Source organism: Pseudonocardia sp. ICBG601, assembly GCF_020496245.1.
In genome coordinates this window covers 1-56,860 of the sequence record NZ_JAHLJA010000148.1, presented here as the reverse complement: position 1 = coordinate 56,860, position 56,860 = coordinate 1, and the positions used below count along the sequence as shown (strand labels likewise).

The following is a 56,860-nucleotide window of genomic DNA, read 5'->3' as shown; positions in this document are numbered from 1 at the left end:
GCCGACGGCGCACCCGCGCCCGACCCGCTGGCCGTCGCCGTGGACTTCCTGCGCGCGCCCGACCTGGGCCCGGTCGAGATCACGACCGACCCGCTCAAGATCGGGCGGACGGTGTCCACGGTCGCCGTGCGGCTGCACCAGGAGGGCAGGCTCATGCTGCACTCCACCGTCACCGCCGGCGTGCTGCCGACCGAGGCCCCGCGCCTGGACGACGGCTCCGCGCTCGCCGTCGAACCGGACCCGGACGCGCTCGACCCGGCCTCGGCCGAGGGCGGCGCGCGCGGCCTCGCCGCCGCCTGCGAGCTGCGCTACCCGCGCGGCGCGCTGCCGTTCCTGCGCGGCGAGACCGGGCCGCCGGAGATGACCGGCTGGGTCCGTCCGCGCGGCGAGGAGCCGGACGTGCTGTTCGCGCTGATGGCCGGCGACATCCTGCCCCCGACCGTGTTCAACCTCGGCGGGACGTTCGGCTGGGCGCCGACGGTGCAGCTCACCGCGCTGCTGCGGGCCCGCCCCGCCCCGGGCTGGCTGCGGGTCGGGTCCCGCTCGCGTGCGGTGTCGAGCCCGCCCGCCGGCGGCGGGGTGTCGAGCGCGCAGTTCGACGAGGACGTCACCGTCGTCGACGCGCGCGGCCGCACCGTCTGCCAGGCCCGCCAGCTCGCCCTGGCCCCGCTGGCCCGCTGAGGGGTTCCTACGCTGCCCCCATGACGAGGATCGCGGTACTGGGCGGGGGACGGATCGGCGAGGCGCTGCTCGGCGGGCTGCTGGCGGCCGGGCGGGACGCCGGTGACCTGGTGGTCGCCGAGCGGTACCCGGCGCGGGCGCAGGAGCTGACCGCGTCGCTGGGGGTCACCGCGGCCCCGGTCGACGAGGCGGTGCGCGGGGCCGGGACGGTCGTCGTCGCCGTCAAGCCGCAGGACGTCGTCACGCTGCTCGGCGAGGTCGCCGGGGCGCTGGAGCCGGGCGCGCTCGTCGTGTCGCTGTGCGCGGGCCTGCCGACCTCGCTGTTCGAGGGCGCCCTGCCCGACGGCACGCCGGTCGTGCGGGTCATGCCGAACACCCCGATGCTGCTCGGCGTGGCGATGTGCGCGATCTCCCCGGGCGCGCACGCGACCCCCGCGCACCTCGACGAGACCGAGGCGCTGCTGTCCACCGTCGGCGCGGTGCTGCGCCTGGACGAGGCGAAGCAGGACGCCGCGACCGCGCTGTCCGGCTCCGGGCCCGCGTACTTCTTCCTGGTCGCCGAGGCGATGATCGAGGCGGGCGTCGGGCTGGGCCTGACCCGCCCGGACGCGACCGAGCTGACCGTGCAGACCGCGCTCGGTGCCGCGCGGATGCTGCGCGAGACCGGCGAGCACCCCGCGGTGCTGCGGGAGAACGTCACCTCGCCGGCCGGGACGACGGCGGCCGCCCTGCGCGAGCTGGAGCGGCACGGGCTGCGTGCGGCCCTGGCCGACGCGGTCACCGCGGCGCACGACCGCTCGGTGGCGCTCGGTCGCGGCTGACCCGGGCCGCCGGTACCTCGTTCAGCTCATCGTATGACGCAAAGTCACACGGACGCGCCGTGCTGTAGCACGATCGGGCCCCCCTCTGGCGGACCGATCGTCACATCCGCCCCGGTAGACTGCACCTGCATCCCCCACCACCGGGCGAACCGGGGAACCCGTCTCGGGGGAGGAAGGCGGTGCCCCATGGCGGCGGAACGTCCCGAGCCCCTGCGGCCGTCCCAGGTCCAGTTCCTGACGGTGGCCGAGGTCGCGTCGATGATGCGCGTCTCGAAGATGACCGTGTACCGGCTCGTCCACTCCGGCGAGCTGCCCGCCGCGCGGGTCGGTCGCTCGTTCCGCGTGCCGCAGCGCGCGGTCGAGGACTACCTGCGCAACGCCTACTTCGACGCGGGCTGATCCCCGGTGGGGTGAAGGCCGGTACGCCCGGGTAGACTGGTGAACCGGCTGCCGACCCCCACCGGTCGCATCGCGTCGTCGCCCCGCTCCGGCGGGCGTCGCCCGGCCCGCGCCTCGTGTCCACGTGCACGGATCGTGCGGGCGGCCCACTCCGAGGTCACCCGGTGGAGCGGTCGCTGACGATCTGCGTCGACACAGGAGGAGCACCCACATGGGCTCGGTCATCAAGAAGCGCCGCAAGCGGATGTCGAAGAAGAAGCACCGCAAGCTGCTGCGCAAGACCCGGGTGCAGCGCCGCAAGCTCGGCAAGTGACTCGCGCACCGGCCGCGCCCCCGCTCCCCGCGGGTGCGCGGCCGGTGTCGTTGTGGCGCTCCGTCCCCCGGACGGACGCGTCGCGCACCTCACGTGTCCGCGTACCTGCCCGGTGTGACGGGGCGGGACTACGATCGGCACGATCTCGCGTCAGCCCCCGGTGAACGGAGCGCCCATGGACCGGCCGACCCCGAACGTCGTGCTGGTCACCGGGGTCAGCGGCTTCCTCGGCGGGCACCTCGCGGCCCGGCTGGCGGCCGACCCGGCCATCGACCGGGTGCTGGGCGTGGACACCGTCCCCCCGCCCCGGGACCTGCTGAAGCGGATGGGCCGCGCCGAGTTCGTGCGCGCCGACATCCGCAACCCGCTCATCGCGAAGGTCATCTCCTCGGCGAACGTCGACACCGTCGTGCACGCGTCGCTCTCGGCCAGCCCCGCCTCGTCGGGCGGCCGGGCGACGATGAAGGAGATGAACGTCATCGGCACGATGCAGCTCCTCGCCGCGTGCCAGAAGGCGACCAGCGTGCGCCGGGTCGTGCTCAAGTCGACGACCGCGGTCTACGGCTCCAGCTCCCGCGACCCCGCCGTGTTCGACGAGGCCATCGGGGCCAAGGACCTGCCCTCGGGCGGGTACGCCAAGGACGCCGCGGAGATCGAGGGCTACCTGCGCGGGTTCAGCCGTCGTCGCCCGGACGTCACCACCACGGTCCTGCGGTTCGCCAACTTCATCGGCCCGCGGATGGACACCGTGCTGTCGCGCTACTTCGCGCTGCCGGTCGTCCCCACCGTGCTGGGCTACGACGCCCGGATCCAGCTGCTGCACGAGGAGGACGGCCTCGCCGTGCTCGAGCGTGCCGCCACCCACGAGCTGCCGGGCGTGTTCAACGTCGCCGCGCACGGGGTGCTGATGCTGTCCCAGGCCATCCGGCGCGCGGGCAAGATCGCCGTCCCGGTGCCGAGCGGCGCGGTCGGCCCGGTCAGCCGGGTGCTGCGCGGCGTGCGCGTCGTCGACTTCTCCCCGGAGCAGATGCGCTTCCTCAACTTCGGCAGGGTCGTGGACCTCACCCGGCTGATCGACGACTTCGGCTTCGTGCCGCGGTGGACGACCACCCAGGCGTTCGACGACTTCGTGCGCGGCAAGGCGCTGGCGCCGGTGCTCGGCCCGGAGCGGATCGCCTCGCTCGAACGGGGCGTGCTCGGTCTGGCCCGGTCGCTGCGGTGACGGGTCGGGACGGCGGCATGCGGGCACGCGAGCAGGGACGGCCGGGCGGCCGCGGTGGTACGACGAAGGGCGACGGCATGGCCGAGGCGCGGGTGATCCCGATCCGGGGCAACCGGGGGCCTGCCCGGCCCGCGCGGGCCGAGGAGCCGTCGCGGCCCGCGCCGGTCGCCTCCGCACCCGAGCCCGAGGACGACGAGGGCCCGGCCTGGGAGGCCGCGCTGGAGCAGGTCCTGGAGTTCCTGCGCCGCCGGCTCGCGGGCGACTACCCGATCGACGAGTTCGGCTTCGACCGCGAGCTCACCGACGCGATGGTGCTGCCCGCCCTGCGCCCGCTCTACAAGCGCTGGTTCCGCGTCGAGACCATCGGCACCCACCACATCCCTGAGACCGGTGGCGCGCTGATCGTCGCCAACCACTCCGGGACGCTGCCGCTCGACGCGGTGATGACGACCGTCGCGGTGCACGACGACCACCCGTCGCACCGGCACCTGCGGCTGCTCGGCGCCGACCTCATGTTCACCATGCCGGTCTCCGGCTCGCTGGCCCGCAAGGCCGGCGCGACGCTGGCCTGCAACCCCGACGCCGAGCGGCTCATGACCTCCGGCGAGCTCGTCGGCGTGTTCCCCGAGGGGTTCAAGGGGATCGGCAAGCCGTTCCGGGACCGCTACAAGCTGCAGCGGTTCGGCCGCGGCGGGTTCGTCTCCGCCGCGCTGCGCACCGGGGTCCCGATCATCCCGTGCTCGATCGTCGGCGCCGAGGAGATCTACCCCAAGATCGGCGACCTGGCGCCGCTGGCCCGGCTGTTCGGGGCGCCGTACTTCCCGGTCACGCCGACCTTCCCGCTGCTCGGCCCGGCGGGGCTGATCCCGCTGCCGTCGAAGTGGTACATCGAGTTCGGCGAGCCGATCCGCACCGACGACCACACCCCGGCCGACGCCGACGACCCGATGCTCGTGTTCAACCTGACCGACCAGGTCCGGGAGACCATCCAGCACACGCTGTACCGGCTGCTGTCCCAGCGGCGCAACGTGTTCCTGGGATGATCCGGCGGCCGGACCCGCTGCGGTGGCTCTGGTACGCCGCCGGTGGACGGCTGCCCGCTCGGTACCGCGGGTGGGTGCTGCACGACACGACCTGCCGGACCTGGCACCTGCGCCACTTCGCGCGCACGGCGGCGGTGCTGACGCTGCTGTCGGTGCCGCTGGCGCTCGTCGTCCCGGGCCCGTTGTGGCTGCGGCTCACCGCCCTGCTGCTGGGCTGGTTGGTGTCGCTGCAGTACGCGCTGTTCGTGATGGAGGAGTCCGTCGAGCACCGCGTGATGAAGGCCGGCTACCCCGCGGGCACCGCCCGCGCGACGCGGCGGGAGGCCACCGCCGACGAGCGGGCCGAGGCCGCCCGCCGCTACGCCGAGCGCTACCGCGGGGCCCCGCCGCCCTGAGCGGCCGGGCGGGTCAGCGCTTGCGGTAGGCCATCCCGGCCGCCACCGCACCGGCGACGGCGCCCGCACCGAGCACCGAGGGCACCCCGATCCGGGCGGCCTTGCGGCCGGTCCGGAAGTCGCGGATCTGCCAGTTGCGGGCCTTCGCGACGTCGCGCAGCTCGGAGTCCGGGTTCACCGCGACCGCGGTGCCGACCGCCGAGAGCATCGGGACGTCGTTCACCGAGTCCGAGTACGCGGTGCAGCGGCGCAGGTCCAGCCCCTCCGACGCGGCCAGCGCGCGGACCGCGTGCGCCTTCGCCGGGCCGTGCAGGATCTCGCCGACCAGCCGTCCGGTGTAGAGCCCGTCGACGGACTCCGCGACGGTGCCCAGCGCCCCGGTCAGCCCGAGCCGCCGCGCGATGATGCGGGCCAGCTCGATCGGCGTCGCGGTGACCAGCCAGACCCGCTGGCCGGCGTCGAGGTGCATCTGGGCCAGCGCCCGGGTCCCCGCCCAGATCCGGTCCGACATCAGCTCGTCGTAGATCTCCTCGCCGAGCGCGACGACCTCGTCGACCGGACGGCCCGCGACGAACGACAGCGCGGTGTCGCGGTGTCCCGCGATGCCGCCCTTGTCCTCCCGGCCGCCGACCCGGAACTTGATCTGCTGCCAGGCGAAGCCGGCCATGTCGGAGGTGGTGAAGAACTTGCGCGCGGCCAGGCCGCGGGCGAAGTGGAAGATCGACGCGCCGACCATCATCGTGTTGTCGCAGTCGAAGAACGCGGCGGCGGTGAGGTCCGGCGGCGCGCCGTCCCCGCCCTCCGGGCCGTCGGGGTGGTCGTCGGCCTCGGCGGCGACGGCCGCGGCGGCGGAGGCCTGACCGGCCCGCTGCGCGGAGTCGAGTGCGGTCGCCCGCTCCAGCACCCCCGGCTCCTCGGAGAGCCCGGTGTGGGTGGGCGGGTGAGACTCGCGGGTCCCGCTCTGGTCGAGAGGGGGGACGGACCCGGGATCACTCACCACGGCGGCCTTCCTGGTGCGACGGCGTCTCGCGTCCCGAGGGGATCGGGGCGCGGCCCCAGCCTACTGCCGGAACGCGGGAGCGGGCCCGGCCTCCGGTACGTGACACATGTCGACGTACCGGGGACCGGGCCCGTACCCGTGGTGTCCGGAGCGGATCAGCCGAGGGTGACCGGGCCGAGGCCCGGCAGCAGCGGCGGGATGGTGATCGGCGGCAGCAGGCGGTCCTGCTCCGACGAGGACTCCGACGAGCTGCCCGACCCGCTGTCGGAGGTGGTCGAGCCACCCCCGTTCAGCAGCGGCAGCCCGCCGCCCTGCTGCGAGGACCCCGAGGTGGTCGGGGCCTGCGAGGTCGAGGTCGCCGGACCGGAGGTCGGCGACGGCGACGGCGTGCCGGTCGCGGTCTCCGACGGCGTCACCGGCGCGGACTGCTCGACGGCCTGCGCCGAGGACGGCCCGCCCGCGGTGCGGCACTCGCCGGGCACCGGGCCGAGGTCGTCGACGGTGCCGCCGCTGTCCGCGGCGCAGCCGGTGCCGGCCCGCAGCGCCTCGGCCCGGGACAGCACCCGGTCCAGCAGGCGGATCGCCTCCGAGGTCTCCCCGCGGCTCTCGGCGGGCAGGTCGGACTGCAGACGGGTGATGCGCCCGGACTGGGCGGCCGCCCAGGTCCGCAGCTCGGCCAGGCGCGAGGTGTCCGCGCCGTCGGTGCCCGCGCCGGTCAGCATCAGCCTGCTGCCGGTGCTGGTGGCCCGGTCGAAGTCGCCCATCGCGGACGCGACCGCGTCCGGCGACGGCGGCGTGGACCGTGCGACCAGGCTCTCCAGCTCGTCGACCCGGGAGCGGGCCAGGTCGAGCTGGCGGGCGGCCTCGGCCTGCTGGCCGACGGTGAACACCCCGCCGACGCTCTCGCTGGCGCGCTTCATGCCGTACATCGCGTCGCCGGGCAGGGCGTCGCGGCTGGCGGTCGAGGTCACGCCGGCGATCACCGCGAGGGCGGCGAACCCGCCGACGACGACGCCGAAGCGCTTGCGCACGCTCGGGCGGCGGCGGTCCAGCATCCGGGCGCCGGACTGCGCCGGGCGGGCGGAGTCGTCGCGGCCGGGGCCGGCCTCGGCGTCGCGGGCCGGTCCGGCCGGGGCGCCCACCTGCTCCGGGTGATCCGGGTGGTCCGACGGCAGCACGTGGCGGCCGCGGCGCGGACGGCTGCTGCGACCGGTCGGGTCGTCCGCGGCCGGGGCGTGCTCGCCGGCGGCGCGGCGGTTGGACACCGCGTCCCAGTCGAGGTCGTCGGCGATCGGCGGGCCGATCGGCGCGGTGAGGTCGGCCTGGTCGACGCGGTCGAACCGGTCGCCGAACGGGGAGCCGCCGGACTGCTGTCCGACGCCCTCCTGGGCGAGCACCTCGAACAGCCGGGCCCGCATCCGGGCCGAGGCGTGCGGATCGGGCGAGAGATCACGCCGCGAACGGTCCAGCGCGGCGGCCAGCGCGATCTCGTGCGCCAGCTCCTCCGATGCAGGGGCACCCGCCGGCGCACGGTCGAAACCGTCGTCGCCGGGGTACCCGTCGTCCCATGCCCTGGGCATGCCGTCCGTCCTCACTGCAGTCTCGCGCTGCTCGTCGGCGCGTGTGGCGCCGTCAGTGCACGCCGGTCTGTACAACGACCGACCGCGGACGAGGTTACGGCCTTCCAACCGTTCACCGCATCGAGTAGTGCGTTCGGCGCAGTGATCGACACACCCTCTCGCGTTCCGGCTGATCCGGCGGCAGACCCGCTCACCGCAGACCGTCCGGGAGGAGCTGCGCGAGACGACGCACCGCGCGGTGCTGCAGCGCCTTGACCGCACCCTCGTTGCGGTCCATCAGCTCGGCGGTCTCGGCGACCGACAGGCCCTTGAGGAACCGGTACTGGATGCATTCGCGCTGGTCGGAGTTGAGCTTGGCGATCGAGGCCAGCAGCTCGTCGTTGGTGGCCATGTCGAGCACCTGCTGCTCGGGACCACCGGTGCTGGGCGACAGCTCGACGATCTCCGAGGTCGTCTGCTCCAGCCGGAACCGGCTGGACTTGACGTAGTCGAAGATCAGGTTCCGGGCGATGGTGACGAACCAGGCCCCGATGTCGCGGCCCTGGTAGCTGACCGAGGAGATCCGCCGCAGGGCGCGGACGAACGTCTCCTGCGTCACGTCCTCGGCGAAGGACCGGTCGCCCATCCGGAACAGCACGTACCGGTAGACGACGTCGTGGTAGCGCTCGTAGAGCTCGCCGAACGCGGCCGCGTCGCCGGCCTGGCAGGCCTCGACCAGGGCCCAGGAGCTGTTCGCGTCCTCGACGGCGCGGGCGGCCTCGTCGGCCGGGTCGGCCTCCGGGCGCTGCAGCTCCTGCGAGATCTGCGGTGCCTGTCGTGGCATCGGCATGTCCTGCTCGGTACGGCCGGGCGGACCCGACCGGGTGGTCCGGCCGTCCGGGCGGTGTAGGGCGGGGCCTGCGGGGTACGTGGGGGGAGCGTCGACCAGGGGAGCGGACGCGATCGGCCCCGTCGGCTGGGACGGTGCAGAGGTCGCTGAAGTCACGGACACCTCCCCGTCCGGCTGGGGGCGGACGGTGTCGGGTCTGTCCTGGCCGGGTTCGGGGGCCCGGGTCGGACGGACGGTCTCGGGGATGGTCTCGGAGCGCTGCTGTCGGAGCAGGCGGTGCGGTCGCATCGGCCGGGTCATGGATCCCGGGGGGTCGGACGGGGTACGGCTCGGCGGGCGACCCGGCCGGCGGGGACCGCCGGCGCGTCCCGCGCGGCGCGGCGCGGTGTGCGCCGTGGCGCGCTGGCGTCGAGCTGCATGCCACTCCCTCGGGTGAGTCGCGCGACGAACCGGCGGTTCACGCGTTGAACTTCATGTAGCGGCGGAGCATAGACGTCTGTCGAGTGGCGCAACGCACTCGCCGCCTCTCGTCGCGTGCCGTTCCGGCGAGCGGCCCGATACGCGCGGTGGACGAACTGTGCGCGAAGCGTGTCCGAATCGACACGTGGCGTGCACAGCGGTGAGCGGTCCCTCGGAACACGACGGCCGCGGCCGGGTTTGGAACACTGGCGGCGACGCGTGCCGACGAGCCGACCCCGCCCCGGCGGGGTCCGAGGATGGAGACCGCCGTGCCGAGTTCCGACCCCGTGCCGGGCCACCGTCCCGACCGGCCCACCCACCTCGCCGACCTGGTGGCGCGCAACGCCTCCGAGCGTCCGGGGCACGACGCCGTCCGTGACCTGTCCGGCGCCGCACCGCTCACCCTGACCTGGTCGGCGTTCGACGCCGCGGTCTCCGCCGAGGCCGCCCGGCTGCGTGCGGCGGGCGTCCGCCACGGCGACCGGGTCGCGATCGGCCTGCCCGACGGCGCCGACTACTGCGTGGCACTGTTCGGCGCGCTGCGGGCCGACGCGGTCGTCGTACCGTTCGGCGCGGGCTCGGTGACCCGCGAGCTGGAGGTCGTGCTCGACCAGGCCCGGCCGGTCGCGGTCGTCGCCCGGCCCGACGACGCCGTCGCGGCCGGCTGCGCCGAGGGTGTCGGCGCGACGCTGCTGGGCCCCCCGGACCTGGCCGCCCCGGTCCCGGACGCCCCGGTCGACCGGGCCCCCGCCGACCCCGAGCGGATCGCGCTGGTCGTGTTCACCTCCGGCACCACCGGGCGCCCGCGCGGGGTGCAGCTGTCGCACCGCGCGCTGCTGGCCAACCGCGAGCAGGCGGGTGCGCTCCGCCCGGCGCCGGTCAACGGGGTCGACCGGGTCCTGCTGGCGCTGCCCCTGTTCCACGTCTACGGCCTCGCCGCCGGGCTGCTGCAGGTCTGCTGGACCGGCGCGACCGTCGTGCTGCCCGGCCGGTTCTCCCCGGACCGGCTGGCCGGGACGGTCGTCGAGGAGCGGGTCAGCGTCGTCGCCGGGGTGCCGTCGATGTTCCGGATGCTGCTCGACCTCGGGCCCGAGCGGCTGCGCGCCGCGATGGCCGGGGTGCGGCTGTGCACCTCCGGCGGGGCGCCGCTGCCCGCGGGCTGGCTCGCGGACTTCCGCGCGGCGAGCGGGCTGGACCTGCACGAGGGCTACGGCCTCACCGAGGGCGGGCCCGTCGTCACCAGCAACGACCTGGGCCGACCGGCCAAGCCCGGCTCGGTCGGGCAGGTGTTGCCCGGCGTCGAGCTGCGCCTGGTCGACGCCGACGGGCAGCCGATGGAGCGCAGGCCCGCGCCGGAGCCCGAGCCGCGCGGCGAGGACCCGCTGGACGACCTGGACTACGACGACGGCTCCGACCCGTCCGACGACACCGGGCTGATCGCGGTGCGCGGGCCGAACCTGTTCTCCGGCTACTGGCCCGACGGCTCCGGCGGCCCCGGCGAGGACGGCTGGTTCGTCACCGCCGACGTCGGCTACCTCGACACCGACGGCGACCTGCACCTCGTCGACCGGTCCTCGGACCTGGTCATCGTCAACGGCTTCAACGTCTACCCGCGCGAGGTGGAGCAGGTCGTCGCCGAGCTGGACGCGGTGGCCGAGGTCGCCGTCGTCGGGGTGCCCGACGACCGGACCGGCGCCGCGGTCAAGGCGGTGGTCGTGCCGGTCGCGGGCGCCGAGCTCACCGAGGAGACGGTCGCCGCTCACTGCGCGGCCCGGCTCGCCCGGTTCAAGCGGCCCGCGGTCGTCGCCTTCGCCGACGAGCTGCCCCGCACCCCGACGGGCAAGATCGCCCGAAGGACACTGGCGAGGATGTGAGATGCGGGTACGACTGCTGACCCGGGTGGGCTGCCACCTGTGCGACGACGCCGCCGAGGTGCTGGCCCGGGTGTGCGCCGAGACGGGCACCGGCTGGGACACCGTCGACGTCGACTCCGACGACGAGCTGCGCGCCGAGTACGGCGACCAGGTGCCGGTGGTGCTGCTCGACGGCCGTGAGCACGACTCGTTCCGGGTCGACGAGGAGCGCCTGCGCGCGGACCTGGCCCGGCCGTGAGCCCGGCCCCCGACGGTCCGGTCGCGACCTCGGACGGTCCGGCCGGCGGGGCCCCGGACGCGGACCCCGCGCCGGTCCGCACCTCACCGGCCGCCCGTACCGCCCTGGCCGGGCTCGCCGCGGCCGCCCTGGGCGTCGGCGCGGGGCAGGCGCTCGCGCTGCTGGTCGCCCCGGCCGCGGGGCCGGTGAACGCCGTCGCCGAGCAGGTCGTGGCACTCACCCCGCCCGCGCTGGCCGGCGCGGCGACCGTCGGGGCCGGGATCGGCAGCCGCTACACCGTCGTCGCCGGGGTGCTCGTGGTCCTGGCCCTGGCCGCGGCCGGGCTCGGGGCGCTGTCGCGCCGCTCGCCGTGGCCGGGGGCGTGGGGGCTCGCGGCGCTCGGGCTGCTGGGTGTCGTCGCCGCGGCGACGGCGTCGGGAGCCGGTCAGCTCGACATGGTCCCGGCGGGTGCCGCGGCCGTCGTCGCGGTGACGGTCTTCCGGAGGCTGCACGCGCTGGCGGCCCGGATCCCCGCCCCGACCGCGGCCGGGACGCTGCCCGACGGGCGGCCCGTCCGGTCGTCGCTGACCCGGCGGCGGTTCCTGCGCACCACCGCGCTGGCGGGGGCGGGCGGGGTCGTGCTGGGCACCGGGGCCGCGGTCGCCGCGCCGCTGCTGCCCTCGGGCCGGATCGGGCCCGAACGCGACGCGCTCACCGCCCGGATCCGGGCGCTCGCCGCGCAGGGCCGCATCGCGCCCGCCCCGGCGCTGCCCGCCGGGGCGCAGGTGCCGGGCGCGGCCGCGTTCACCACCGCCGTCGACGACTTCTACCGGATCGACACCGCGCTGCGGGTCCCGTCGGTCGACCCGGCGTCGTGGAGCCTGCGGGTGCACGGGCGGGTCGGGCGCGAGCTCACCCTCACCCTCGACGACCTGCTGGCCCGCCCGCTCGTCGAACGCTGGGTGACGATGGCGTGCGTCTCCAACGACGTCGGCGGCGACCTCGTGTCCACCACCCGGTTCACCGGGGTGGAGCTCGCGCCGCTGCTCGCGGCCGCCGCGCCCGACCCGGCGGCGGACCAGGCACTGTCCACCTCCACCGACGGCTGGACGGCGGGCAGCCCGTCGTCGCTGCTGCTCGACCCCGCCCGCGGCGCGCTGCTCGCGGTCGCGATGGCCGGACCGGACGGCCCGGTCGCGCTGCCGCCCGAGCACGGCTTCCCGGTGCGGATCGTCGTCCCCGGGCTCTACGGCTACGTCTCGGCCACCAAGTGGGTCACCGACATCGAGTTCACGACGTTCGCCGCCCGCACCGACTACTGGCGCGACCGCGGGTGGGCGCCGCCCGGGCCGATGGAGACCGCCGCGCGGATCGAGTCGCCCGCCTCGTACGCGAGCGTGCCCGCCGGCCGGGTCGTGGTCACCGGCTCCGCCTGGGCGGTGCCCCGGGGGATCCGCCGGGTCGAGGTCGGGGTGCAGGACGGGGGTGCGGCCGGGTCCTGGGTCACCGCGGAGCTCGCGCCGGTGCCGTCCGGCGGGGCCACCTGGCGTCAGTGGCGCGCCGAGCTGGACCTGCCGCCGGGCGGGTACACCCTGGTGTGCCGCGCCACCGACGGCGACGGCGTCGTCCAGACCTCCGAGCGCCGCTCCCCGCTGCCGGGCGCGGCGACCGGCTGGTCGACCCGCACCGTCACCGTGACCTGAGTGACCGTGACCTGAGCCTCGTCGCGCCGTCCCGGGCGGAGAGGTGTGTCACGGGCGGTCGCGAGGTATGCGTGACGGTGGTGTCGTGGAGGACGACGTGGCGCTCGTCGCACGACGAGCGGTTCCTGCCCGTCGATCACCGGTAGCTCCAGGTCAGGGGCCCCGGTCGAGCACGGAGAGGACCAAGATCGCAACTTTGTGCGTGCCTTCACAAGCGGCTACCGTGGGTTCCCGTCGCCGGACCCGGTGGCACGGTGCCCCCGCGGCGCCGAGGACGCCGGGCCTCGTCCGTCCGCAGCCCGACCGGCCCGTCCGGCCGGTTCGCGGGCGTGCCACGAGCGCGCCGGCGACCGGCACCTGCACACCCCCGACCGGAGCACGCCCAGTTTCGATGACCGACCGCTCGCGGACAAGCCCCCGCGAGCAGGAGCGGGCACCGGGACCCCGGCCGCCCGCGACCGACGCCCGAGGAGGACGGCCCGTGACCCTGCCGCCCGAGTCCGGTGCCGCCGCGCCCGACGGCAACGGCGAGCGCCCCGCGCGCCCGGTGCCGGAGGCCACCGTGTCCCGGCTCGCGGTGTACCTGCGGGTGCTCGGCGAGCTGCGCGAGGCCGGCGTCGAGACGGTGTCGTCCGAGGAGCTCGCCGGTGCCTCCGGGGTCAACTCGGCCAAGCTCCGCAAGGACCTGTCCTACCTGGGGTCCTACGGCGTGCGCGGCGTCGGCTACGACGTCACCTCGCTGCAGGGACGGCTGCAGGGCGAGCTGGGCATGGACCACCGGCAGTCGGTCGCGCTGGTCGGCGTCGGCAACCTGGGCCACGCCCTGGCCGGCTACACCGGCTTCGCCGGCCGCGGCTTCCCGGTCAGCACCCTGTTCGACGTCGACGACGACCTCGTCGGCAGCGAGATCAACGGCATCCGGGTGCGGCACGTGCGCGAGATCCCCGAGGTGTGCGCCGGTGGCGGCGTCACCATCGGGATGATCGCGACGCCGGGCCCGGCGGCCCAGAAGGTCTGCGACCTGCTCGTGGCGGCCGGTGTGCAGTCCATCCTCAACTTCGCTCCGGTGCTGCTGACGGTCCCGGACGACGTCGAGGTCCGCAAGGTCGACCTGTCGGTCGAGCTGCAGGTCCTCGCGTTCCACGTGGCGCGACGGCACACCGGTGCCGCCGCGGTGACGGACAAGACGAACGAATCGGTGGTGTCGTAGAGCCATGAGCGTCCTCGTGGTCGGCCTGTCGCACCGCAGCGCGCCGGTCGAGGTGCTGGAGCGCCTCGCGGTCGCTCCGGGTGACGTGCCCAAGCTGCTCGAGGAGATGCTCGACCGCACGCACGTCGAGGAGGCGGTCGTCCTCTCCACGTGCAACCGGATCGAGATCTGCGCGGTCGTGGACGCGTTCCACGGCGGCCTCGGCGACGTCACCGACGTCCTCGGCACCCACGCCGGGTTCCCCATCGGCGAGCTGTCCGAGCACCTGTTCGTGCACTACGCGGGCTCCGCGGTCCAGCACCTGTTCGCGCTGGCGGCGGGCCTGGACTCGATGGTGGTCGGCGAGTCGCAGATCCTCGGCCAGCTGCGCGGCGCCTACGCGGCCGCGGACGCCGCGGGCGCCGTCGGCAAGGTCCTGCACGAGCTGGTGCAGCAGGCACTGCGCGTCGGCAAGCGGGTGCACGCCGGGACCGGCATCGACGAGGCGGGCGCCTCGGTGGTGTCCGAGGCCCTGCGCGACGCCGACCGTGAGCTCGGCGGCGTCGGCCTGGGCGGGACCCGCGCCGTGATCGTCGGCGCCGGGGCGATGGGCGCGCTGGCCGCCGCGCACCTGCGTCGTGCCGGGGCGGGCGAGATCGTCGTGCTGAACCGCTCGTCCGAGCGCGGCGAGCGGCTCGTGGAGAAGGTCCTCGAGCACGCCGAGCAGGGCACCACCGCGCGCTACGCGCCGATGGAGTCCCTGGCCGACGAGCTGCGCGACGCCGACCTGATGCTGGCCTGCACCGGCGCGATCGGGCACGTCGTCGACGTGGCCCCGGTCGCCGAGGCGCTGACCGGCCGCACCTCACCTTTGGTCGTGTGCGACCTGGGCCTGCCGCGTGACGTCGACCCGGCCGTCGGCGAGCTGTCCGGCGTGCGCATGGTCGACCTCATCACCCTGCAGCGTCGGCTGCTCGACACCGCCGACGGCGGCTCCGTCGCCGCGGCCCAGACGATGGTCGACGCCGAGGCCCAGCAGTACCTGGCCGGGCAGCGCTCGGCCGAGGTCACGCCGACGGTCACCGCGCTGCGCCGGCGCGCCTCGGAGGTCGTCGACGCCGAGCTGCTGCGCCTGGACTCCCGGCTGCCCGACCTGGACGGCCACGTCCGCGAGGAGCTCTCGCGGACCGTCCGCCGCGTCGTCGACAAGCTGCTGCACACGCCCACGGTCCAGGTGAAGCGCCTGGCCGAGGGCCCGGACGGGGACAGCTACGCCGCGGCGCTGCGCACCCTGTTCGAGCTCGACCCGCAGGCCGCCGCCGCGGTCGCCGCCCCGGTCCGGGGCGCCGACGCCAGCGTCGACGGCGGCGACGTCACCGCCGCCCTGCGCTTCGGCGACCCCACCGCGCCGTTCGACGCCACCCCGTCGATCGGGTCCCGTCCCCCGGAGCAGATCTCGTGAGCGTCCTGAAGATCGGCACCCGGCCGTCGAAGCTGGCGGTCGCGCAGTCCACCACCGTGGCCGACCGGCTCGTCGCCGCGGGCCACCCGTGCGAGCTGGTCACCATCTCCACCAGCGGTGACCGCTCGTCGGCGCCGATCCCGCAGATCGGGGTGGGGGTGTTCGTCTCGCAGCTGCGCGACGCGCTCTACGCCGGCGAGATCGACGTCGCGGTGCACTCGTACAAGGACCTGCCGAGCGCGCAGCCCGAGGGGCTCACGATCGCGGCGATCCCGGAGCGCGAGGACGTCCGCGACGCGCTGGTCACCGGCGGTCGTGTGCTCGGCGAGCTGGGCCGTGGTGCCCGCGTCGGGACGGGGTCCCCGCGCCGGACCGTGCAGCTGCACGCGCTCGGCCAGGGCCTGGAGGTGCTGCCGATCCGCGGCAACGTGGACACCCGGATCGGGAAGGTGCGGTCGGGTGAGCTGGACGCGGTGGTCGTGGCCGCCGCCGGGCTGCGCAGGCTGGGCCGCATCGACGAGGCGGACGAGCTGATCGACCCGCTGCAGATGCTGCCCGCCCCCGCCCAGGGTGCGCTGGCGATCGAGTGCCGCACCGCCGACACCGACCTGGTGTCGGTGCTGGCCGCGGTGCTGGACGACAGCGGCGTGCGCTTCGCCGTCACCGCCGAGCGTGCGGTGCTGGCGGGCCTGGAGGCCGAGTGCACGACCCCCGTCGGGGCGCTCGCCGAGGTCGTCTCCGACCTCGACGACGACGGCCGGGCGGTCGACCGCCTGTCGCTGCGCGGTGCGCTGGGGATCGGGGACATCGCGGGGGGCGACGTGGTGCGCGCCTCCGCCACCGGAGACATGGACGACGCAGAGAAGATCGGGGCCGCGGTCGCCCTCGAGCTTCTCGACCTGGGAGCCGAGGACCTGCCCCCCGCAGGTCCCGGTGGTCCCGCCAACCGCTGATTCGGGAGTTTCTTCAATGACAGGACCTGCCAACACCTCGGGGCGGATCGCCTTCGTGGGCAGCGGACCGGGGGACCCGGCGCTGCTCACCGTGCGCGCCCGGGACGTGCTCGCCGGCTCGCCGCTGGTCATCACCGACCCGGACGTGCCCGAGGGCATCCTCGCCCTGGCCGCGGACGGCGCCGAGGTGCGCCCGGCCGTCGGCCAGCCCGCCGACATCGCGAGCGACCTGCTCACCGAGGCGGGCCAGGGCCGCTCGGTGGCCCGGCTGGTCTCCGGTGACCCGCTGACCAACGACGCCGTCGTCGCCGAGGCGATGGCCGTGTCCGCCTCGGGCACGCCGTTCGACGTCGTCCCCGGCGTCCCGTCCTCGACCGCGGTCCCGGCCTACGCCGGTGTCGCGCTCGGGTCGGCGCACGTCGAGGCCGACGTCCGCGCGGGCGTCGACTGGGCCGCGCTGGCCGCGAGCCCGGGCCCGGTCGTGCTGCACGCGACGAGCGCGCTGCTCGGCGACGTCGCCGCCGGTCTGACCGCCCAGGGCGTCCCGGACGAGACGCCGGTCGCGATCACCGCGGGCGGCACCACCTCCACCCAGCGGACCATCTCGTCGTCGGTCGGGCGGATCGCCGCCGACGGCGGTGACCTCGAGGGCGCCCTCGTCCTGACCGTCGGCGAGGCCGCCGGTCGTCGCGGCGAGCTGTCCTGGTGGGAGTCGCGCGCGCTCTACGGCTGGCGGGTCCTGGTGCCGCGCACCAAGGACCAGGCCGGCGTGATGAGCGAGCGGCTGCGGATGCACGGCGCCATCCCGGAGGAGGTGCCGACGATCGCCGTCGAGCCGCCCCGGTCGCCCGCGCAGATGGAGCGCTCGGTCAAGGGCCTCGTCGACGGCCGCTACCAGTGGGTCGTGTTCACCTCGACCAACGCGGTCAAGGCCGTCTGGGAGAAGTTCCACGAGTTCGGCCTCGACGCCCGCGCCTTCTCCGGTGTGAAGATCGCCTGCGTCGGCCGCTCGACCGCGGAGAAGGTCCGCGAGTTCGGCATCGAGCCCGAGCTCGTCCCGGACATCGACGAGGCCCAGTCCTCGACGTCCGAGGGCCTGCTGGACATCTTCCCGCCGCACGACGACGTGCTCGACCCGGTCGACCGGGTGCTGCTCCCGCGCGCCGACATCGCCACCGAGACGCTGTCGGCCGGGCTGCAGGAGCGCGGCTGGGAGGTCGACGACGTGACGGCCTACCGGACCGTCCGGGCCGCCCCGCCGCCCGCGCCGATCCGTGAGGCGATCAAGACCGGCGGCTTCGACGCGGTGTGCTTCACCTCGTCGTCGACGGTGCGGAACCTGGTCGGCATCGCCGGCAAGCCGCACGCCCGGACCCTGGTCGCCTGCATCGGCCCGGCCACCGCGGAGACCGCGCGCGAGTTCGGCCTGCGGGTCGACGTGCAGCCGGAGGAGGCCCGCGTCCCGACCCTGGTCGACGCGCTGGCCAGCCACACCGCGAAGCTGCGCGCCGAGGGCAACCTGCCGCCGCCGAAGAAGGTGAAGGCGCGCCGCCGCTGAGCCCTGCTCCCGTCGGGCCCCGTACCGCCTCCCGAGGTGGTGCGGGGCCGACGTGTGTCCGGGGCGGTCGTAGCCTGGTCCGCATGGGTTTCCCGGCGCAGCGTCCCCGACGGTTGCGGACCACCCCCGCGATGCGGCGGCTGGTCTCCGAGACCGAGGTCCGTCCGCGGCAGCTGGTGCTGCCGATGTTCGTCCGTGAGGGCGCGACGGAGCCGGTCCCGATCGGCTCGATGCCGGGGGTCGTCCAGCACACCCGCGACTCGCTGCGCAAGGCGGCCGCGGAGGCGGCGGCCGCGGGCGTCGGCGGCGTGATGCTGTTCGGGGTCCCCGAGCACCACGACGCGACCGGCTCCGGCGCCGTCGACCCGGACGGGATCCTCAACGTCGGCCTGCGCGACGTGCGCTCCGAGGTCGGCGACGACCTGGTCGTCATGTCCGACCTGTGCCTCGACGAGTTCACCGACCACGGGCACTGCGGCGTGCTGGACGCCGACGGCGGCGTCGACAACGACGCGACGCTGGAGATCTACGCCCGGATGGGCGTGGAGCAGGCCCGCGCGGGCGCCCACCTCGTCGGCCCCAGCGGGATGATGGACGGCCAGGTCGGCGTCATCCGCGCCGCGCTCGACGAGGCCGGGTTCACCGACACCGGCATCCTCGCCTACACCGCCAAGTACGCCTCGGCGTTCTACGGGCCCTTCCGCGAGGCGGTGAACTCGCAGCTGAAGGGCGACCGCAAGACCTACCAGCAGGACGGCGGCAACGCCCGCGAGGCGCTGCGCGAGCTGGCACTCGACCTCGACGAGGGTGCCGACATGGTGATGGTCAAGCCCGCCCTGGCCTACCTGGACATCCTGGCCCGGGTGGCCGACGTCGCCGACGTGCCCGTCGCGGCGTACCAGATCTCCGGGGAGTACGCGATGGTCGAGGCCGCCGTCGCCCGGGGCTGGCTCGAGCGCGAGCGGACCATCATGGAGACGCTGACCTCGATCCGCCGCGCGGGTGCGGACGTGATCCTGACCTACTGGGCCACCGAGGCCGCGACCTGGCTCGACCGGGGCTGACCCCGCCCACCCGGGGTCGGCGGCACGCCCATCCGGGACGGTGTTCACGGAGACCGTTCACGCGGTGACGGGTTTCCGCGGAGAAGAGCGGCGCCGGGTGGCGACCCCCCGGGGCCCCCTGCTCGTGAATTCGCTTACCGGGTAAGCGAATTCGCCGCACTCCCTGTGGGGCCTCGACGAGACCGGGGTCCGACGCCGCGTCCCGGAGGGGAACGGCATCGCGGGGCCCGGCCGGACCCGGCCGTGTGGTGCCGGTCGGTCGCTCGGTGAGGGGTGAATCGCGGCGCCGGGTACCGCCGAACGTGGCAAACCGGACACCGGCACGGCTACCGTGGAGGTCGTGAGCAGCAACCCCGGACAGCACGACGCCCCGCAGTACTACCGGCCCGGGCCGTCGACGGGGCGCTACCCGCAGTACCCGCAGAACCCGTACCCCCACGGCTGGCACGGCGGCGCCACGCCGCCGGCGCCGTCGCAGCAGACACCCGCCGCGCCCGCGCCGCAGCCGGGCACCACCGCGCAGCCGGGCGCCGCGCCGCAGCCGGGGCCCGGTCAGCAGGCCGGGCAGGGCCCGCAGTGGAACACCGCGCCGGGCTGGGGGCCGCCCCCGGCGGGGCTCGGCAGCGGGCCGCAGGGACGTCCGGCCCGTCCGCGTCAGGTGGTCACCGCGCTGGTCGCGCTGATCGCGGCGGCACTGCCGTTCGTGGTCATGGGCATCGGCGCGATGTTCGCGACGATCAACGACGCGGTCCTCAACGACACCGGGCTCCCGCGTGCCGACATCGACGCCGCGCTGGCCCAGACCGGTCTGACGATGGACCAGCTCACCCAGTTCGTGCGGGTGATGGGCGGGGTCTTCCTCGTCCTGGCGCTGGTGTGGATCGCGCTGGCCGTCGTCGCGTTCCTCGGGGCCGGTGGCGCCCGGATCGCGCTGGCCGTGCTGGCCGGCGTCTACGGGATCCCGCTCCTGCTGCTCATGGCGCCGACGATCCCGCTGTTCGCGGTGCTCGTCGTGGCGCTGTCCGTCGCCGGGGTCGCGCTGCTGTTCGGACGCCCGGCGAAGGAGTGGTACGCCACCCGCAAGCTCGGGGCCGCGAGCCGGTCCTGACACCGGCTGCGAGACTGGGGACGTGAGCACCGGAAGCGCAGGGACCGCCGTGAGCAACCCGGAACCGAAGGAGTCCGCCCGCCTCTTCGAGCGGGCGACCGAGCTGATCCCCGGCGGGGTGAACTCCCCGGTACGGGCGTTCAACTCGGTCGGCGGCACCCCGCGGTTCATGGTCTCGGGTGAGGGCTGCCGCCTCACCGACGCCGACGGCGCCACCTACGTCGACCTCGTCTCCTCCTGGGGGCCGATGATCCTGGGGCACGCGCACCCGGCCGTCGTCGAGGCGGTGCGGTCCGCGGCGTCGCAGGGGCTGTCGTTCGGCACGCCGACCCCGGGCGAGATCGACCTCGCCGCCGAGATCGTCGACCGGACCCCGGTCGAGCAGGTCCGGCTGGTCAACTCGGGCACCGAGGCGACGATGAGCGCCATCCGGCTCGCCCGGGGCATCACCGGTCGCACGGTGATCGTGAAGTTCTCCGGCTGCTACCACGGCCACGTCGACGCGCTGCTCGCCGACGCCGGCTCCGGGATCGCCACCCTCGGCCTGCCGACCAGCCCGGGCGTCACCGGCGCCCAGGCCGCCGACACCGTGGTGCTGCCCTACAACGACCTCGACGCCGTCCGCCAGGTCTTCGAGCAGCGCGGCGCCGACATCGCCTGCGTGATCACCGAGGCCGCCGCGGGCAACATGGGCGTGGTCCCGCCCGTCGAGGGCTTCAACGCCGGGCTGCGCGACCTGTGCCACGCGCACGGCGCGCTGCTGGTGATCGACGAGGTGATGACCGGGTTCCGCGCGTCGCGGCAGGGCTGGTTCGGCTGCGACGGCGTCGCGGGCGACCTCTACACCTTCGGCAAGGTCATGTCCGGCGGGCTGCCCGCGGCCGCGTTCGGCGGGTCGGCGCAGCACATGTCGTACCTGGCCCCGGCCGGGCCGGTCTACCAGGCGGGCACGCTGGCCGGGAACCCCGTCGCCGTCGCCGCCGGGCTCACCACGCTGCGCCACGCCGACGACGCCGCCTACGTCACCCTGCAGGCCAACGCCGACCGGATCGGTGCGCTGGTCACCGCGGCGCTGGAGCGGGAGGGCGTCGCGCACACCCTGCAGTACGCGGGCACGATGTTCTCGCCGTTCTTCACCGACACCCCGGTCACCGGCTACGCCGGGGCCAAGGCCGCCGAGACCTGGCGCTACCCGGCGTTCTTCCACGCGATGCTCGACCACGGCGTCTACCTGCCCCCGAGCGCCTTCGAGGGCTGGTTCGTCTCCACCGCGCTGGACGACGAGGCGTTCGAGCGGATCGAGACCGGCCTGGCCGCAGCCGCGCGGGCCGCGGCCTCCGCCACCCGCCCGGACGGGGCCTGAGCATGGGTGACCGGACCAGCCCGCCCGCCTCGGGACCGGTGACCGTGGTGCACGTGCTGCGCCACGGCGAGGTGCACAACCCCGAGGGAGTCCTCTACGGCCGCATCCCCGGCTACCACCTGTCCGACCACGGCCGGGCCCAGGCCAAGACCGTCGCCGCGTACCTCGACGGCAACGACGTCGCCGCCGTCGTCGCGTCGCCGCTGCAGCGCGCCCAGGAGACCGCACGCCCGATCGCGGACGCCCACGGCGTCGACATCCACACCGACGAGGGCCTGATCGAGTCCGGCAACCTCTTCGAGGGCAAGCGGTTCGGCGTCGGCGACGGCGCGCTCAAGCGCCCGCAGGTGTGGCGGCTGCTGCGTGACCCGTTCACCCCGTCCTGGGGCGAGCCGTACCTCGCGATCGCGCACCGGATGCTCGGCGCCGTGCACGCCGCGCGGGCGCTCGCACCCGGCCGCGAGATCGTGTGCGTGTCCCACCAGCTGCCGATCTGGACGCTGCGCCGCTACCTGATGGGCCAGCGGCTCTGGCACGACCCGCGCCGCCGCCAGTGCGCGCTCGCCTCGCTGACCAGCATCGAGTTCACCGGTACCCGGATGACCGGGCTGCGCTACGCAGAGCCGGCCGGCCCGAGCGGCGCGATGGTGACCGGGGCATGAGACGCCTGCTGCCCGCCCTGCTCGGGCTGTTGCTGCTCGTCGCCGGGTGCGGCGTCGGCCGCGACGCCGCGGGCGGGGGACCCGGCCAGGACTTCCAGTTCGTCGCCCCGGGCGGCCAGGTGCGCATCACCTACGACCCGCCGGAGAGCCGCCAGCCGATCACCGACCTGCGCGGCGAGAGCCTGCTGCGCGAGGGCACCCAGGTCGGCATCGGCGACTTCCCCGACACGGTGCGGGTCATCAACATCTGGGGCTCCTGGTGCGGCCCGTGCCGGACCGAGGCCCCCGAGCTGCAGGCCGTGGCCGAGGCGGCCCGGGGCAAGGCCGTCGTCCTCGGGATCGACGTCCGCGACGACCGGCAGGCCGCCCTGGACTTCGTGACCGACCGCGGCATCACCTACGACTCGATCTACGACGCGCCCGGCCGCACCCTGGCCCGGCTCGACGGCTACCCGCGCAACGTCGTGCCCTCGACGATCGTGCTCGACCGCGACGCCCGGGTGGCCGCGGTGTTCCTGGTCCCGGTCGGGAGCTCGGACCTGCTGCCGCTCATCACCCGGCTTGCCGCCGAGCCGAGGTCCGGTTCGTCCCGCTGACCCCGGGTGACCGCGCGGTCGCGCCCCGCCCGGTGAACTACACGCTGTAGAACCCGCCGCGCGGCACCCCGAGCAGGGCTTCTACCCTGGGATGCGATGGACGCGACGACGACGCTGGCGATCTCGGGGCCGCTGCTGCTCGCAGTGCTGGTCTCGGTCGCCGCCGGGCTGGTGAGCTTCGCGTCGCCGTGCGTCGTCCCGCTGGTCCCCGGCTACCTCGCCTACCTCGCGGGGCTCGTCGGCGCGCAGTCCCCGCCGGTCACCCCGGCCGAGGCCACCGAGCGCGCCGCCGCCCGCCGGGGCCCGACCGCGACCGCGCCCGAGGACGGCGGGCAGGACGGCACTGCTGGTGCCGCCGCCGTCACCGCCGCACCGGTCCGGGACGACGGCCGCTGGCGGGTCGCCGGGGCCGCGCTGCTGTTCGTCGGCGGGTTCACCGTCGTGTTCGGCGCGATCATGGTCGGCGTCGTGTGGCTGTCCGACGTCCTCATCGACAACGAGGCGCTGCTCCAGCGCATCGGCGGCGTCGTGATGATCGTGATGGGGCTGGCGTTCGCCGGTGCCATCCCCGCGCTGCAGCGCGAGTACCGCTCGCACTGGACGCCGCGGGCCGGTCTCGCGGGCGCCCCGCTGCTGGGCGCGGTCTTCGGCCTGGGCTGGGTGCCCTGCATCGGGCCGACGCTGGCCGGGGTCGTCGCCGTCGCCGCCGGTACCGGGGGCGGCTCGGTGCGCGGGATCGTGCTGATCCTGGCCTACTGCGCCGGGCTCGGGATCCCGTTCGTGCTGATCGCGCTGGGCGCGACCCGGGCGGTGCGCGCGCTGGGCTGGCTGCGCCGCCACACCCGGGCGGTGCAGATCGCCGGGGGAGTGCTGCTGGTCCTCGTCGGGGCGCTGCTGGTCTCCGGTCTGTGGTCCCAGTGGCTGGTCAAGCTGCAGGTGTCGATCGCCGGATTCACCCCGCCGATCTGATGAGCTCCCCGCCCGACGCCCCGCCGCAGCCGTCCGTGTCGACACCGGACGGCGTGCCCCCGTCGTCGCCGCGGCCCGGGCCGCTCGCCCGCGTGCTGGCGTTCCTGCGCAACACCTGGCGCGGGCTGACCAGCATGCGCACCGCGCTGGTCCTGCTGTTCCTCCTCGCGCTGGCCGCGATGCCCGGGGCCCTGCTGCCGCAGCGCTCGCTGAACGCGTTCCTCGTCGAGGACTTCTACCGCGACAACCCCGCCATCGCGCCGGTGATCGACGCGGTCGGCGGGTTCGAGGTGTTCGCGAGCCCGTGGTTCGCCGCCATCTACCTGCTGCTGATGATCTCGCTGGTCGGCTGCGTGTTCCCGCGCACCGGCGAGTACCTGCGCTCGGTCCGCCAGCCCCCGGTCATGACCCCGCGCAACCTGGCACGGCTGCCGCACCACGCCGAGGGCGACACGACCGCGGGCGTCGACGACGGGCTGGCCAGGGCGCGGCGGCTGCTGCGCGGCTGGCGCACCGTGGAGCGCACCGAGGACGACGGCTCCCGCACGATCTCGGCGGAGAAGGGGTTCCTGCGCGAGACCGGCAACCTCGTCTTCCACCTCAGCCTGATCGGCATCCTGCTCGGCCTGGCCGGCGGCAAGATGTACGGCTACGAGGGCGACGTCATCGTCCGCGCCGACGGCAGCGAGTTCTGCAACAGCTCCATCCTCGGCTACGACAGCTTCCGCGCCGGGCTGCGCGTCGACGGCACCGACCTCAACGACTTCTGCGTGAAGGTCGACCGGTTCGACGGCACCTGGCTGCCGAACGGCCAGCCGTCGACCTTCGGCGCCTCGGTCGGGTTCCAGACCGGGCAGGACGTCCGCGACGGCGTCAGCACCTGGCGCCCCGACGAGATCGCGGTCAACCACCCGCTGCGCACCGACGGCGACCGCGTCTACCTGACCGGCTACGGCTACGCGCCGGAGTTCACGGTGACCTGGCCGGACGGGCAGAGCCGCACCGGTGAGGTGCAGTGGCGCCCGGTCGACCAGTCCGGCACCCAGCTGTCGGAGGGGGCGACGAAGTTCGAGCGCCCCGGCATCACCGACCCGGAGCAGCGGCGCACCACGCAGCTCGCCGTCACCGGGACGTTCGCACCGACCGGCGCGGTCGACCCCGAGGGCAAGCTGGTGTCGGTGCACCCGGACCTGCGCTCGCCGACCGCCGACGTCGACGTGCTCCTCGGCGACCTCGGCATCGACGACGGCCGCGGCCAGTCGATCTTCAGTGTCGACCAGAGCAAGATCGACGACGGCGAGCTGCGCTCCGTCAGGACGGCGCGGCTCGGGATCGGCGACACCACACGGCTGCCGGACGGCACGGTCGTCCGGTTCGACGGCGTCACCCCGTGGGTGAACCTGCAGGTGGGCCACGACCCCGGCCAGTCCTGGGTGCTGGCCGCGGCGGTGCTGATGGTCGGCGGCCTCGCGCTGTCGCTGTCGGTCACGCGCCGCCGGTTCTGGGTGCGGGTGTCCCCGCGCGACGGCGGGGGCGGTCACATCGCCCTCGGTGGTCTGGCCCGGACCGACCGGGCAGGCTACGGCGAGGAGTTCGACCGGCTCGCGACCGAGCTGCTCGACCCGACGGACAAGAAGGACGGTTAACCCGAGATGCTCGTCGACCCGATCACCGCGATGTGGAGCGACCGCCTGTTCCAGGCGACGCTCGTCGTGCTGCTGCTGGCGCTGGTGTTCGCGTCGCTGGAGTACGCGGCCCGGCGCGTCGCGCGGGCCGCGGCCCGCGCGGAGGAGCCCGCCCCGGTGGGGGCCGGGTCCACGGCGGTCGCGGCGCCCGAGGAGCCCCCGTCCGACGACGGCCGCCGCTCCCGTGCCGACCGCTACGGCCGGATCGGCATCTCGCTGATGGTGCTGGCGGCCCTGACCCACCTCGGGTCGATCGTGCTGCGCGGCTTCGCCGCCTACCGGTGGCCGCTGGGCAACATGTACGAGTTCACCTCGGCGCTGTGCCTGATGGCGGTCGGGGCGTGGCTGGTGCTCGTGCGCCGGCACCCGGGTCTGCGTCCGGCCGGGGTGTTCGTGCTGACGCCGGTCGTGCTGCTCATGTTCGTCACCGGCACCGTGCTCTACCTCGACGCCGCGCCGGTCGTCCCGGCCCTGCAGTCGTACTGGATCATCATCCACGTCACGACGATCACGCTGGCCTCCGGCCTGCTGCTCGTGCCCGGTGTGGCGAGCCTGCTGTTCCTGGTCAAGCGGAACGGGAAGCCGGCGTCGTGGGCCGCGAAGCTGCCGTCGGCGGAGTCCCTCGACCGGCTGGCGTACCGCGTGACGGTGCTCGCGTTCCCGCTCTACACCTTCGGCATCATCACCGGCGCGGTGTGGGCCGAGGCGGCCTGGGGCCGGTTCTGGGGCTGGGACCCGAAGGAGACCGTGGCCTTCGTCGCGTGGGTGCTCTACGCCGCCTACCTGCACGCCCGGGCCACCGCGGGGTGGAAGAACTCCGGTGCCGCGGCCTGGATCAACACGGCCGGCTTCGCCACGATCGTGTTCAACCTGTTCTTCATCAACATGGTGGTGGCCGGACTGCACTCGTACGCGGGGGTGTGAGGCGCCTCGACCACCGGGTTCCGCGCGGCTACCGTCGTTTCCCGTGAGTGAGAACGGTTCCGGCGAGCAGCCCGACGGGTCGGTGGGCCGCTACGTGCGGGAGCGCTGGGCCACGACGGAGTCCCCCGGCCGGTCCTTCGGACGGCGCAGGCGGACCGGCGGTGACGACGCTGCGGAGCAGGTCCCCGACGCCGGTACCACGCCGCCGCGGACCCCGTCGGCCGCCGAACGCGCCGCGTCGGCGCCCGCCCCGGGCCGCGCGGCCATCGGGACGCAGACCCCGCCGGCGGGCTCGGCGTGGGGCAGCGAGCTGCCCGAGATCGACGACGACCTGGTCGACGAGATCGACCCGTCCACCCCGCCGCACGGGATGGACCTGTCCGCCCTGCGCGAGACCCCGCGCCCGGCCTCCTCCGGCTCCGCGACCGTCGCCGACCCCGACGACGAGCCCGCCCCGGCCTCCGCGGGCGACCCCCGGCACCGGCGCGACGACGCCGCCCCGGACCCGGCCGTGCAGGACCACGGCCCCGACGACACCGGTCTCTACCGCGCCGCGGGTACCGACCCCGAGCCGTGGTGGGCCGTGCCCGCCTCCGCGGTGCCCGACGACGACCCCGACGCGGACCTCATCTGGCGCGCCGACCGGTCCGTGGGCCGCACGGCGGACGACACCGGCGACCACGACACGACCCCCGGGTACTCCCCGGACGGCGACGCGGCCCCCGGGCACTTCCCGGACGGCGACGCCACGGCCCCCGGGCACTCCCCGGTCGGTGACGCCGCGGCCACCGGGCACCCGCCGGAGGGCGGCGCCGCGGGCCCGGACCTCCCGGACCGTGCCCCGGCCTCCGGGGACGACTCCCCGGGCCGCACCGCGACCGCCGGGTACGACGACGCGCCCGTGTCCGCCGATCCGCCGCACTCCGGCCCCGCCGCTCCGGCGCCCACGGGTCCGGCGCACGCGGGGCACGGCGGCCGCGCGGTGCGGGACGGGTACCCGCCCTACGCCGATCCGGCCCCGGAACCGTCGCCGGGCGAGGGCTCCGGGTACACGGGTCCGGCATGGCCCGCCGAGGCCGCACGGCACCCGGCGACCGCGCGGGCGGACGGCAGCGCCCGTGCCGACACCGCGCCGCCCACCGAGGGGACACGGGAGTCCACCGGGGCGGCCCCGGCAGCCCCCGCCCGGACCGGCACCCCCCGGACGGACCGTTCCCGCGACGACCGTGCCCGCGACGACCGGCGCCCCCGCCAGGGGGACCGTCCCTGGCGCGCGGCCTGGGACGACGAGTCCGCGGAGACCGGGCCCCAGCGCACCCTCACCCCGCCGCGCGGCCGGCCGCAGACGGGGGTGAAGCGGCCCCGCTGGACGGCCCCCGAGGCGATCGAGGCCCGGGCCGCGCAGCACCGCCGCGGCGACGAGCCGCACGGCGGGCTGGACCTCGCGCCATCGCGCACGGGGCACGGCAGCGCGGGCCGTCCGCCGACGAGCGGGTGGCGTCGCTGGGTCTACGTGCTCACCGGCGGCCTGGTGAACCCGGGGGAGAGCCCCGCGGAGCTGCACCGGCGCGACCTCGTGGCCCGCGCGAACCGGCCGCTGATCAGCTCGCACAAGATCGCGATGCTGAGCCTCAAGGGCGGGGTCGGGAAGACGACGGTCACTGCGACCCTCGGGGCGACGTTCGCGTCGCACCGGGGCGACCGGGTCGTGGCCGTCGACGCCAACCCCGACCGCGGCACGCTGAGCCAGAAGATCCCGCTGGAGACCACCGCGACCGTCCGCCACCTGCTGCGCGACGCCGACCGGGTCCGCCGCTACAGCGACGTCCGCGCCTACACCTCGCAGGGCGTGTCCCGGCTCGAGGTGCTCGCCAGCGAGCAGGACCCGGCGGTGTCGGAGGCGTTCAGCGAGGACGACTACCGGCGCGCGGTCGACCTGCTGGAGCACTTCTACAACCTGGTCCTGACCGACTGCGGCACCGGCCTGATGCACTCCGCGATGTACGGCGTGCTGGGGATGGCCGACCAGATCGTCGTCGTGTCGTCGGGCTCGATCGACGGCGCCCGCAGCGCCTCGGCGACCCTGGACTGGCTCGACGCCCACGGCTACGGGGCGCTGGTCCGCAACGCCGTCGTCGTCATCAACACCGTCTACCGGCGGGCCGGTGGCGGGGTGGACCTCGACCGCGTCGCCGAGCACTTCTCGGGGCGGTGCCGGGCCGTGGTCAAGGTGCCGTTCGACCCGCACCTGGAGGAGGGCGCGGAGATCGACCTGGAGCGCCTGGAGGAGACGACCCGGACGGCGTTGCTGGAGCTGGCGGCGGCCGTCGCCGACGGCTTCCCGGTCTGATCCCGGGCCGCGACGGTCCCCGTCGCCGCCCCGGATGTGACCGGAGACACCGAAGGGCGGTCCGCCCGGTGGGGTGGACCGCCCTTCGGTAAAGGCGTCTTGGGGAGGTGCCGGCCGGCGCGACCCGCTCAGGGACGCTCGGGCGGGTCCTCCTGGTTACGGACCTTCTCGTCGAGCTCGCGCAGGAAGTCGGGATCGTCGTCGGGGCCGGTCGCGCGCGGCTTCTCGGCCCGCTGGCCCGACGACCAGGGGAACTCCGCGCGTGGGATGCGGTCGGAGACCACCTGTTCGGACCGCAGGGTCCGCACGAGCAGCACCGCGACCACGGCCGCGCCGACAAGAAGGATCAGGAAGAACAACATCAGGCCACCTCCGCTGTCCAGCGTAGCGAAGGTGGCCTGACGTACGGGTGAAGTCGAGACCCTCACCCCATGTGTGCGCTCCGGATCAGCGGAGACCGGTGTTCGCCTCGCTGGTCAGGTCGGCCAGCAGGCCGCGGACCTCGGACTCGCGGAACCGGCGGTGGCCGCCCGGCGTGCGGATCGAGCCGATCCGCCCGGCCGAGGCCCAGCGGGTCACGGTCTTGGGGTCGACGCGGAAGAGCGTGGCCACCTCACCCGGGGTGAGGAGACGCTCGGGTGCCTGAGTCGGAGCTGCCATGGGGATCCTCCCGAAGTGCACGTGGAGTATGTGTCACGGTGCTCGCCGGAGGCATCCGGCCGGGTACCGCTCTCGGTTTCCGGGCCATCGTGACACCTCAGACCCCGGGTACTCGAACGGTGTTGTGTGAGTAAAGGGTTCTTAAAGGGCAAAGCCGGTGAACAACTCGAACCGGACAGCCGGGGACGCCCGGGGAGGGACCGCCGCCCGGGCGGGTGGCCGCGATCCGGACGTCCGGGACGGGGCCGGGTGGAACCGGGCAGCCGCGGTCCGGCAGGTCCGGCCCGTACCCTGGAGGCCATGACGTCTCCGACCCCGCCGCAGGCCGCGGCGCGGGAGCGCGCCGGTGAGCCCGGGCTGGCCACCACGGTGGCGCTCTACACGCTCGCGCGGCTCGGTCTGCTCGCCGTGGTGACGGTCGTCCTCGCGCTGATCGGCGTGCCGTGGCTCGTCGCGCTGCTCGTGGCGCTCGTCGTCGCACTGCCGCTGTCGATGGTGCTGTTCCGCGGGCTGCGGGAGCGGCTGGACCGGGCGATCGCCGCGTCGACGGCCCGCCGGTCGTCCGAGCGCGCGTCGCTGCGGGCCCAGCTGCGCGGCGACGTCGGCCCGCCGCCCTCCCCGGACACGCCCGTCGCGCCCGCGTCCCCGTCGGCCGCTCCGTCCGCGGGCGCGTCCCCGTCGCCCGCCGCCGCTGCGGACGGCGCCGAGGGGTCCACCGGGTCCGACACGGCCTCCCCGGCGGGGGACGGCCCGGCCCGCTGAGCGGGAGCGACCTCAGCCGACGGCGAGCCCGACGGCCACGGCGAGGCCCCAGGCCAGCAGGAGCAGGCCGGTGTCCTTGAGGACCGGGATGAGCGCGGGGCCCTCTGCCCCGCCGAGGACGATCCGCACCGGCCGCACGGCGGCGGGCAGCGCGAACAGCGCCACCAGCAGGCCCGGCCGGTCGAACGCGGCACCGACCGCGACGACGAACGGCACCAGCACCAGCGCGAGGTAGAGCATCCGGGTGCCGTGGTCCCCGAGCCGCACCGCGAGGGTCCGCTTGCCGACGACCCGGTCGCCCGGGATGTCCCGCAGGTTGTTCGCGACCAGGACCGCGCACGTCAGCAGCCCGACACCGACCGCGGCCCCGACGGCGGCGGCGTCGACGTGCCCGGCCTGGGTCAGCATGGTGCCCAGCACTGCGACCGGGCCGAAGAACACGAACACCGCGACCTCGCCGAGCCCGGCGTAGCCGTAGGGCCGCGAGCCGCCGGTGTAGTACCAGGCGCCGACGATGCACAGCGCCCCGACGAGCAGCAGCCACCACTGGCCGGAGACCGCCGTGAGCACCAGCCCGGCGACGGCGGCGACCCCGAAGCAGGCGAACGCCGCGGACTTCACCGTGGCCGGTTCGGCGGCCCGGGAGCCGACCAGACGCTGGGGGCCGACACGGTCGTCGTCGGTGCCGCGGATGCCGTCGGAGTAGTCGTTGGCGAAGTTCACCCCGATCACCAGCGCGACCGCCACGAGGAGGGCGAGCAGCGCGGAGCCGGGGGCGAGGGCGCCCGCGCCGAGCGCGGCGCCGGTCCCGACGAGGACGGGGGAGATCGCGGTGGGGAGGGTGCGCGGCCGCGCACCCTCGACCCACTCTGCCGTGGTGGCCACCCCGGGAACCTATCCCGCCGCGCCGCCGTCCGACGGAGCCGTCCCACGGCGCGACCACACCCCTGCGCCGGTCGTCACACCCGCTGCGACGGGTGTGCGGACCGGCGCAGGGGTGTGGCTGCCGGGCAGGACGGTCAGGAGGTGCCGGAGGGCGCCCGCTGGGCCGAGCCGGGGGTCACGCGGGCGGCCTGGTTGTCGCCGGTGGGGACGCCGGTCGCGGGTGTGGGCGCGGTGGCGGACCCGGGTGAGGGGGTGCCCGCCGTGGACCCGCCGGCGGCCGGTGCCCCGGCTCCCGGCCCCGTCGCCGCGGAGGGTGCGGACGGCGCGGGCGGCGCGGACGGTGCGGACGGTGCGGACGGCGTCGATGAGGACGGTGCAGACGCGGACGGGGTGGCCGCGGACGGTGCGGCGGGGGCAGCTGGGACCGGAGCCGGCGAACCGCCCACCGCGGCGGAGGCGTCGGGCCCCGCGGGAGCCGCGGAGGTGCCGGGAGCCGCGGGAGTGCCGGGCGCCGACGGAGCAGCGGAGGCGTCGGGCGCGGTGGGGGCGGCGGGGGCGGCGGGGGCCGCGGGGGCCGCGGGGGCCGCGGGCGAGGGTGCGGACGGGGCCGCCGCGTCGCAGGCCGGGACGTCGCCCGGCAGCCCGGTGAACGCCGTCGCCGGGAGGTACTGGCCGTCGCCGATCCGGACGAACGCGCCGGAGGTGCACTGCACCGGCACCTCGGTGGCGTCGACGGCGATCCCGACCGACTCCGCGCCGGCCTCGGGCCGGGCGAGGATCTGGATGTCCGGGGTGCCCTCGGTGCGGATCGCGGACAGCCGCTGCGACCCGGTCCACAGGTAGTCGACCTGGACCTGCGAGTTGTCCTTCAGGCCGAGGACGTCCCAGAAGATGCCGTCGCCCAGGTCGATGCCCGCCGGGTTGGCGACCCGGCGCCCGAACTGGTCCTTGCCGCCGTTGTGCCCGTTGCGCGCGGCCGCGGCCTGCGGCACGCCCTGGGGCAGGTCCTTCCACATCTCCCGCTGGTTCGACGGGTTCCAGTAGTCGTCCTTGGTGTTCCACGGGCCGATGTCCCAGACCGGGGCGATCGCGCAGCGCCCGTTGGGGGCGCAGACCTTGACCGAGTAGTCGGTCTTGCCGTTGGCCGAGAGCGCCCGGCGCGAGGGCAGCGCGACGAAGCGGTCCCGGTTGACGATCTTGTGGCCGTTCGCGGTGGTGCCGCCGACGAGCCCCTCGCGGGTGGCGAACACCGAGTAGCTGCGCGGCGCGGCCTCGGTGACCGGCTCGCTCTCGGCGCCGGAGCCGGGCGTCGCGGTGAGGGTGAGCTCCCGGACGGTCGGGTCGGCCGCGCCGGTGGCGGTGAGGACCAGGCGTCCCTGCACCTCGGTGACGGCCTCCGGCAGCTCGGTGCGGGAGTCCTGGGCGGGGATCCACTCGGTCCAGCCGCCGCCCGCCCGCTTCCCGCGGACGTCGACCGACGCCGTCGAGCCGGGCGGGGTGTCCGCGACGAGCCGGGAGTCGACCTCCCGGGTCGGGGCGTCCAGGGTGCGCGGCGCGAGGATCAGCAGCCCGGTCGGGACGACCTCGGCCGGGTCGGCGGAGGACTCCGTGTCCCCCTCGTCCGCCGGGGCCCCGAAGGCCGTCGACCGGTCGAACCGGGCCCCGTCGGGCGAGACGACGACACCGTTGCCGGTGCCCTCGCTCAGCTCCGGCTGCCACGTCGTGCCCGGCTCGTCGGCCATCGCCGGGACCGTGGCGGCGGCACAGAGCGCGCCGGTCGCGGCGAGCAGACCGATGGCCCGCAGCCCGGCCCGCGTGATGCTGCGCATGGACAACCCCCGCTGATCGCTGTGACTCGTGTGACGACGGGGAGCCCTGTGATGGGTGAGGGCTCTGTGTCGCCAGTGGTCGAAGCACACTCGATCTCAGGGGTGCGCGCAACGCACGCTGCGTGAACCAACTCCAAGGTGTGTACACGGATCGGGTGGTGGAGACCGTGACGCAACGCCGTGATCCGACTGCCCACCGTGACCGACAACTCCGCTGGGTGAGCGGTCAGGTGCGGCGCGCCCCCGCCAGGATCTCCGCGACGGCGGTGCGGTCGGGCTTGCCGATCCCGCGCTCGGGCACGGTGTCGGCCCGCAGCAGCAGCCGCGGCACGGCGGCCCGGCCGCACGCCGCGCGGACCGCGGCACACAGAGCGTGATCGTCCGGTGCGGCCCCGGAAGGCACCACGAGCGCGGCCACGATCTGGCCCCACTCGTCGTCGGGGAGGCCGACGACGCACGCCGCGCGGACGCCGTCGACCGCCAGGAGCGCCCGCTCCACCGCGGCGGGCGCGACCTTCTCGCCCCCGGTGTTGACGACGTCGTCGATCCGGCCCAGGACGGTCAGCGTCCCGTCCGGCGCGAGCGCACCGAGGTCCCCGGTCCGGAACCGGCGGACGCCCCCGTCGGACACGAAGGCCTCCGCGGTCGCCTCCGGCGCCCCCAGGTACCCGCCGGCGACGACCGGCCCGCCGAGCACCACCCGTCCGTCGGCCGGGTCGAGGGTGACCTCGACGCCGTCGAGCGGGACGCCGTCGTAGACGCAGCCGCCGCAGGTCTCGCTCATCCCGTAGGTGGTGACCACCCGGATCCCCTCGGCGAGCGCGCGCCCGCGCAGCCGCGGGTCCAGCGCGGCCCCGCCGACGAGCACGGCGTCGTACCCGGCCAGGGCGTACAGCGGGGCACCGCCGTGGTCGAGGATCCGCGCCAGCTGGGTCGGGACGAGGCTGGTGTAGCGACGGGTGCCGTGCGCCATCCGCCCGGTGGCGCGGGCCAGGCCGTCGGGCCGGAAGCCGCCGCGGACGTCCTGGACCACGCAGGCGGTGTCCGCGAGCAGGGCGCGCAGCACCACCTGGACCCCCGCGACGTGCTCGGCGGGCAGCGTGAGCAGCCACGACCCCGGGCCGCCGAGGCGGGCGTGCGTCGCCGCGGCCGAGGCCCGCAGCGCGTCCGCGGTGAGCGCGACGTACTTGGGCTCCCCGGTCGACCCCGAGGTGGCGACGACGGCGGCGAGCCCGTCGGGCAGCTCCCCGGCCGCGGCGGCCCGCGCCACCGGCCCGGGCAGCGCATCCGACCCGGCGGTGTCCGGCCCCGCGGCACCCGGGCCCGGGCCCGGCTCGGCCCGCACGGGCAGCACCGCGGGACCCGTGCCGTCGACGGCGGCCCGCAGCGCGGCCGCCAGCCGGGTCACCGACTCCGCGGAGCCGTCCACCGGAAGTGCACGCACAGTCATGCTGTCAACCCTGTCTGTCGTGACGCACGCAACCGGGAGCGGCGTCCGAACGGCGTCTTTCATCAGATTCGGGGAACGGTGTAGGGGAGGTGCAACGCGGGGGGCCTCCCACCCGACTCAGGGGGTGAGAGCGGCGGCGCACCCGCCCGCCGGTCACGGGTTCGAAGGAGCTCACCATGCCGTACACCGCCACCGCCGACGCGTCCCCGACCGGCAGCCCGCGCTCGCTGCGCTGCCGCCGGCCCGCCGGCTCCGGGCACCGTGCGGTCGCCGGCGAGCTCGCGGCCCTGGCCTTCGACGTGCCGTCCGGCCCGGTACCCCCGGCCGCGGCGCCGCAGCGCCCGGCGGTCGCCGTCCCGCAGCAGAGCGGCCCGCGGGCCGTCGTCGCGGCGCGGCCGGTCCCCGTGCCCCGGCCGCGCCCCGCCGCGGAGTGACGACCTAGTAGTGCCAGGGGAACGGCGACCAGTCCGGGTCCCGCTTCTCCAGGAACGAGTCCCGGCCCTCCACCGCCTCGTCGGTCATGTAGGCCAGCCGGGTCGCCTCACCGGCGAAGAGCTGCTGGCCGACCAGACCGTCGTCGGCGAGGTTGAAGGCGTACTTCAGCATCCGCTGGGCCTGCGGTGACTTGCCGTTGATCTCCGACGCCCACTGCAGGGCCTCGGTCTCCAGGTCCGCGTGGTCGACCACGGCGTTGACCGCGCCCATGTGGTGCATCTGCTCGGCGCTGTAGGTGCGGCCGAGGAAGAAGATCTCCCGGGCGAACTTCTGCCCCACCTGGCGGGCCAGGTACGCCGAGCCGTAGCCGCCGTCGAACGAGCCGACGTCGGCGTCGGTCTGCTTGAAGCGGGCGTGCTCGCGGGAGGCGATCGTGAGGTCGGCGACGGCGTGCAGCGAGTGCCCGCCTCCGGCGGCCCAGCCGTTCACCACGGCGATGACGACCTTCGGCATGAACCGGATCAGCCGCTGGCACTCCAGGATGTGCAGCCGCCCGGCCCGGCCCTGCTCGACGGTCTCCGCGGTGTCCCCGGAGGCGTACTGGTAGCCGGTGCGGCCACGGATGCGCTGGTCGCCGCCGGAGCAGAAGGCGCGCTTGCCGTCCTTCGGGGAGGGGCCGTTCCCGGTCAGCAGCACCGCGCCCACGTCGGCGCTGGTCCGGGCGTGCTCCAGGGCGCGGTAGAGCTCGTCGACGGTGCCCGGCCGGAACGCGTTGAGGACCTCGGGACGGTCGAACGCGATCCGCACGGCGCCGGTGGCGCGGGCGCGGTGGTAGGTGATGTCGCGGAAGTCGAACCCGTCGACCGGCGTCCAGGCGTCCGGGTCGAAGGTCTCGGAGACGGTCATGGCCGAACCCTAAGGACTCACTCCGCGACGAGCGGCGCCAGCCGTCGGGCCACGGCCAGTGCGGGGCCCGGGCCGTCCCACCCGGTGTCGCCGTCGGCGTCCCACACCTCGGACAGCACGCACACCGCGAACCCCCACGCGACGGCGCGGTCCCACCCGATCCCGACGGCGTCGGCGAGCCGTTCCAGCCGGTCCGGCGCGCGGCGGGCCAGCTCGGCCGGGTCGGCGTCGAGCGGGTTGTACAGCAGCTGGCCGCAGTCGTAGCCGGGGTCGCCGGTCCGTCCGTGCGGGTCGATCGCCAGCCACGGCTCCCGGGTCGCGGCGAGGACGTTGTGCTGGTGCAGGTCGCCGTGCAGCAGCACCTCGCGCTCCGCGGAGCCGCACAGCTGCGTCCACAGTGCCGCCGCCCGTTCCACCAGCGGCCGGGGCAGCACCGCGGCGGGGCGGGCCAGGTGCGCGTCGAACGCGGCCCGCTCGGCCGCGACGTGGTCGACCCCGGGCGGTAAGGGGGCCGCGTGCAGCCGGGCCAGCAGCCCGCCCACGACGTCGACGGCGTCGTCGTCGGGCCGGGTGGCGAGCTCGGTCCCGGGACACGCGCGTTCGAGCAGCAGCGCCCCGCGGGCCGGGTCGGCCCACAGCAGCCGGACGGCACCGTCCCCGTCCCAGGCGCGCAGCGCGGCGATCTCGGCGTCGAGGTGCCCGTCGGGGACCCCCGCCTTGAGCACGGCCGGGGTCCCGTCGGCGCAGGTCACCGCCCGCACCGCGTGGTAGGTCTGCGGCAGCGCCGGGCCGGGCTCCAGGTCCAGCTCGGTGGCCAGCCCGGCCAGCAGCGGGCCGAGTCCGGCGAGCCAGGCCGCTCCCCGGTCGCCCCAGACCCGGACGACGGTGTCGGCGAGCTCGTCGCGGTGCACCGGGGCAGCCTGGTGCGGCGATCCGGATCACCGCAACCGCCGTCCCGGCACGGGCGGGGCCCCGGGGGGCGCGGGGTAGCGTCTCGGGTGCCCCGGACGGCCGAGAGGAGCCCCGTGACCATCGAGAGCGCGCGTCCCACCACCGCGAGCAGCTCCACGAGCAGCACCGCGTACCGCGCCCTGGAGAACGACCTGCGTGCCGCCATCGGCGGTGAGGTCCGGTTCGACGCGGGCAGCCGCGCGATGTGGTCGGCGGACGCCTCGAACTACCGGGGCGTCCCGATCGGCGTGATCTGCCCGCGCGACGCCGCCGACGTCGAGGCCGCCGTCGCCGTGTGCCGCACCCACGACGTGCCGGTGCTGCCGGTCGGGTCGCGCACCTCCATCGCGGGCCAGGCCGTCAACACCGCGGTCGCGATGGACTTCCGCACGCACATGGACGCGATCCTGTCCGTGGACCCCGACGCCCGGACCGCGACCGTGCAGCCGGGTGCCGTCTGCGACGCCGTGCGCGACGCCGGCAAGCCGCACGGCCTGACGTTCGGCCCGGACCCGTCGACGCACAACCGCTGCTCGATCGGCGGGATGATCGGCAACAACGCCTGCGGCTCGCACTCGGTGGCCTGGGGCAAGACCGTCGACAACGTCGCATCGCTGGAGGTCCTCACCTACCGCGGCGAGCGGCTCGTGCTGGGCGGCGACGGCACCGAGACCGGCACGATCCCGGACGCGCTGCGTGCGCTGGGCGCGCGGGTCGCCGACGACGTCGAGAAGCACGTGCCCGAGCTGACCCGGCGGGTGTCGGGCTACAACCTCGACCAGCTCGTCCCGGGCAACGTGAACCTGGCCAAGGCGCTGGTCGGCACCGAGGGCACCTGCGCGACGATCCTGTCCGCGACCGTCGACCTCGTCGAGTCCCCGCCCGCGCGGGCGCTGGCCGTGCTCGGCTTCCCCGACGCCTACCACGCCGCGGACAACGTGATGATCGTCCGCGAGCACTCGCCGCTGACGATCGAGGGCATGGACGCCGGGCTGATCGCCTCGCTGCGCGCCCTGCGCCCGAACGAGACGACGAGCCGGATGCTCCCCGAGGGCAAGGGCTGGCTCTACGTCGAGACCGGCGGGGCCACCCGCGCCGAGGCGGAGGCAGCCGCGCAGGCCGTCGCCGACGCGATGAAGGCCTGGACGACCGGTGCGGTCGTCGTCGGCGAGCCGGCCCGGATGGCCGCGCTGTGGAAGATCCGCGAGGAGGGCGCGGGCCTGCTGACCCGCTCGCCCGAGGGCGGCGAGGCCTGGCCCGGCTGGGAGGACGCCGCCGTCCCGCCGGAGCGCTTCGGCGCCTACCTGCGCGAGTTCGACAAGGTCCTGGAGGCCCACGGCCGCAAGGGCATCTACTACGGCCACTTCGGCGACGGCTGTCTGCACGTGCGGATCGACTTCGACCTGCTCACCAAGCCGGGCGTGCAGAACTTCCGGGACTTCATGACCGCGGCCGCGGACCTCGTCGTCGCGCACGGCGGGTCGCTGTCCGGTGAGCACGGCGACGGCCAGGCCCGCGCCGAGCTGCTCCCGCGGATGTACCCGCCGCAGATCATCGCCGCGTTCGAGGACTTCAAGGGGATCTGGGACCCGGACGACCGGATGAACCCCGGCCGCGTCGTGCGCCCGGCGACGATGGACGAGAACCTGCGCGTCCAGCTCGGCATGCCGACCATGCCCGACGAGCCGAAGCTGGCCTTCGGCCACGACCGCGGCTCCTTCCACCGCGCCACCCGCCGCTGCCTGGGCGTCGGCAAGTGCGCCGTCGACACCGGCTCCGGGGTCATGTGCCCCAGCTGGAACGTGACCAAGGAGGAGAAGCACTCCACCCGCGGCCGCGCCCGCCTGCTGTTCGAGATGGCGAACGGCGAGATCATCAAGGACGGCTGGCAGTCCGACGAGGTCGCCGAGTCCCTCGACCTGTGCCTGTCCTGCAAGGGCTGCAAGTCCGACTGCCCGGTCGGGGTCGACATGGCCTCGTACAAGACCGAGTTCCTCGCGAACCGCTACCACCGGAAGCTGCGCCCGCGCGCGCACTACTCGATGGGGGCGCTCCCGCGCTGGCTGCGCGCGGTCGGGGTGCTGCCGGCCGCGGCCGTCGACGGGCTGAACCGGCTCGCGCAGGTGCCGTTCCTGGCGAAGGTCGCGAAGAAGGCGGGCGGTATCGACGCCCGTCGCGCCATCCCGCCGATCGCCCGGGAGACCTACACGGCGCAGGCCGCCCGCGGGCTGCCGATGTCGACGGTGCCGGACCTCGGCGTCGCGCCCGGCAGCCGCGGCCCGCTGCTGCTGTGGACCGACACCTTCACCGACCACTTCGACCCGGAGATCGCGGCCGACGCCGTCGCGGTCCTCACCGGGCTCGGGTACCGGGTCGAGCTGCCCCCGAAGAACGTGTGCTGCGGCCTGACCTGGACCTCCACCGGCCAGGTCACCGCGGCCCGCCGGGTGCTGGCGCGCAGCCTGCGCGCGATCGGCCCGGCGCTCGACGCCGGCATCCCGGTCGTCGGGCTGGAGCCGTCCTGCACCGCCGCGCTGCGCAGCGACGCCGCGGAGCTGCTGCCCGACGACCCGCGGGTGCCGCTGCTGGCGCGGCAGGTGTCGACCTTCGCCGAGCTGCTGGCCCGGCACGCCGACGAGCTGTCGGCCGTCGCGGGGACCGGGAACGGTGCCGCGCTGGTGCAGATCCACTGCCACCAGCACGCCGAGCTGGGCTCGGAGCCCGACCGCGCGGTGCTGGCGGCGCTCGGCGTCGACGCCACCGTGCTCGACTCCGGCTGCTGCGGCCTGGCCGGCAACTTCGGGTTCGAGGACGGCCACTACGACGTGTCGATGGCGTGCGCCGAGCGGGCCCTGCTGCCCGCGCTGCGCGCCGCCGACGAGTCCGTGGACCTGCTCGCCGACGGCTACTCCTGCCGGACCCAGGTCCGTCAGGCCGGCGAGCGGGAGCCGGTGCACCTGGCCCAGATCGCGGCCCGCGCCCTGCGGGGGTGATCGCCTCCCGCGATCGTGCGGGAGACCGACGAGGGAGGACCCCATGGCCGACGACCGACGGGCGCTGGTGCTGGGCGGCGGCGGGCTGACCGGCATCGCCTGGATGTACGGGCTGCTGGCCGGGCTCCTCGCCGACGGCGTCGACCTGCGCGACGTCGACCTCGTCGTCGGGACCTCGGCGGGGTCGGTGGTGGGCACCAACCTGGCCGTCGGGCGTGACCCGGCCGCGCTCGCCGCGACCCAGCTCGCCCCGCCGTCCGGGGAGATCGCCGCGACCCTCGGGCTGCGGCTGGCGGTCCGCTACGGCGTCGCCGCGCTCTCCGGACCGCGCGACGCGACCCGGGTCCGGGCCCGGATCGGCCGTCTCGCCCTCGACACCGACACGGTCGACGAGGCCGAGCGGATCGCGGTGATCCGGTCGCGGCTCGACGGCGCGGACTGGCCCGCCGACCGGGACCTGCGGGTCACCGCCGTCGACGCGCACACCGGCGCGTTCCGGGTCTTCGGCCGCGACGACGGCGTCGAGCTCGCCACCGCGGTCGCCGCCAGCTGCGCGGTGCCCGGCGTCTGGCCGCCGGTCACGGCCGCGGGCACCCGGTGGATCGACGGCGGGGTCCGCTCCATGGCCAACGCCGACCTCGCCGCGGGCTACGGCCGCGTTGTCGTGGTGGCGCCGCTGTCCGGCGGGCTCGGCGGGGCCGCGCCGCCCCGGGTCCAGGCCGAGGCGCTCGGCGCGCTCGCCCGGGTCGCGGTCGTCGAGCCGGACCGGCGTTCGCGCCGCGCGTTCGGCCGCAACCCGCTCGACCCGGCCCGCCGTCCGGGCTCGGCGCGGGCCGGCCGGGCGCAGGCGGCGGACGTCGCCGCCGAGGTCGCGCGGGTCTGGGGCTGAGCCCGCGGTGCCCCCGCGCCGGACCCGGCAGGAACGCAGCGACGAGCGCCAGCGCGCGATCCTCACCGCGGCCACCGAGATCCTGGTCGGGGAGCGGATGAGCGCGGTGACCCACCGCAACGTCGCCGCCCGGGCCGGGGTCCCCGGCGGGGCGATCCGCTACTACTTCTCCACCCGCGAGGACCTGCTCTCGGCGGTCCTGGCCGATCTCGACCGGGCCCGGCGCGACGCCGCGCGGGAGGCCGCCACGGTGCCGGCGGGCGCCGCCCCCGGCACCGCCGAGCTCGTCGACCGGCTGGTCCGCAGCGGCCTCGGGGCCCCGCTCGACGACGACACCCTGCGCGGCGTCATCGGCTCGCTCGCCGACGCGGCCCGGGAGAGCCCCCGGCTGGCCCGCGAGCTCGCCGAGCAGTGGGCGGGCACCGAGCACGACGTGGCGGCGACGCTGCGGGCCTGCGGGCGCCCGGAGCGCTCCGCCCGCCGCTACCTGCTGCTCATGGACGGCGCGCTGCTCGCCGCCGCCGTGCAGGGCCGCACCGGCCTGGCCGGGTTCGTCGCCGACGAGCTGGCCGCCGCCCTCGACGGGGAGTAGCCGCGGTCGTGTCGCGGAGCACACCACACCGCAAAAAGTGGTGCAGGTGCATCAATTCTCCCTACCCTGGGATCGTCTCCCGCCGAGCGGGCGCTCCGACCAGGACCTGGTGCTCCATGACCGCGCCTCCGCGCTCCTTCACGCTCACCCTCGCCGTCGTCGTCGGGCTGGGCCCGTTCGCGATCGACATGTACCTCGCGTCGCTGCCCGACATCGCGGCCGAGTTCTGTGCCCCGGTGTGGGTCACCCAGCTGACGCTGACCGGCTACCTGCTGGTGCTCGGCCTCGGGCAGCTGTTCGCCGGCCCGCTGACCGACGCCGTCGGCCGCCGCACACCGCTGCTGGCCGGGCTCGCGCTGTTCACCGCGGGCTCGGTCGTCGCCGCGCTCGCCCCGTCCATGGCGGTCCTCGTGGCCGCCCGGCTGCTGCAGGCCGCGGGCGGCGCGGTCACCGTCGTCGTCGCCAACAGCTCGGTGCGCGACCGCGCCGAGGGCGACGCCGCGACCCGGCTCTACGCCGCGCTGATGGTGGTGGTCGCCGTCGCGCCGATCATCGCGCCCGCGGCGGGCGGTGCCCTCGACGACGCCGCGGGCTGGCGCGCGGTCTTCGTGGCGCTGGCCGTGCTCGGCGCGCTCACCCTCGCCGCGGCGGCCCGGTTCCTGCCCGAGTCCCTGCCGGTCGGCGCGCGCACGCCGTTCCGGCCGGGGGCGACGCTGCGCGGGTACGGCTCGCTGCTGCGCGACCGTGCGTTCGTCGTACCGGCCGCCGCGATCTGCACCGTCTTCGGCTTCCTGTTCGCCTACATCGGAGGTGCGTCGTACGTGTACCGCGGCGCCTACGGCCTGGGCGCCTCGGAGTTCGGGCTGCTGTTCGGGGCGACCGCGGTCGCCGTCGCCGTCGGGGCCGGCGCCGCACACGTGCTGGCCGACCGGCTCCCCGGACGGACGAACGCGGTGCTCGGCGCGGCGCTGATCGTCGCCGGGGCGGTCGGCGCCGCCCTCGCCGCCGTCGCCGGGCTGCCGATCGGGGTGCTCGCCGTGTCCTTCGCCGTCGCCCTGGCCGGGCTCGGGATCACCGAGCCGGTCCTGATGGGTGCGGCCATGAACGCCCGCTCGGAGGGCCTCGGGTCGGCGAGCGCGGTGCTCGGGGCGTGCCAGTTCGTGCTGGGGGCGGTGGGCACCGCCGCCGCGGGTGCCGCGGCCGCCGCGGGGCCCGTCGTCTGGACCGGTCTGCTGCTCGGCATCGCCGTCGTCGCCGTCCTGCTCACGCTCGCACTGCCCCGGGCACGTATTCCTGCCGGAGACCGATCCCACGGGGTCGCATGAGCGCGCAACGGCCCGGGTAGCCGAGGGCCATGACTGTTCCCACGATCAAGCTGAACGACGGCCGCGAGATCCCCCAGCTCGGCTTCGGCGTCTTCCAGATCGAGCCCGGTGACACCGCGGAGAAGGTCAGGGCGGCCCTCGATGTCGGCTACCGCCACATCGACACCGCGCAGATGTACGGCAACGAGGAGGGCGTCGGCAAGGCCATCGCCGACTCCGGCATCCCGCGCGACGAGCTGTGGATCACCACCAAGCTGAACAACGACGGGCACGGCCGGGAGGCGGCGGTGAGCAGGCTCGACGAGAGCCTCACCAAGCTCGGCCTCGACCACGTGGACCTGTACCTCATCCACTGGCCGCGCCCGAAGGAGAACCGCTACGTCGAGACCTGGCAGGGCCTCGAGGACGCGCAGAAGGCGGGCAAAGCGCTGTCGATCGGCGTCTCGAACTTCCAGCCCGGCCACCTCGACCGGCTGGCGGAGGAGACCTCCACGGTCCCCGCGATCAACCAGATCGAGTTCCACCCGCACCTGGTGCAGCGCGAGCTGCGCGAGTACCTCCAGCAGCACGACATCGCGCTGGAGGCGTGGAGCCCGATCGGTCAGGGCAAGGGCCTGCTCGACGCGCCCGAGCTGAAGGAGATCGCCGAGCGGGTCGGCAAGTCCGCCGCGCAGGTCGTGCTCCGCTGGCACATCCAGCTCGGGAACATCGTCTTCCCGAAGTCGAACAACCCGGAGCGGATCAAGGAGAACTCCGAGATCTTCGACTTCGCGCTGAGCGAGGACGACATCGCCGCCGTCGAGAAGCTCCACACCGGCGAGCGCATCGGCCCGGACCCCGACGACTTCGGCTGATCCGGTGGGGGTGACGGGTGTCACCGTCCGGCATCTGCGGAGGGCACGGCGCCACGGGTCACCCGACCGGGGACGCGGACGGGCCGGCGCGGTGGACGTGTGCGCCCGCGTCCGTACGGTGGGGACGATGTTGGCGATCACCGAGAACGCCGCCGAGGCGATCAGGACCCTGAGCACCGACGCGGAGCTGCCCGACGAGGGCGGCCTGCGCATCTCCGCGCCCGACCCGGCGCAGGGCCTCGAACTGGCCCTCGCGCAGGAGGGCGACACGCAGGACACCGTGCTGCGCGGGGAGGGCATCACCGTCTTCCTCGAGCCGGCCGCGGCGGAGCTCCTGGACGACAAGGTCCTCGACGTCCAGCCCGTGGCGACCGAGCAGGGCGAGCAGGAGCTGCGCTTCGCGATCGTCGAGCAGCCCGAGACCGCCTGACCCACCCCCGACACCGACGTCGTGGCCCCGCCGGGAACCCGGTGGGGCCACGGCCGTCTCAGAGCTCGGTGACGGTCCCGTCGCGGACGTCCCAGCGGCGGGTGGCGCGCACCGTGTCGAGCATCCGCCGGTCGTGGGTCACCAGCAGGACGGTCCCGTCGAAGTCCTCGACCGCCTGCTCCAGCTGTTCGATGGCGGGCAGGTCGAGGTGGTTGGTCGGCTCGTCGAGCACCAGCAGGTTCACCCCGCGCGCCTGCAGCAGCGCCAGCGCGGCGCGGGTCCGCTCGCCCGGCGAGAGCGACGACGCCGTCCGCAGCACCTGGTCCGCGCCCAGGGAGAACTTCGCGAGCAGCGTCCGCACCTCGGACTCGGGCCAGTCCGGCACCTGCTCGCCGAACGCGCGCAGCAGCGTCGCGTCCCCGAGGAAGGCGCCGCGGGCCTGGTCGATCTCGCCGACCAGCACCCCCGAGCCGAGCCCCGCCGAGCCCGAGTCCGGGGCGATCCGGCCGAGCAGCAGCCCGAGCAACGTCGACTTGCCCGCCCCGTTCGCGCCGGTGACGACGACCCGGTCCGCCCAGCCCACCTGCACCGTGGCCGGGCCGAACGCGAAGTCCCCGCGCCGCACGGCGGCGGCGTCGGCCCGCGCGACGACCGACCCGGACCGGGGTGCGGAGGCGATCTCCATCCGCAGCTCCCACTCCTTGCGGGGCTCCTCCACGACCTCCAGCCGCTCGATCGCCCGCTCGGTCTGCCGGGCCTTCGCGGCCTGCTTCTCGCTGGACTCCTGGCGCTGCGCGCGGACGTTCTTGTCCGGGTCCTTCGTCTTGCGCCGGGCGTTGCGCACGCCCTGGGCCATCCAGTTGCGCTGCATGACCGCGCGCTGCTGGAGGGTCCCGAGCTTCCCGGCGTACTCCTCGTAGTCCTCGCGGGCGTGCCGGCGGGCCACCTCGCGCTCGGCGAGGTAGGACTCGTAGCCGCCGTCGTAGACGTCGATCCGCTGCTGGACCAGGTCCAGCTCGACGATCCGGTTCACCGTGCGTGCCAGGAACTCCCGGTCGTGGCTGACCAGCACCGTCGGCGTGCCCTGCCGGGCCAGGCCGCCCACGAACCGCTCCAGCCGCTCCAGGCCGTCGAGGTCGAGGTCGTTGGTGGGCTCGTCGAGCAGCAGCAGGTCGTAGCGGGACAGCAGCAGCGCCGCGAGGTTCGCCCGCGCCGCCTGCCCGCCGGACAGCCCGGTCATCGGGGCGTCCGGGCCGACCGCCAGCCCGACCTCGCGCAGCACCTCACCGGAGCGCTCGTCGAGGTCGGCGCCGCCGAGGGCCAGCCAGCGGTCCAGCGCGGCGGCGTAGCGGTCGTCGGCGCCGGGGGTGCCCGACGCCAGCCCCTCCGCCTCGGCGTCCATCGTCGCCTGCGCGTCGGCGACGCCGGTCCGGCGCGCCAGGAACCCGGCGACCGTCTCCCCGGGACGCCGGTCGGGCTCCTGCGGCAGGTGCCCGACGGTCGCGTCGGGCGGGGCGAGGGTCAGCGACCCGTCGTCCGGGGGCCGCGAGCCGGCCAGCACCGTCAGCAGGGTGGACTTGCCGGCGCCGTTGGCACCGACCAGCCCGATGACGTCGCCGGGCGCGACGACGAGGTCCAGCCCGGAGAACAGGGGTCGGTCGCCGTGGCCCGCGGCCAGGCCCGTCACGTGAAGGGTCGCGCTCATGTCGAGCGCAGACGCTACCCCTACAGGTTCGCCCCGAAGAGCCGGTGCAGGGCGTCCCAGTGCCGCTGCTCGGCGTCGTCGTCGTGGGTGGGGGCGTCCGGCACCGCGAAGCCGTGCGCCGCCGGGTAGGTCTCCAGGGTCGCCGGCACCCCGGCCGCGGACAGCGCGTCGCCGAGGCGCTGCTTCTGCTCGTCGGGGAAGGAGTCGTCGTCGGTCGCGCCGGCCACGTAGACCTCGGCCCGGATGCGGTCGGCGAGCCGGTGCACGCTGGCCGGGTCGTCGGTGGCGAGGTTGCCCCCGTGGAACGACGCCGCGGCCGCGACCCGCTCCGGCTGCGTCGCGGCGGTGCGCAGGCTCATCACCCCGCCCATGCAGTAGCCGGTGGTGCCGACCGCCCTGCCGCCGACCTCGGGCCGCTCCAGCAGCGCGGTCACCCACGCCTCGGCGTCGACGGCGACGAACTCGGGAGTCAGCGAGCCCACCATGCCCATCAGCCGGGCCCGCTCGGGCTTGTCGGAGAACACGGTGGCGAAGTCGAACGGGGCCCAGTCGCCGTGCCGGTGGTAGACGTCGGGCAGCAGCACCGCGTACCCGAGCGACGCCAGGTGCGCGGCCATGTCGTGGATGGCCGGCCGGACACCGCCGGCGTCGGGGTAGAGGAGCACGCCCGGCCACGGGCCGTCGCCGTCCGGGGTGTGCAGGGTGGCGGCGGCGTCGCTGTCGGGGGTGCTGATCGTGAAGTCGGTGCGCGGCACGGGTCCGGCCTCCCGGGGGTGATCGACGGGTCGCACCCGTTCTACGCCCCCGGGAGCCGTTCCGCCGGACCGCGGCGCGGTTCGGGTGGTACGTGCCGGATCAGGTCCTGGTCAGCGCGTCGTCGTCGTCGAGACGCCGGGTGCGGGTCTCCGAGTAGCTCGCCACGGCGATGATCGTGACCACCGACGCGATCGCGATGTACACCGCGATCGAGTAGCCGGTACCCGTCGCGACCAGCAGCGACGCCGCGATCAGCGGGGCCAGGCCGCCCGCGAACACCGACGCCAGCTGGTAGCCGATCGAGATGCCCGAGTAGCGCACCTTGGTACCGAACAGCTCGGACAGGAACGCCGCCTGCGGGCCGTACATCGCGCCGTGCAGCACCAGCCCGACCGTCACCGCGACGGCGGTGAGGGCGAAGCTCTGCGTGTCCACCAGGAAGAAGAACACGAACGCCCAGATGCCGACGCCGGCGGCGCCGAACAGGTACACCGGCTTGCGGCCGACCCGGTCGGAGACCGCACCCCACATCGGGGTGGTCACCAGGTGCACCGCGGCACCGATCAGCACCGCGCCCAGCACGAACGACGACGGCAGCCCGAACTGCTCCTTCACGTACGTCGAGATGACGATCGTGAAGATGTAGTACGAGACGTTCTCGGCGAACCGGGCGCCCATCGCGGTCAGGACCTCGCGCGGGTAGAGCCGCAGGACGTCCAGGATCGGCATGGTGTCCTTCTCGCCGGCCGCGGCGCGCGCGGCCGCCCTGGCCTGCGCCTCCCGGAAGACCGGCGACTCCTCGACGGCGAGGCGGACGTAGAGGCCGATGAGCACCAGCACCGCGGACAGCAGGAACGGGATCCGCCAGCCCCAGGCCAGGAACGCCTCCTCGGACTGGACCAGCGCCATGATCGCGAGCAGGCCGTTGGCCAGCAGCTGCCCGGCCGGGGCACCCGCCTGCGGCCAGCTCGCCCAGAACCCACGGTGTTCGGGCCTGCCGTGCTCGGACACGATGAGGACCGCGCCGCCCCACTCACCGCCCAGCGCGAAGCCCTGGACCAGCCGCAGCACGACGAGCAGCAGCGGCGCGGCGATCCCGATCGTGGCGTAGGCCGGGAGCAGGCCGATCGCGAACGTCGAGGCGCCCATCATCATCAGCGACAGGACCAGCAGCTTCTTGCGGCCGATCTTGTCGCCGTAGTGGCCGAAGACCAGGCCGCCCACCGGGCGCGCGACGAAGCCGACCGCGAACGTGCCGAGCGACAGCAGGGTCCCGGTCGCGCCGTCGGACTCGGGGAAGAACACCGCCGGGAACACCAGGGCGGCGGCGACGCCGTAGAGGAAGTAGTCGTACCACTCCACGGTCGTGCCCAGCATGCTCCCCGCGACGACCTTTGCGATCGGCGTGTGCGGCTGGTCGGACGCCGGTGGCGTCGGTGATCCCGGCGCGGTGGCGCCGGCGTGCGTGTCGGACACGGTCCCTCCCCGTCGACGGACTTCTGCGGTGGCGTCACGGTAGGGCCGTCGTGCGCCGTTTTCACCGGTTCCGGCCACATCGGTACCTCGACCGTGACGTGCCCCGGCCACACCCGGTCGCGACTGCGCGGCAGACTGGGCCACATGGCCGACCTGCTGCCCCTGCCGGAGGACTTCGACCGGGCGCTGGTCGTCGTCGCCCATCCCGACGACATGGAGTACGGCGGCTCCGGCGCCGTCGCCCGGTGGACCGCGCAGGGCCGCGAGGTCGTCTACCTGCTGGTGACCCGTGGCGAGGCGGGGATCGACACGATGGACCCCGCCGAGTGCGGACGCGTGCGCGAGGCCGAGCAGCGTGCGGCCTGCGCCGCCGTCGGCGTCAGCACGTGCGAGTTCCTCGACCACCCCGACGGGCTCGTCGAGTACTCGGTGGCGCTGCGCCGCGACATCGCCGCCGCGATCCGCAGGCACCGCCCGCAGCTGGTGGTGACCGGCAACTTCCGCGAGTTCTGGGACGCCGGCGAGACGCTCAACCAGGCCGACCACGTCGCGGTCGGACGGGCGACGGTCGACGCCGTCCGGGACGCGGCTAACCGCTGGCTGTTCCCCGAGGCGGGGGAGCGCTGGGACGGGGTCACCGGCCTCGCCGCGGCCTCCTCGCCCGCCGCGCGGCACGCCGTCGACATCTCTGAGCACCTCGACGCCGCCGTCGCGTCGCTGTCCGCGCACCGCGCCTACCTCGACGGGCTGGGCGGCGGCCCGATGACCGACCCCGGCACGTTCCTGCGCGCGGCCGCCGAGCGGACGGCGGAGCAGCTGCCCGGGGCCACCGCGGCCACCCCGTTCGAGTACCTGCGGCCCTGAACCGGCCGCAACGCCGATGATCCGCGCCTCAGCCGACCGGCCTCGGTGGGGATCGCGGGCAGTACGCCGGTACCGTCGTGGTGAGGGGTGATGGGGTGAACGGCTCGACCGCGCAGGCGCGCGTCCTCGTCGACGAGCTGGCGCGTGCCGGTGTCACCGACGCGGTCCTGTGCCCCGGCTCCCGCAACGCGCCACCCGCGTTCGCGCTGGCCCGGGCCGACGAGCGGGGCACGGTCCGGCTGCACGTGCGCATCGACGAACGCGCCGCGGGCTTCCTCGCGCTCGGGCTGTCGCTGGCGTCGGGCCGCCCGGTCCCGGTCGTCGTCACGTCCGGGACGGCCGCGGCGAACCTGCACCCCGCGGTGCTGGAGGCGTCGCACTCGGGGGTCCCGCTGCTGGTCCTGACCGCGGACCGGCCGCCGGATCTGGTCGGCACCGGCGCCAGTCAGACCGTCGACCAGGCCGGCCTGTACGGCGGCGCGGTGCGCTGGGCGGGCGCGCTGCCGGTGCCCGTGGGCACCACCGAGCCGGAGGCGCGGCGCTGGCGGGCGGTCGTCGCGCGGATGCTCGCCGCGGCCACCGGTGCCGGTGCGGGCGCGCCCGGTCCGGTGCACCTGGACCTGCCCTACACCGATCCGCTCGTGCCCGACGACGATCCGGCCGGGCCGGACACCGGGCACCACGACGCCGGTCTGCCGGGCGCGGACCTGCCCGCCGGGCGCCCCGGCGGTGCGCCGTGGACCGCGGTGACCCGCCCGGTCCGCACGCTGCCCCCGCTGGAGCTCGACCCGGGGGTGCGCACGCTCGTCGTCGCCGGGGCGGGCGGGCCCGCCGCGGACCCCGGCCTGCTCGGCGGGGCCCCGCTGGTCGCGGAGCCGTCGTCGTGCTGGTGGGCGCACGCGCTGCGCACCGGGCCGTGGCTGCTCGACCGGCCGGAGCTGCGCCCCACCCAGGTCGTCGTGCTCGGCAGGCCCACCCTGCACCGGGGCGTCGCCGCGCTGCTCGCCGACCCGTCGGTGGCGGTGTTCGCCGACCCCGGTCCGGACGGCGCCCCGTGGACCGACGTCGCCGGCACGGTCCGGGCCGTCGGTGCGCTGCCCGCGCTGTCCCCGCCCGAGGACTGGGTGCGGTCCTGGCGTGACGCGGACCGGGCCGCGGCCAAGTCCCTCGACACCGCGCTCGACGACGGCACCGCCGCCGGCGCGCCCGGCCTGCGGCTGGCCCGTGACCTCGTCGCCGCCCAGCCCGACGGCGGGCAGCTCGTCCTCGGCTCGTCGAACCCGGTGCGCGACGTCGCGCTGGCCGCCGTGCCCCGCCCCGGGCTCACCGTGCGGTCGAACCGCGGGGTCGCGGGCATCGACGGGACGGTGTCGACCGCCCTCGGCGCCGCGCTCGCCCACCCGGGCCCGACGGCGCTGCTGCTCGGCGACCTCACGCTGCTGCACGACACCACCGGGCTGGTCGTCGGCCCGGGGGAGCCGTCCCCGGACCTGACCGTCACCGTCCTCGACGACGACGGCGGCGGCATCTTCCACCTGCTCGAACAGGGCGGCCCGGCGCACGCCCACGCCTTCGAGCGCGTCTTCGGCACGCCGACCGGCGTCGACCTCGTCGCCCTGGCCCGGGCGGCGGGCTGGCGGGCGGCCGACTGGGGCGGCGACGCGGGCGAGCTCGCGGCCCGCCCCGGCTCGGGACGGCGGCTGGTCCGGGTCGCGGCGCACCGCGCCGGGCTGCGCGACGCGCACGCCGAGCTCCGCCGGGTGGTCGCCGCGGCGCTGGACTGAGCCGGTCCCGCCCGCGTCCCGGGCCCGCCGCCGGGTCCGGCCGGACGGGACACCGGACCGTGCCGGGCCGGGCTCAGCCCTCCAGGGACTCGCGGACCGCGCGCATCTTGGCGGCGGCCTCGCGCACCTCGCCGTCGGGCTCGGAGTCGGCGACGATCCCGCACCCGGCGAACAGCCGCGCCGTGCGTCCCTGCAGCTCGGCGCAGCGCAGCGCGATGCCCATCTCGCCCGCGCCCTCGGCGTCGACCCAGCCGACCGGGCCCGCGTAGCGGCCGCGGTCGAGACCCTCGATCTCGGAGATCAGTGCCGTCGCGTCCGGGGTCGGGGTGCCGCCGACGGCGGCCGTCGGGTGCACCGCGCCGATCAGCGTCAGCAGCGACGCGGGCCGGGCCGGGTCGAGACGGGCGTGCACGTCGCTGGACAGGTGCGACACGTTCGGCAGGGTCAGCACCGACGGTGCGTCCGGCACGTGCAGCTCGGCCACCAGCGGGCGCAGCGACGCGGCGAGGGAGTCCACGGCGTAGGCGTGCTCGCGGCGGTCCTTCGACGAGCCGATCAGCGCGCCCGCGGTGTCGGCGTCCGGTCCGGAGCCGGGCCACATCGTGCCCGCCAGCACCCGCGACTCCACGGTCCGCCCGCGCAGCCGCAGCAGCAGCTCGGGGGTGGCGCCGACCAGGCCGTCGACGGCGTAGCTCCAGCACGTCGGGTAGCGCCGGGCGAGGCCGCGGAGCAGGAACCGGGGGTCCAGCGGGCGGTCGGCGACGGCGAGCAGGTCGTGCGCGAGCACCACCTTCTCCAGCTCCCCGTCGCGCATCCGCCCGACCGCCGCGGCGACGGCGGCCCGGTACCGGTGCGCGGAGACCTGGCCGTCGGCGTAGCGCAGCCGTCCGCTGGGGCGCACCGGCGACGGGACCGGCAGCCTGCCCGGGGTCTCCGGTGCGTCGGCGGGGGTGATCTCGGTGATCCAGGCGCGGTGCCCGCGCCGCCCGACGATCACCCGCGGCACGACGAGCACCGAGCCCGGGCAGCCGTCGGCGAAGGTGAACGAGGCGAACGCGAGGGCGCCGGTGCCGGGGAGGCGGACGTCGTCGTAGCCGGCGCCGGCGTCGAGCCGGTCGACCACGCGGCGCCACCAGCGGTCGGCCTCGGCGAAGCGCTCGGGTCCCGACGCGGTGAACCGCGCGACCTCGCCCCAGGCGACCACGCCCTCGCCGTCGCGCACCCAGGACAGCGCCCCGGCGTCGGCGGGCAGCACGTCCAGCAGCCGCCCGTCGAGTCGCAGCGGGCGTGTCCGGACGCGCAACGCGGTGCTGGCCGGTGCGACGGTCACCCTTCGAGAGTAGGCAACTTCCTCCGCGGGGGCGGGCGCCAGGGTGGGAGGCACCGGACACACCCGGGTGCCGGAGCGCTCCTAGAATCGGGTCCCGTGACCAGTCCGAGCGGCCGTCCCACCGGCGATGTGCTGACCGAGACCTCGGCCGTCGCGGCCCGGCTCATCGGCCGGACGCGGTACCACCTGCCCGAGATCGTCCTGGCCGTCGCGCTGGCGTGGACGCTGGTCGCGCTGGTGGCGCTGGGGGGTGCGTTCCTGGAGGACGCGGCGATCGACGGCAACCGCGGCACCACCGCCGCGACCGTCCTCGACGGCTCGGACTACTGGCGGACCCTGGTCAGCTTCGTCGACGACGAGGGCCGGCTGCAGACCCCGGCGGCGGGCATCTCCTACCCGGTCGGGCTCACCCCGGGCGAGAACATCTACGTCGAGTACGACACGGCCGACCCGACGCACGTGCGCGTCGCGGGCCGCACCGCCGTCGACGGGATCCTCCCGGTCGCCGGGCTGATCGCGGGCGGCTGGGTGCTCCTCGGGCCGCTGTACGTGTGGCTGCGCCGCCGCCGGGCCCGCACCGGCACCGTCTGACCGCCCCCGCACCGGACCGCCCCGCACCGGGCTCAGCCCCGCCAGAGCGCCCCGACCTCGGCGGCGACCTGCGGTGCGGCGACGAGCAGCCCGCCCTCGGGCAGCGGCGTCGACCGGCCGTCGCGGCCCAGCACCAGCGCGCCGGCCTCGGTGGCCAGGCAGAGCGCCCCGGCGACGTCCCACTCGTGGTAGCGGGTCAGCACCGCGGCGACGGCGTTGCCCAGCGCGACCTGGGTGATCGCCAGCGCGGCCGAGCCGAGCACCCGCACGCCGACGTGCGCGGCGCGGGCGCGCTCGACGAACCCGGGGTCGGGGTCCTCGGCGCAGATCAGCGACCCGGCGACCCGGGCGGTGCGCCGCGACGGCACCGGCACGCCGTTGGCCCGGAAGCCGCGCCCGCGGGCGGCGGCGTAGATCTGCCCGCGGCCCGGGTCGGCGACGACGCCCACGGCCGGGCCGTCGCCGTCGACCAGGGCCAGGCTGTAGGCGCACCAGGGCAGGCCCGCGACATAGTTCGCGGTGCCGTCGACCGGGTCGACGACCCAGCGCAGCGGTGCGGTGTCGGCACCGGCGTCGGCGCCGAACTCCTCGCCGACGACCGGGCAGCCGGGGAACTCCGCGGCCAGCACCCGGCGGGTGTGCCGCTCCAGGGTGCGGTCGGTGTCGGTGACCCAGTCGAACGGGTTGGCCTTGGCCGACGCGTCGAGCGATCCGGTGTGCTCGCGACCCAGCGTCGCGGTGATCACCTCGGCGGCGTCGTTGGCCAGCCGGCCCGCGGTCTCGAGCGCGCGGGAGAGCAGCGCCGGGTCCACCGGCCGGGGGGACGGCACCGGGGGCGGCGCCGCGTGTGGCGGGGTGTGGGGCACGGCCGTCATGCGACCCGAGTGTCCGGGCGGGTGATGTCCCGGCGACGACGCGCGGGTGTCCACCTTGTGCCGGACGTGCCAACTCGTGACCCGCCCACCCGATGTTCGCCCAGGGTTGGGTGGTTGATCACGCCAGGGACCCGGCCCGCTGTCCCTCCCCCGTCACCGTTCCGGCCGTGCGCGTCGCAATCGTCTCGGAATGCTTCCTGCCGGTGGTCAACGGCGTCACCAACTCGGTGCTGCGGGTGTGCGAGCACCTGCGGGCAGGGGGTCACGACGTCGTGGTGATCGCGCCGGGCACCGGGGAGCCGGACTCCCACGAGGGGATCCCGGTCGTCCGGATCCCGGCCGTCGAGCTGCCGGTGGTGAACTCGATGCCGGTCGGGGTGCCCAGCAGGCGGATCCTGACCGCACTGCGCCGGTTCCGGCCGGACGTGGTGCACCTGGCGGCGCCGTTCGTCGTCGGGGCGCGGGGGCTGGCGGCGGCGCGGCGCCTCGGCGTGCCGACGGTCGCGATCTACCAGACCGACGTCGCCGGGTTCGCCTCCGCGTACGGGCTCGGGCTGACCGCACGGGCCGCGTGGCGCTGGACCTGCCGGCTGCACGGCATGGCCGACCGGACCCTCGCGCCGTCGAGCTGGGCGACCGGGGCCCTGCGCGAGCGCGGCGTCCCGCGGGTGCACCAGTGGGCGCGCGGCGTCGACACCCGCCGGTTCACCCCGTCCAAGCGCAGCGACGCACTGCGACGACAGCTCGCCCCGAACGGCGAGCGGCTCGTCGGCTTCGTCGGCCGCCTCGCCCCGGAGAAGCAGGTCGAGCGGCTCGCCGTGCTGGGGGAGCTGCCCGGGACGCGGCTGGTCGTCGTCGGCGACGGCCCCAGCGCCGACGGGCTGCGCGAGCGGCTGCCCTCGGCGGCGTTCCTCGGGCACCGCGGCGGCGACGAGCTCGCGCAGATCTACGCCAGCCTCGACGTGTTCGTCCACACCGGGCAGGCCGAGACGTTCTGTCAGGCCGTGCAGGAGGCGCTCGCCTCGGGTGTCCCGGTGGTCGCGCCCGATGCGGGCGGCCCGCGCGACCTCGTGCTGCCCGACCGCACCGGCTACCTCGTGGCGCCCCGCCCCGACGGCGGGGAGCCCGGCGACCCGGCCACCGATGCCGCCGACCGCGAGCTGGTCGGGGCGGTCGCCGCGCTGTGCGAGCCGCAGCGCAACCGGGAGTTCGGCCTGGCCGCCCGCCAGTCGGTGCTGCGCCGCACCTGGTCCGCGGTCGGTGACGAGCTGCTCGCCCACTACGGCGACGTGCTCCGCGCCGCGGCCCCGGAGCGCGTCGCGGCCTGACCCGAGGCCGGGCGGGCTCCGTAGTCGTGCGGATCCGTGACCGCGGCCCGGCGGCGACGGTGGTCCCATGAGTCGCACCGTCGTCGTCGCGCCCCGTGGTGAGCTCGCCACGGTCGACACCTCCGCCACCGTCCGCCTGATGTCCCGGCTGCTCGACCCCGCGCCCGCGGTCCGTGCCGCCGCCCGCGCCGAGGTCCTCGACGCCCCGCACCGGCAGATGCCGCCGGTGCTGTTCGCGCTGTCGGAGAACCTCGTCGCCGACGGCGCGATGCCCGAGGCCGCCCGCTGGTTCTACGCGGGCCAGCTGCGGGCCCGCTACGACGCCTGCCGCTGCACCGACACCACCGCCGCCCAGGCGCTGGCCGTGCTGCGCGACCGGTTCGGTGAGCCGGTGAACCGCTGGGCCTTCGCCGACCCGGCCCGGGTCCGCCGGGCCGCGATCCGCGCCGTCGCCTGGGACCGGGCGGCGCCGCACGACTACGACCACCGCTGGATCGCCCTGCACGGCATGGGCGCCTTCACCGGTGACGGCAACGGCGTCAGCACGCCGTCGGCCGAGTGGGCGGGCGTCGCCGCCCGGGTCCGCGCCGACTACCTGAGCGGCCTGCGTGAGGTGCTGCGCGAGCAGTTCGGGCAGCAGTTCGGGCAGCGGTGAGGCGGCGGCCGGGTCGGTAGGCTGTGCCCGTGTCCCGCGCCGAGCTCGACAAGAACCCGACCGACGTCGCCCGCATGTTCGACGGCGTCGCCCGGCGCTACGACCTGACCAACACCGCGCTGTCGGGCGGCCAGGACCGCTACTGGCGGATCCAGACCCGCCGGGCCCTCGGCCTGCGCCCCGGCGAGAAGGTCCTCGACCTCGCCGCGGGCACCGCGGTCTCGACCGTCGAGCTGGCGAAGGACGGCGCCTGGTGCGTCGCCGCGGACTTCTCCCTCGGCATGCTGCGTGCGGGCGCCCGCCGCGACGTCCCGAAGGCCGCCGCCGACGCGCTGCACCTGCCCTTCGCCGACGGCAGCTTCGACGCCGTCACCATCTCCTTCGGCCTGCGCAACGTGAACGACACCGTCGCCGGCCTGCGCGAGATGGCCCGCGTGACCCGCCCCGGCGGCCGCCTGGTCGTCTGCGAGTTCTCGACGCCGACCTGGGCTCCCTTCCGCGTGCTCTACCAGAACGGTGCTCGGCCACGCCCTCCCGGCGATCGCCCGGACGGTCTCCTCGAACCCCGAGGCCTACCTGTACCTGGCCGAGTCGATCCGGGACTGGCCCGACCAGCCCGCACTCGCCGGGAAGATCGCCGACGCCGGCTGGGAGCGCCCCGCCTGGCGGAACCTGACCTTCGGCGCCGTCGCGCTGCACCGGGCGTACAAGCCGGCCTGAGCCCCGCCGCCCTGCCCTGCCCGGCCCCGTTCCTCGTGGACGGGCCCTGCGGAGGGGCCTGCGGCACAGGGGGCCGACGTCGTGACGGAGCCGGGCGCGCTGTGCACGGGTGGTCGCGGTGGCGGCCGGGCGGTTGTCCGTGCACCGGCTCGCGCCCCCACAGCGGGCCCACTCCGCTGCAGAACCCTTCACACGGTGAAGGGTCTCCGCGCGGTCAGGGCCCCGGTCGGGCGAATCCGCTTACCGGGTAAGCGAGTTCAGAGCAGGGAGGGCCCGGGATGGCGTCCCCCTGCCACGCGGCGAGGCGCGCGGCGATCAGCGGCGCAGCGGTCGGCCCGGTGCGGCCCGCCGGCCCGCGGATCGCGCACCGGCCGTCACCACCCACTGACCCCGCGTCGAAGGGCGTTGCGCCGCAAGGAGTCCCGCGCCACCGCCCGATCCGCCCACGCGATCACGGCGGTGTCGTCCTACACTGCTCGCGCAGTTCGTGAACTTTATCACAAGGGTGGTGGGAGACGCGCGACCCGGAGCGCGCCGACCTGCGCGGATGCGGATCACATGTGACCCGTACCCCGTCACAGGTAAGGCTCGCCTGGGTTCTTGGTCACAGGGGACCGGACATAGGGTCGCCGCGACCGGCTCGTCGATCACCACCAACGACGGTGGCGCCGCGACAACGAAGGTGTAGGAATGCTCGATCCCTATCTCCCGCTCGTCCTGCTGTTCGTGTTGGCGGCGGGCTTCGCGGTGTTCTCGGTCGCCTCCGCGCCGTTGATCGGTCCGCGCCGGTTCAACCGGGCCAAGCTGGACTCCTACGAGTGCGGTATCGAGCCCTCGCCGCAGCCGGTCGTCGGCGGCGGTCGCGTGCCGGTCGCCTACTACCTCACGGCGATGCTGTTCATCCTGTTCGACATCGAGCTGGTGTTCATGTACCCGTACGCCGTCGTCGCCGATGCGGTCGGCGTCTTCGGGTTCGTGGCCATCACGCTCTACATCGCCACGATCGCCTTCGCGTACGCCTATGAATGGCGTCGCGGCGGGCTCGAGTGGAGCTGAGGCCGTCATGGGACTCGAGGAGAACCTGCCCAGCGGCGTCCTGCTGACCAACGTCGAGAAACTGGTCAACTGGACCCGGAAGTCGTCGCTCTGGCCTGCCACGTTCGGCCTGGCCTGCTGCGCCATCGAGATGATGACCACCGGCGCCCCGCGCTACGACCTCGCCCGGTTCGGCATGGAGGTCTTCCGGGCCTCGCCGCGCCAGGCGGACCTGATGATCGTCGCGGGCCGCGTGAGCAACAAGATGGCGCCGGTCCTGCGCCAGATCTACGACCAGATGCCCGAGCCGCGCTGGGTGCTCGCCATGGGCGTGTGCGCCAGCTCCGGCGGCATGTTCAAC

53 protein-coding genes and 1 pseudogene (1 of these 54 cut by a window edge) are annotated in these 56,860 nt (G+C 75.5%); 39 read left to right on the top strand and 15 right to left on the bottom strand.

What is annotated here, in order from left to right:
- The 7 genes from KPL57_RS29350 to KPL57_RS29320 form a co-directional block, all read left to right on the top strand.
- On the top strand, positions 1-681 hold the 3' portion of the coding sequence (locus KPL57_RS29350) for a thioesterase family protein (RefSeq protein WP_226353946.1). The gene continues 165 nt to the left of window position 1, outside the view; 681 of the gene's 846 nt are visible here — the last part of the coding sequence; its start codon lies beyond the left edge, outside the window; it ends in the stop codon at positions 679-681.
- Positions 682-701: 20 nt separating this feature from the next.
- Positions 702-1,502 (top strand): pyrroline-5-carboxylate reductase, encoded by an 801-nt coding sequence (proC, locus tag KPL57_RS29345; protein WP_226353945.1) that lies wholly within the window; start codon positions 702-704, stop codon positions 1,500-1,502.
- A gap of 186 nt (positions 1,503-1,688) precedes the next feature.
- On the top strand, positions 1,689-1,901 hold the full coding sequence (locus KPL57_RS29340; RefSeq protein WP_062398062.1) for a helix-turn-helix domain-containing protein: 213 nt from the start codon (positions 1,689-1,691) through the stop codon (positions 1,899-1,901).
- 211 nt (positions 1,902-2,112) lie between these two features.
- Positions 2,113-2,214, top strand: coding sequence for a 30S ribosomal protein bS22 (locus tag KPL57_RS29335; protein ID WP_010241351.1), 102 nt, complete (start codon positions 2,113-2,115; stop codon positions 2,212-2,214).
- Positions 2,215-2,389: 175 nt separating this feature from the next.
- The gene (locus KPL57_RS29330) at positions 2,390-3,436 is read left to right on the top strand and encodes an NAD-dependent epimerase/dehydratase family protein (protein ID WP_226353944.1); all 1,047 of its coding nucleotides are present in this window, start codon (positions 2,390-2,392) and stop codon (positions 3,434-3,436) included.
- A 77-nt stretch (positions 3,437-3,513) separates the two neighbouring features.
- Positions 3,514-4,479, top strand: coding sequence for a lysophospholipid acyltransferase family protein (locus KPL57_RS29325; protein ID WP_062403815.1), 966 nt, complete (start codon positions 3,514-3,516; stop codon positions 4,477-4,479).
- A complete protein-coding gene (locus tag KPL57_RS29320; protein ID WP_226353942.1) occupies positions 4,476-4,874 on the top strand; it encodes a DUF5313 family protein in 399 nt (132 codons plus the stop codon). The genes KPL57_RS29325 and KPL57_RS29320 overlap by 4 nt, the downstream gene beginning before the upstream one ends.
- 13 nt (positions 4,875-4,887) lie before the next feature.
- On the opposite strand, the gene KPL57_RS29315 is transcribed toward KPL57_RS29320, so the two are convergent.
- From KPL57_RS29315 to KPL57_RS29305, 3 genes are all read right to left on the bottom strand, one after another.
- On the bottom strand, positions 4,888-5,778 hold the full coding sequence (locus KPL57_RS29315) for an HAD family phosphatase (protein ID WP_062398055.1): 891 nt from the start codon (positions 5,776-5,778) through the stop codon (positions 4,888-4,890).
- 251 nt (positions 5,779-6,029) lie between these two features.
- Entirely contained in the window at positions 6,030-7,454 is a 1,425-nt protein-coding gene (locus tag KPL57_RS29310; protein ID WP_208818936.1) for a DUF5667 domain-containing protein, read from the bottom strand.
- Positions 7,455-7,644: 190 nt separating this feature from the next.
- The gene (locus KPL57_RS29305; RefSeq protein ID WP_062398051.1) at positions 7,645-8,283 is read right to left on the bottom strand and encodes a sigma-70 family RNA polymerase sigma factor; all 639 of its coding nucleotides are present in this window, start codon (positions 8,281-8,283) and stop codon (positions 7,645-7,647) included.
- A 728-nt stretch (positions 8,284-9,011) separates the two neighbouring features.
- On the opposite strand from KPL57_RS29305, the gene KPL57_RS29300 reads away from it, so the two are divergent.
- The 16 genes from KPL57_RS29300 to KPL57_RS72860 all read left to right on the top strand — a co-directional run bounded on the left by KPL57_RS29300 (position 9,012) and on the right by KPL57_RS72860 (position 28,419).
- Positions 9,012-10,616, top strand: a complete 1,605-nt coding sequence (locus KPL57_RS29300; protein ID WP_226353941.1) for an AMP-binding protein — start codon at positions 9,012-9,014, stop codon at positions 10,614-10,616.
- 1 nt (position 10,617) lies between these two features.
- Positions 10,618-10,854, top strand: coding sequence for a glutaredoxin family protein (locus KPL57_RS29295; RefSeq protein WP_073576570.1), 237 nt, complete (start codon positions 10,618-10,620; stop codon positions 10,852-10,854).
- Entirely contained in the window at positions 10,851-12,536 is a 1,686-nt protein-coding gene (locus KPL57_RS29290; protein WP_226353940.1) for a molybdopterin-dependent oxidoreductase, read from the top strand. Before KPL57_RS29295 ends, KPL57_RS29290 begins: the two co-directional genes overlap by 4 nt.
- A 481-nt stretch (positions 12,537-13,017) precedes the next feature.
- Positions 13,018-13,746: a redox-sensing transcriptional repressor Rex gene (locus KPL57_RS29285; protein WP_062403813.1), complete on the top strand. Its 729-nt coding sequence runs from the start codon at positions 13,018-13,020 to the stop codon at positions 13,744-13,746.
- A 4-nt stretch (positions 13,747-13,750) separates the two neighbouring features.
- On the top strand, positions 13,751-15,187 hold the full coding sequence (locus KPL57_RS29280) for a glutamyl-tRNA reductase (RefSeq protein ID WP_226353939.1): 1,437 nt from the start codon (positions 13,751-13,753) through the stop codon (positions 15,185-15,187).
- A complete protein-coding gene (gene hemC / locus KPL57_RS29275; protein WP_178375913.1) occupies positions 15,184-16,140 on the top strand; it encodes a hydroxymethylbilane synthase in 957 nt (318 codons plus the stop codon). The genes KPL57_RS29280 and hemC overlap by 4 nt, the downstream gene beginning before the upstream one ends.
- A 16-nt stretch (positions 16,141-16,156) precedes the next feature.
- Positions 16,157-17,698 (top strand): bifunctional uroporphyrinogen-III C-methyltransferase/uroporphyrinogen-III synthase, encoded by a 1,542-nt coding sequence (locus KPL57_RS29270; RefSeq protein ID WP_226353938.1) that lies wholly within the window; start codon positions 16,157-16,159, stop codon positions 17,696-17,698.
- 83 nt (positions 17,699-17,781) lie between these two features.
- On the top strand, positions 17,782-18,762 hold the full coding sequence (gene hemB, locus KPL57_RS29265) for a porphobilinogen synthase (RefSeq protein WP_226353937.1): 981 nt from the start codon (positions 17,782-17,784) through the stop codon (positions 18,760-18,762).
- Positions 18,763-19,102: 340 nt separating this feature from the next.
- On the top strand, positions 19,103-19,870 hold the full coding sequence (locus KPL57_RS29260) for a hypothetical protein (protein ID WP_226353936.1): 768 nt from the start codon (positions 19,103-19,105) through the stop codon (positions 19,868-19,870).
- 49 nt (positions 19,871-19,919) lie between these two features.
- Entirely contained in the window at positions 19,920-21,233 is a 1,314-nt protein-coding gene (hemL, locus tag KPL57_RS29255) for a glutamate-1-semialdehyde 2,1-aminomutase (protein ID WP_226353935.1), read from the top strand.
- 2 nt (positions 21,234-21,235) lie between these two features.
- Entirely contained in the window at positions 21,236-21,895 is a 660-nt protein-coding gene (locus tag KPL57_RS29250; RefSeq protein WP_226353934.1) for a histidine phosphatase family protein, read from the top strand.
- Positions 21,892-22,491, top strand: a complete 600-nt coding sequence (locus KPL57_RS29245) for a TlpA disulfide reductase family protein (protein WP_062398027.1) — start codon at positions 21,892-21,894, stop codon at positions 22,489-22,491. The genes KPL57_RS29250 and KPL57_RS29245 overlap by 4 nt, the downstream gene beginning before the upstream one ends.
- Before the next feature lie 96 nt (positions 22,492-22,587).
- Entirely contained in the window at positions 22,588-23,460 is an 873-nt protein-coding gene (locus tag KPL57_RS29240; protein WP_226353933.1) for a cytochrome c biogenesis CcdA family protein, read from the top strand.
- On the top strand, positions 23,460-25,106 hold the full coding sequence (locus KPL57_RS29235; protein ID WP_226353932.1) for a cytochrome c biogenesis protein ResB: 1,647 nt from the start codon (positions 23,460-23,462) through the stop codon (positions 25,104-25,106). Before KPL57_RS29240 ends, KPL57_RS29235 begins: the two co-directional genes overlap by 1 nt.
- A gap of 6 nt (positions 25,107-25,112) precedes the next feature.
- Entirely contained in the window at positions 25,113-26,069 is a 957-nt protein-coding gene (ccsB, locus tag KPL57_RS29230; protein WP_226353931.1) for a c-type cytochrome biogenesis protein CcsB, read from the top strand.
- A gap of 43 nt (positions 26,070-26,112) precedes the next feature.
- A complete protein-coding gene (locus KPL57_RS72860) occupies positions 26,113-28,419 on the top strand; it encodes an AAA family ATPase (RefSeq protein ID WP_374203808.1) in 2,307 nt (768 codons plus the stop codon).
- A 128-nt stretch (positions 28,420-28,547) separates the two neighbouring features.
- On the opposite strand, the gene KPL57_RS29220 is transcribed toward KPL57_RS72860, so the two are convergent.
- The gene (locus KPL57_RS29220; protein WP_062398018.1) at positions 28,548-28,781 is read right to left on the bottom strand and encodes a hypothetical protein; all 234 of its coding nucleotides are present in this window, start codon (positions 28,779-28,781) and stop codon (positions 28,548-28,550) included.
- A gap of 85 nt (positions 28,782-28,866) precedes the next feature.
- Positions 28,867-29,079, bottom strand: coding sequence for a BldC family transcriptional regulator (locus KPL57_RS29215; RefSeq protein ID WP_073576557.1), 213 nt, complete (start codon positions 29,077-29,079; stop codon positions 28,867-28,869).
- A gap of 300 nt (positions 29,080-29,379) precedes the next feature.
- On the opposite strand from KPL57_RS29215, the gene KPL57_RS29210 reads away from it, so the two are divergent.
- The gene (locus tag KPL57_RS29210) at positions 29,380-29,841 is read left to right on the top strand and encodes a DUF4229 domain-containing protein (protein WP_226353930.1); all 462 of its coding nucleotides are present in this window, start codon (positions 29,380-29,382) and stop codon (positions 29,839-29,841) included.
- A 12-nt stretch (positions 29,842-29,853) separates the two neighbouring features.
- On the opposite strand, the gene KPL57_RS29205 is transcribed toward KPL57_RS29210, so the two are convergent.
- From KPL57_RS29205 to menE, 3 genes are all read right to left on the bottom strand, one after another.
- A complete protein-coding gene (locus KPL57_RS29205; protein ID WP_226353929.1) occupies positions 29,854-30,726 on the bottom strand; it encodes a 1,4-dihydroxy-2-naphthoate polyprenyltransferase in 873 nt (290 codons plus the stop codon).
- 134 nt (positions 30,727-30,860) lie between these two features.
- A complete protein-coding gene (locus KPL57_RS29200) occupies positions 30,861-32,555 on the bottom strand; it encodes a hypothetical protein (RefSeq protein ID WP_226353928.1) in 1,695 nt (564 codons plus the stop codon).
- A gap of 226 nt (positions 32,556-32,781) precedes the next feature.
- A complete protein-coding gene (gene menE / locus KPL57_RS29195) occupies positions 32,782-34,005 on the bottom strand; it encodes an o-succinylbenzoate--CoA ligase (RefSeq protein WP_264198680.1) in 1,224 nt (407 codons plus the stop codon).
- A gap of 176 nt (positions 34,006-34,181) precedes the next feature.
- Here menE and KPL57_RS29190 point away from each other — a divergent pair, with 176 nt between their 5' ends.
- Positions 34,182-34,439: a hypothetical protein gene (locus KPL57_RS29190; protein ID WP_226353927.1), complete on the top strand. Its 258-nt coding sequence runs from the start codon at positions 34,182-34,184 to the stop codon at positions 34,437-34,439.
- A gap of 4 nt (positions 34,440-34,443) precedes the next feature.
- Here the strand turns inward: KPL57_RS29190 and KPL57_RS29185 are convergent, their stop codons facing one another.
- Both KPL57_RS29185 and KPL57_RS29180 read right to left on the bottom strand, forming a co-directional pair.
- Positions 34,444-35,346, bottom strand: a complete 903-nt coding sequence (locus tag KPL57_RS29185) for a 1,4-dihydroxy-2-naphthoyl-CoA synthase (protein WP_226353926.1) — start codon at positions 35,344-35,346, stop codon at positions 34,444-34,446.
- Positions 35,347-35,363: 17 nt separating this feature from the next.
- The gene (locus KPL57_RS29180) at positions 35,364-36,257 is read right to left on the bottom strand and encodes an aminoglycoside phosphotransferase family protein (protein ID WP_226353925.1); all 894 of its coding nucleotides are present in this window, start codon (positions 36,255-36,257) and stop codon (positions 35,364-35,366) included.
- Positions 36,258-36,377: 120 nt separating this feature from the next.
- Between KPL57_RS29180 and KPL57_RS29175 the strand changes: the two genes are divergently transcribed.
- The 6 genes from KPL57_RS29175 to KPL57_RS29150 all read left to right on the top strand — a co-directional run bounded on the left by KPL57_RS29175 (position 36,378) and on the right by KPL57_RS29150 (position 43,380).
- Complete coding sequence (locus tag KPL57_RS29175) at positions 36,378-39,290, top strand: FAD-binding and (Fe-S)-binding domain-containing protein (protein WP_374203853.1); 2,913 nt, start codon at positions 36,378-36,380, stop codon at positions 39,288-39,290.
- 43 nt (positions 39,291-39,333) lie between these two features.
- The gene (locus tag KPL57_RS29170) at positions 39,334-40,179 is read left to right on the top strand and encodes a patatin-like phospholipase family protein (RefSeq protein ID WP_226353923.1); all 846 of its coding nucleotides are present in this window, start codon (positions 39,334-39,336) and stop codon (positions 40,177-40,179) included.
- A gap of 7 nt (positions 40,180-40,186) precedes the next feature.
- Positions 40,187-40,771: a TetR/AcrR family transcriptional regulator gene (locus KPL57_RS29165; RefSeq protein ID WP_226353922.1), complete on the top strand. Its 585-nt coding sequence runs from the start codon at positions 40,187-40,189 to the stop codon at positions 40,769-40,771.
- Positions 40,772-40,887: 116 nt separating this feature from the next.
- Positions 40,888-42,096: a Bcr/CflA family efflux MFS transporter gene (locus KPL57_RS29160; protein ID WP_226353921.1), complete on the top strand. Its 1,209-nt coding sequence runs from the start codon at positions 40,888-40,890 to the stop codon at positions 42,094-42,096.
- A 29-nt stretch (positions 42,097-42,125) separates the two neighbouring features.
- Positions 42,126-42,950, top strand: coding sequence for an aldo/keto reductase (locus KPL57_RS29155; RefSeq protein WP_226353920.1), 825 nt, complete (start codon positions 42,126-42,128; stop codon positions 42,948-42,950).
- A gap of 127 nt (positions 42,951-43,077) precedes the next feature.
- The gene (locus tag KPL57_RS29150) at positions 43,078-43,380 is read left to right on the top strand and encodes an adhesin (protein WP_226353919.1); all 303 of its coding nucleotides are present in this window, start codon (positions 43,078-43,080) and stop codon (positions 43,378-43,380) included.
- 58 nt (positions 43,381-43,438) lie between these two features.
- Here KPL57_RS29150 and KPL57_RS29145 read toward each other — a convergent pair whose 3' ends face one another.
- The 3 genes from KPL57_RS29145 to KPL57_RS29135 all read right to left on the bottom strand — a co-directional run bounded on the left by KPL57_RS29145 (position 43,439) and on the right by KPL57_RS29135 (position 47,218).
- Positions 43,439-45,085 (bottom strand): ABC-F family ATP-binding cassette domain-containing protein, encoded by a 1,647-nt coding sequence (locus KPL57_RS29145; RefSeq protein ID WP_226353918.1) that lies wholly within the window; start codon positions 45,083-45,085, stop codon positions 43,439-43,441.
- A gap of 20 nt (positions 45,086-45,105) precedes the next feature.
- Positions 45,106-45,840, bottom strand: coding sequence for a dienelactone hydrolase family protein (locus KPL57_RS29140; RefSeq protein ID WP_226353913.1), 735 nt, complete (start codon positions 45,838-45,840; stop codon positions 45,106-45,108).
- Positions 45,841-45,940: 100 nt separating this feature from the next.
- Complete coding sequence (locus KPL57_RS29135) at positions 45,941-47,218, bottom strand: MFS transporter (RefSeq protein ID WP_226353916.1); 1,278 nt, start codon at positions 47,216-47,218, stop codon at positions 45,941-45,943.
- Positions 47,219-47,461: 243 nt separating this feature from the next.
- On the opposite strand from KPL57_RS29135, the gene KPL57_RS29130 reads away from it, so the two are divergent.
- Both KPL57_RS29130 and menD read left to right on the top strand, forming a co-directional pair.
- Positions 47,462-48,181, top strand: coding sequence for a PIG-L deacetylase family protein (locus tag KPL57_RS29130; protein WP_226353912.1), 720 nt, complete (start codon positions 47,462-47,464; stop codon positions 48,179-48,181).
- 95 nt (positions 48,182-48,276) lie between these two features.
- On the top strand, positions 48,277-49,965 hold the full coding sequence (gene menD, locus KPL57_RS29125; protein ID WP_226353911.1) for a 2-succinyl-5-enolpyruvyl-6-hydroxy-3-cyclohexene-1-carboxylic-acid synthase: 1,689 nt from the start codon (positions 48,277-48,279) through the stop codon (positions 49,963-49,965).
- Between the two features lie 73 nt (positions 49,966-50,038).
- On the opposite strand, the gene KPL57_RS29120 is transcribed toward menD, so the two are convergent.
- On the bottom strand, positions 50,039-51,295 hold the full coding sequence (locus KPL57_RS29120) for an isochorismate synthase MenF (protein WP_226353910.1): 1,257 nt from the start codon (positions 51,293-51,295) through the stop codon (positions 50,039-50,041).
- A 96-nt stretch (positions 51,296-51,391) separates the two neighbouring features.
- On the opposite strand from KPL57_RS29120, the gene KPL57_RS29115 reads away from it, so the two are divergent.
- A complete protein-coding gene (locus tag KPL57_RS29115; protein WP_208818959.1) occupies positions 51,392-51,886 on the top strand; it encodes a DUF3592 domain-containing protein in 495 nt (164 codons plus the stop codon).
- A 32-nt stretch (positions 51,887-51,918) separates the two neighbouring features.
- Here KPL57_RS29115 and KPL57_RS29110 read toward each other — a convergent pair whose 3' ends face one another.
- Positions 51,919-52,761, bottom strand: a complete 843-nt coding sequence (locus KPL57_RS29110; protein ID WP_226353909.1) for an inositol monophosphatase family protein — start codon at positions 52,759-52,761, stop codon at positions 51,919-51,921.
- Positions 52,762-52,928: 167 nt separating this feature from the next.
- Here KPL57_RS29110 and KPL57_RS29105 point away from each other — a divergent pair, with 167 nt between their 5' ends.
- From KPL57_RS29105 to nuoB, 5 genes and pseudogenes are all read left to right on the top strand, one after another.
- Entirely contained in the window at positions 52,929-54,089 is a 1,161-nt protein-coding gene (locus KPL57_RS29105) for a glycosyltransferase family 1 protein (RefSeq protein WP_226353908.1), read from the top strand.
- A gap of 67 nt (positions 54,090-54,156) precedes the next feature.
- Complete coding sequence (locus KPL57_RS29100; protein ID WP_226353907.1) at positions 54,157-54,744, top strand: hypothetical protein; 588 nt, start codon at positions 54,157-54,159, stop codon at positions 54,742-54,744.
- A 29-nt stretch (positions 54,745-54,773) separates the two neighbouring features.
- Positions 54,774-55,464: pseudogene (locus tag KPL57_RS29095) on the top strand (demethylmenaquinone methyltransferase).
- Between the two features lie 690 nt (positions 55,465-56,154).
- Positions 56,155-56,520, top strand: a complete 366-nt coding sequence (locus KPL57_RS29090) for an NADH-quinone oxidoreductase subunit A (RefSeq protein WP_062397987.1) — start codon at positions 56,155-56,157, stop codon at positions 56,518-56,520.
- Positions 56,521-56,527: 7 nt separating this feature from the next.
- A partial coding sequence (gene nuoB / locus KPL57_RS29085; protein ID WP_226353917.1) for an NADH-quinone oxidoreductase subunit NuoB occupies positions 56,528-56,860 on the top strand: 333 nt, incomplete at its 3' end.

Bases quoted from the DNA above. Each gene is read 5' to 3' on its own strand.
- KPL57_RS29310 (WP_208818936.1), bottom strand. From the start codon at position 7,454: ATGCCCAGGGCATGGGACGACGGGTACCCCGGCGACGACGGTTTCGAC.
- KPL57_RS29190 (WP_226353927.1), top strand. From the start codon at position 34,182: ATGCCGTACACCGCCACCGCCGACGCGTCCCCGACCGGCAGCCCGCGC.
- KPL57_RS29335 (WP_010241351.1), top strand. From the start codon at position 2,113: ATGGGCTCGGTCATCAAGAAGCGCCGCAAGCGGATGTCGAAGAAGAAG.
- KPL57_RS29155 (WP_226353920.1), top strand. From the start codon at position 42,126: ATGACTGTTCCCACGATCAAGCTGAACGACGGCCGCGAGATCCCCCAG.
- KPL57_RS29305 (WP_062398051.1), bottom strand. From the start codon at position 8,283: ATGCCGATGCCACGACAGGCACCGCAGATCTCGCAGGAGCTGCAGCGC.
- KPL57_RS29280 (WP_226353939.1), top strand. From the start codon at position 13,751: ATGAGCGTCCTCGTGGTCGGCCTGTCGCACCGCAGCGCGCCGGTCGAG.
- ccsB (WP_226353931.1), top strand. From the start codon at position 25,113: ATGCTCGTCGACCCGATCACCGCGATGTGGAGCGACCGCCTGTTCCAG.
- KPL57_RS29100 (WP_226353907.1), top strand. From the start codon at position 54,157: ATGAGTCGCACCGTCGTCGTCGCGCCCCGTGGTGAGCTCGCCACGGTC.
- KPL57_RS29130 (WP_226353912.1), top strand. From the start codon at position 47,462: ATGGCCGACCTGCTGCCCCTGCCGGAGGACTTCGACCGGGCGCTGGTC.
- KPL57_RS29215 (WP_073576557.1), bottom strand. From the start codon at position 29,079: ATGGCAGCTCCGACTCAGGCACCCGAGCGTCTCCTCACCCCGGGTGAG.
- hemB (WP_226353937.1), top strand. From the start codon at position 17,782: ATGGGTTTCCCGGCGCAGCGTCCCCGACGGTTGCGGACCACCCCCGCG.
- KPL57_RS29325 (WP_062403815.1), top strand. From the start codon at position 3,514: ATGGCCGAGGCGCGGGTGATCCCGATCCGGGGCAACCGGGGGCCTGCC.
- KPL57_RS29245 (WP_062398027.1), top strand. From the start codon at position 21,892: ATGAGACGCCTGCTGCCCGCCCTGCTCGGGCTGTTGCTGCTCGTCGCC.
- KPL57_RS29220 (WP_062398018.1), bottom strand. From the start codon at position 28,781: ATGTTGTTCTTCCTGATCCTTCTTGTCGGCGCGGCCGTGGTCGCGGTG.
- KPL57_RS29240 (WP_226353933.1), top strand. From the start codon at position 22,588: ATGGACGCGACGACGACGCTGGCGATCTCGGGGCCGCTGCTGCTCGCA.
- KPL57_RS29170 (WP_226353923.1), top strand. From the start codon at position 39,334: ATGGCCGACGACCGACGGGCGCTGGTGCTGGGCGGCGGCGGGCTGACC.
- KPL57_RS29250 (WP_226353934.1), top strand. From the start codon at position 21,236: ATGGGTGACCGGACCAGCCCGCCCGCCTCGGGACCGGTGACCGTGGTG.
- KPL57_RS29135 (WP_226353916.1), bottom strand. From the start codon at position 47,218: ATGCTGGGCACGACCGTGGAGTGGTACGACTACTTCCTCTACGGCGTC.
- menE (WP_264198680.1), bottom strand. From the start codon at position 34,005: ATGACTGTGCGTGCACTTCCGGTGGACGGCTCCGCGGAGTCGGTGACC.
- KPL57_RS29330 (WP_226353944.1), top strand. From the start codon at position 2,390: ATGGACCGGCCGACCCCGAACGTCGTGCTGGTCACCGGGGTCAGCGGC.
- KPL57_RS29295 (WP_073576570.1), top strand. From the start codon at position 10,618: ATGCGGGTACGACTGCTGACCCGGGTGGGCTGCCACCTGTGCGACGAC.
- proC (WP_226353945.1), top strand. From the start codon at position 702: ATGACGAGGATCGCGGTACTGGGCGGGGGACGGATCGGCGAGGCGCTG.
- KPL57_RS29110 (WP_226353909.1), bottom strand. From the start codon at position 52,761: ATGACGGCCGTGCCCCACACCCCGCCACACGCGGCGCCGCCCCCGGTG.
- KPL57_RS29320 (WP_226353942.1), top strand. From the start codon at position 4,476: ATGATCCGGCGGCCGGACCCGCTGCGGTGGCTCTGGTACGCCGCCGGT.
- KPL57_RS29185 (WP_226353926.1), bottom strand. From the start codon at position 35,346: ATGACCGTCTCCGAGACCTTCGACCCGGACGCCTGGACGCCGGTCGAC.
- KPL57_RS29160 (WP_226353921.1), top strand. From the start codon at position 40,888: ATGACCGCGCCTCCGCGCTCCTTCACGCTCACCCTCGCCGTCGTCGTC.
- KPL57_RS29210 (WP_226353930.1), top strand. From the start codon at position 29,380: ATGACGTCTCCGACCCCGCCGCAGGCCGCGGCGCGGGAGCGCGCCGGT.
- KPL57_RS29235 (WP_226353932.1), top strand. From the start codon at position 23,460: ATGAGCTCCCCGCCCGACGCCCCGCCGCAGCCGTCCGTGTCGACACCG.
- KPL57_RS29270 (WP_226353938.1), top strand. From the start codon at position 16,157: ATGACAGGACCTGCCAACACCTCGGGGCGGATCGCCTTCGTGGGCAGC.
- KPL57_RS29150 (WP_226353919.1), top strand. From the start codon at position 43,078: ATGTTGGCGATCACCGAGAACGCCGCCGAGGCGATCAGGACCCTGAGC.
- KPL57_RS29145 (WP_226353918.1), bottom strand. From the start codon at position 45,085: ATGAGCGCGACCCTTCACGTGACGGGCCTGGCCGCGGGCCACGGCGAC.
- KPL57_RS29090 (WP_062397987.1), top strand. From the start codon at position 56,155: ATGCTCGATCCCTATCTCCCGCTCGTCCTGCTGTTCGTGTTGGCGGCG.
- KPL57_RS29200 (WP_226353928.1), bottom strand. From the start codon at position 32,555: ATGCGCAGCATCACGCGGGCCGGGCTGCGGGCCATCGGTCTGCTCGCC.
- KPL57_RS29340 (WP_062398062.1), top strand. From the start codon at position 1,689: ATGGCGGCGGAACGTCCCGAGCCCCTGCGGCCGTCCCAGGTCCAGTTC.